The following is a 44,644-nucleotide window of genomic DNA, read 5'->3' as shown; positions in this document are numbered from 1 at the left end:
CTTAGGACCATTGTCCGTCTCGCCGGTGACACACTCGGTGCCGATGGCCATGAATCACCGTCCCAGACGTCCTTCCGAGAGCGGGGAAACCCGCCCCTCCCCCGGTACGGTCCTCGACCGGCTCACCGCGGGGGCGGGCCGGGCTGCGCGCATCACTCATACGGAGCACTTGCCCCCCAGGCCGGGCCGCCATGCCGTCTGGCCGCACCGCATCCGCGCGGAAGTGATCAGCGCCATCGAGCAGGCCGGCATCGAGCACCCCTGGGCCCACCAGGCCACCGCCGCCGAGCACGCCCTGGACGGCGAGTCGGTCGTGATCGCCACCGGCACCGCCTCGGGCAAGTCCCTGGCGTATCTCGCGCCCGTCCTGTCCACGCTCCTGGACGGTGCCGAGGCGGCCAACGGGCGGGGCACCACGGCCCTCTACCTCGCCCCGACCAAGGCTCTGGCCGCCGATCAGCGGCGCGCCGTGAAGGAGCTCGCCGCCCCGCTCGGCAACCGTGTGCGACCCGCCGTGTACGACGGGGACACCCCCGTCGAAGAACGCGAATGGGTCCGCCAGTACGCGAACTACGTCCTCACCAATCCGGACATGCTGCACCGCGGGATACTCCCGTCACATCCTCGCTGGTCCTCCTTCCTGCGCTCCCTGCGCTACGTCGTCATCGACGAGTGCCACACCTACCGGGGCGTCTTCGGCTCCCATGTCGCCCAGGTGCTGCGCCGCCTCCGCCGGGTCTGCGCCCGCTACGGCGCGAACCCCGTCTTCCTCCTCGCCTCCGCGACCGCCGCGGAACCGGCCGTCGCCGCCCGCCGCCTCACCGGTCTGCCCGTCACCGAGGTCTCCGACGACGCCTCGCCCCGCGGCGAGCTCGTCTTCGCCCTGTGGGAGCCCCCGCTCACCGAATTGCACGGCGAGAAGGGCGCCCCCGTGCGCCGTACCGCCACGGCCGAGACGGCCGACCTGCTCACCGACCTGACCGTCCAGGGCGTCCGTACGGTCGCCTTCGTACGCTCCCGGCGTGGCGCCGAGCTGATCTCCGTCATCGCCCAGGAGCGCCTGGCCGAGGTCGACCGCAGCCTCGCCCGCCGGGTCGCCGCGTACCGGGGCGGCTATCTGCCGGAGGAGCGGCGCGCCCTGGAGCAGGCCCTGCACTCCGGCGAGCTGCTCGGGCTCGCCGCCACGACCGCCCTGGAGCTCGGCGTCGACGTGTCGGGCCTGGACGCGGTCGTCATCGCGGGCTATCCGGGTACCCGGGCCTCGCTCTGGCAGCAGGCGGGCCGGGCAGGGCGCTCCGGGCAGGGCGCACTCGCCGTCCTGGTCGCCCGCGACGACCCGCTGGACACCTTCCTCGTCCACCACCCCGAGGCGCTGTTCCAGCAACCGGTCGAGTCCACCGTCCTGGACCCGGACAACCCGTACGTCCTGGCCCCGCACCTCTGCGCGGCCGCAGCGGAGCTGCCCCTGACGGAGGACGACCTTGACCTGTTCGGCCCTGCCGTGCCCGAGCTGCTGCCACAGCTGGAGACCGCGGCACTGCTGCGCAGGCGCACCTCCGGCTGGTACTGGACCCGCCGCGAGCGGGCCGCCGACCTCACCGACATCCGGGGCGAGGGCGGCCGCCCGGTGCAGATCGTCGAGGCCGGGACCGGCCGGCTGCTCGGCACGGTGGACGAGCCGGCCGCCCACGCCGCCGTCCATGACGGAGCCGTCCACCTCCACCAGGGCCGTACGTACCTGGTGAAGCAGCTCGACCTGGAGGACTCGGTCGCCCTCGTCGAGGAGGCGAACCCGCCGTACTCCACCACTGCCCGCGACACCACCTCCATCTCCATCCTGGACACCGACACCGAGGTCCCCTGGGGCGCGGGCCGTCTGTGCTACGGCTCCGTCGAGGTCACCAACCAGGTCGTCTCCTTCCTTCGCCGGAAGCTCATCACCGGCGAGGTGCTCGGCGAGACCAAGCTCGATCTGCCGCCTCGCACACTTCGCACGCGGGCCGTGTGGTGGACGGTCACCGAGGACCAGCTGGAGGCCGCCCGAGTGAACCCGGAGCAGCTGGGCGGCGCCCTGCACGCCGCCGAGCACGCCTCCATCGGGATGCTCCCGCTCTTCGCCACCTGCGACCGCTGGGACATCGGCGGGGTCTCCGTCCCGCTGCACCCGGACACCCTGCTGCCCACCGTCTTCGTGTACGACGGCCACCCGGGCGGCGCGGGCTTCGCCGAGCGGGCCTTCCACACCGCCCGTGAGTGGCTGGCCGCGACCCGTGAGGCGATCGCCTCCTGCGAGTGCGACGCGGGCTGCCCGTCCTGCATCCAGTCCCCGAAGTGCGGCAACGGCAACGAACCGCTGCACAAGCGAGCCGCCGTCCGCCTCCTGACCGTGCTCCTCAGGGAGGCCCCGGCCCCGGCCACTCCGGCTCCAGGGGCTCCGCCCGGATCCCTCCCGTCGAGCCCGGAAGCTCCGGAGGCTGAGACTTCTGAGACTGCGGAGGCTGAGGCTCCTGAGACTCCTGAGCGCGGAACCCCCAAAATTTCTGAGGGGCCGCTGGGCCATCCAGGGGGCCCGCGCGGGATCTGACCTCCGGGGAGTACGGGCCGAGGGCCGCCTCGGCTGTCACATCGGCGATCTCGCCGGTCACCGCGCACCGCACCACGGTCGCCTCCTGGGCGCGGGCCACCCGTGCCGCCGCAGCGCATGCCGACCCGGCACCCTCCAGCGCCCGGTCCGCCGCGGCGAGCGCCGCCAGGTCGGCCGCGGCGCCCGCACGGTGGCGGGCGACAACCGCCTGGCCCATGGCGAGCACCACGCCGAAGACCGCACACATCGCGCACGCCGCCATGGCCACCCAGACAGTCGCCGAGCCCCGGTCGCGGCCCCTCATGGCGCGCTGCTCCCCACCGTGTCCTCCGCGAGAGCAGCGGCTTCCGCCGTCAGGGTCAGAGCCAGCGCTCCCGGCCCGGGACTCGCGGCCTCCACCCGCACCCGCCAGAGGTCGCCGTCACGCCCCATCGAGACCTTGGCGTCGCGCGGGGCGGCCGACCGGGCGGCGGCGAGCGCAGCGGCCTCCGGCTCCGATCTCGCAGCCGCCCGCGCCCCGGCCCTGGCCGCGTCCACACACTGGATCTGCGCGGAGGCCGCCACCAGAGCCCACACCAGCGCCATGGCGAAGACCACCAGCGCCGGAACGGCCACCGCCGCCTCCGCTGTCACGGCCCCCCGGTCGGCGACCGCCCTGCCGTCGGCCGCCCCGCCAGGTGACGCCCTGCCGTCGGCTGCCCAGCGCTCAGAACTGCGCATTGAGCGCCTTGCCGATGACCGATTCGAGTGCCGTCGAGACCGTCCCGCTCGTCACCACCTTGTAGAGGACCGCGGCGAAGGCACATGCCGCGATCGTTCCCATCGCGTACTCCGATGTGGTCATCCCCGCGTCGGCAAGCCCCCGCCTCTTGCCCAGCCATGCCCGGGCGCCGCTGCACGCCCGAGTCGCCGGCTCCGTCCAGCCCTTCAGCCGTGCCATGCACTTCATGCCAACCTCCTGAGTTCGTCGGCCAGTTGTCACTTCAGCCACTTCAATCACTCCGGTCATTTCAGTCATTTCAAGCACCCGAGTTGCTTGATTCGCCCGAGTCGCTTGAGTTGCTTGAGTCGTTCGAGTCGCTTGAGTTCTCACATCAGTTGCCGCTGCCGCGCAGCAGTCCGCTCGCCAGGCCGATCACCACCGGAGCCACTCCGATCGCCAGGAAGGCGGGCAGAAAGCAGAGCCCCACCGGCGCGGTGATCAGGACCTGTGCGCGCTGGGCCCGTGATGCGGCGATCCTGGCCCGGTCCGCTCTGAGGCCCTCGGCCAGCCGGGAGACCGGCCCCGCTGCCGGTGCCCCTGAAGAACCGGCCCGCTCGAGGCAGCGGGCCAGCCCCGCGGCGCCCGGTATCTCCCCGAACCGCCCCCAGGCCTGCGACGGTTCGCTGCCCAGCTTCAACTCGGCTGCGGCTTTCGCCAGTCGCCGGCCGACCGGGCCGCCGAGCGACTCCGCCACCGCTTCCGCCGCCTCGCGCGGACCTGCTCCTGCCGAGACACAGGCCGCCAGAAGATCGGCGGCGAGCGGGAGCTGCTCCGCGGCCCCTTCCTCGCCGGCCGCCGCTCCGTCCCGTGCGCGGCCCTGCTGCCACTTCCGCAGGCCGTAGGCCCCGGCAAGTCCCAGCAGGCACCCTGTGATCCCGCCGGCCAGGACGCAGCCGATGATCAGCACGCCCATCGGAGGGGCCCAGCTGCGCGCCCTCGCCCCGTACGCGGGCGACCACTTCCAGCGAGGAACGTGCTCCACCGCGAGCAGTGCGGCGATCCGCCCGCGTGCCCGCCGCTCGCGCCGCCACCCGGCCACCACGCAGCCCAGCCAGACCACGGCCGATGCCAACGGGACCGCGACCCCCAGCCTGTGGATGAACTCGGCGCTCATGACCGCTCACCCGTCCGCACGATCCTCGCCGCCCAGTACAGACCCGCCGCTTCCAGCAGCCCACCCACCAGCAGGCATCCCAGGCCCGCGGGGGTGTGCAGCAGCACCGTCAACGGATCGGCGCCGAGCGCCCAGCCGAGCCCCAGCCCGACCACCGGGAGCAGCGCCAGCACGACGACCGTCGACCACGCTCCGGCCAACTGGGCGCGCAGTCCCTCCCGTTGGTCCCGCTCGGCACGGAGCGCCGCCTCCAGCCGGTCCAGCCCGGAGGCCAGCCCCGCCCCGCTGCCCACGGAGACCAGCCAGCAGGCCGCCAGGCCGGCCAGCCCGTCCGCGCCCGGCTCCCGCGCCGCCCGCCGCAGCTCCCCGGGCACATCGCCGCCGAAACGCGCGGCCGCCAGCACCGCGGCCTCCGCCCCGCCGAGCGCCCCCGTGGCCCGGCCGGCTGCCAGCAATGCCTGTCCGGGCTGGCGGCCCGCCCGCAGCTCACCCGCAATGGCCCCGCACAGCGCGATCACCGCGTCCGCCCTCCGCTCCCTGGCCCTCCTTTCCTCTCCTGTCCTCAGCCGCCGCCCCACCAGCGGAACCGCCACCGCACCCGCGATCAGCGGAAGCACCGACTCCCCGGCGAAGGCCAGTACCAATGCGAGTGGCAGGCACAGCCATTCGCGCCGCAGCCGCCCCACCACTTCTCGTGCTTGCCACCACCGCTGCCCGCCCCACCACGGCACCGCCTCAACCGCGCCCCCGCCGACGAGCATCAGCCTTGACCGCCGTGCCCCCTGGTCCCCGCCGACCGTCATCCATGCCGCGGCTCCCGCGCATACCGCCGCGTACATCGCCGTCGTCGTCACCACGCACCCCCGACCAACGACCGCAGCCGCTCCCATCCCCGCTCGCGCACGAAGCCCGCCACGCCCCACCGCAGCGCGGGAACGGTCACCACCAGTCCCGCCGCGTCCCGCTCCAGCACATGCACCTCGGCGATCCGGCGCCGTCCGTCCCTGTCCCGCACGAGATGGACCACGACCGAGAGCGCGGCCGCCAGCTGGCTGTGCAGCGCGGCCCTGTCCAGTCCGGCCGCCGTACCCAGGGCCTCCAGACGGGCCGGGACATCCGCGGCCGTATTCGCATGGACCGTGCCGCAGCCGCCGTCATGCCCTGTGTTCAACGCCGCCAGAAGATCGGTTACTTCGGAGCCACGCACCTCGCCCACGACCAGTCGGTCCGGCCGCATCCGCAGCGCCTGGCGTACCAGGTCCCGCAGGGTGACCAGGCCTGCACCCTCCTGGTTGGCCGGACGGGACTCCAGCCGCACCACATGCGGGTGGTCGGGCCGCAGTTCCGCCGAGTCCTCGGCCAGGACGATCCGCTCGCGTTCACCGACCAGCCCCAGCAACATCGACAGGAGCGTCGTCTTGCCCGAGCCCGTGCCTCCACTGATCAGATAGGAGACCCTGGCCTCGATCAGCGCCCGGAGCAGCCGGTCGCCGCCCGGCGGCACCGTCCCCGCCTCGACCAGCTCACCCAGCGAGAAGGCCCTGGGGCGCACCACCCGCAGCGACAGACAGGTCGAACCGACCGCCACCGGGGGCAGCACCGCGTGCATCCGGGTGCCGTCGGGGAGCCTGGCATCCACCCAGGGGCGAGCGTCGTCCAGCCGCCGCCCCGCCACCGCCGACAGCCGCTGCGCCAGCCTGCGCACCGCCGCAGCATCGGAGAAGGTGACATCGGTGAGCTGGAGCCCGCCGCCCCGGTCCACCCACACCCGGTCGGGCGCCGACACCAGCACATCTGTCACCGCAGGATCGGCGAGCAGCGGCTCCAGGGGCCCCGTCCCCACCAGCTCGCACCGCAACTCCTCGGCGGCACCGAGCACTTCCGTATCGCCGAGCAGCCGCCCCTGCGCCCGCAGCGCGGCCGCCACCCTGGCCGGGGTCGGGTCGGCCCCGCTCTCGGCGAGCCGCTGCCTGACGGCCTCGAGCAGAACCGACGTCATGACACCCCACCGCCCGCGAGCGCACGCTCCCAGAACGCCGAGCAGAACCGGGCCAGCGGCCCCTGCGCACCGGCGCCCGGTGGAACGCCGCCGTCGAGATCGGCGAACAGCCCTGCCTCCACCGGCAGTTCCCCGGCAAGCGGCAGCTCGAGCGCGTCGGCCACCCACTGCTCGTCCAGGCCCGATGCGTACGGCCCGCGCACCACGGCCCGCAGATCGCCCAGCACCATGCCCACCGTCGCCGCGACGCGCCTCGCGGCGGCCACCGCACGCAACTCGCCCGGCACCACCAGGAGCCCGACATCCAACTGCGCCAGCGCCTCCGCGACGCCCTCGTCGACGCGGCGCGGCAGGTCCACGACCACCACACCGCCACGTCTGCGCGCGGCCGCCAGCACCGAACGCATGGCCTCCGGCGGGATCACCACCGCATCACTCCGGTCCCAGCTGAGCACCCGAAGCCCGTGCACCGACGGCAGTGACTCCTCCAGGGCGCCGCCGGCGACGCGGCCCTTGGACGCCGCGAAGTCCGGCCAGCGCCTGCCCTCCGACTGCTCCCCGCCGAGGAGCACATCGAGACCACCACCCAGCGGGTCGCCGTCGACGAGCATCGTGCGCCGCCCTTCGCGGGCCGCTGTCACGGCGAGCGCGCAGGCCAGCGTGGAGGCTCCCGCACCGCCCCGGCCGCCGATCACACCGACAGTGAGCGCGGGCCGGCCGACGCCTTCGGCCACATCGGCGATCCGGTCCACGAGCCAGCCCTCGGCGTCGGGCAGCCGCAGCACACAGTCGGCACCGATCTCCACCGCCCGCCGCCACACCTGCGGATCGTCCTGATCACGACCGACGAGCAGCACACCCCGTCTGCGGGTGGCTCCCCTGCAGCGCGCGGCCGCATCGTCCCCGACGAGGACCAGCGGCGCGCCCTCCCAGCTCCCTCGCTCCTCGGGCACGGAGTGGTGGACCTGCGGATCCGCACCTGCCGCGGCGCACAGCCGCAGCAGATCGTCGAGCAGCGCCAGGTCCTCCGTGACGATCAGAGGCCCGGCCCGGCGCTCGTCAGGAACCGGCGGCCCGCCGACCGCCCCGGACGCACCCGAGCTACCTGATGGACCCGGCCTGCCCGGCGCACCGGACGCGCCTGATGTGATGGAACCCGCCACGATTTCTCCCCCTCTCACCGCGCTTCGCGGTGGCAGCCACGGGGGCGAGCAGACCGCCCGCACCCGTCCCGTACCGCCCTCACCACGCGGCGAGATCGATACGGGATCCGTGATTCCTTCGGTCCGTGAACTTCGCGGACGGAATCACCGTGCAGCGCGCCGGAAAATCGTGTGGATCTTGCTCAAATACTGTGGACAACTCACCACTTGTGAATATCCCGGTAGCCCATACCAGTGACTTCTCGTCCGACTTCCGGAGCGCAGTGCAACCGCTACGTAGAGTGACGAACCCGGTGGCGTCGAGGTCGGCGTCGACGAAGCCTCAGAGAGGGGAGAACGATCAGATGCAAGGGACGAAAACGCGTCCGGACATGCGACGACCCCCGCCGGGGGGGAGAGCGGGGGTCGTCCCCACGGCCGACTCGGGGGGGGAGGAGTCGGACCGGGTTAGCACGGTCGCGAACGATCCGTGACTTCCATGGTGTACCCGAGAGCCTTCTCAGGCAAACCCACGCGCCCCAGCTTACGCCGAATGGTGGGCGCCTATGCTCTGCGTCGTGGAAAACCACTCCTTGCCGCGCACAGCAGCCTTCTTTGACCTGGACAAGACGGTCATTGCGAAGTCGTCGACGCTGACCTTCAGCAAGTCCTTCTACCGCGGCGGACTGATCAACCGCCGCGCCGTACTGCGGACTGCGTACTCCCAGTTCGTCTTCCTCGCGGGCGGCGCCGACCACGACCAGATGGAGCGGATGCGCAAGTACCTGTCCGCTCTCTGCAAGGGCTGGAATGTGCAGCAGGTCAAGGAGATCGTCGCCGAGACACTGCACGACCGCATCGACCCGATCATCTACGACGAGGCCGCGTCCCTCATCGAGGAGCACCACGCCGAGGGCCGCGATGTCGTCATCGTGTCGACCTCCGGCGCCGAGGTCGTCGAGCCGATCGGCGAGTTGCTCGGCGCCGACCGCGTCGTCGCCACCCGCATGGTCGTCGGCGACGACGGCTGCTTCACCGGAGAGGTGGAGTACTACGCGTACGGTCCGACCAAGGCCGAGGCGGTCAAGGAACTCGCCGAGTCCGAGGGGTACGACCTGGCGCGCTGTTATGCGTACAGCGACTCGATCACCGACATCCCCATGCTGGCGTCCGTGGGGCACCCGTTCGCGGTCAATCCGGACCGGACCCTGCGCCGCGAGGCCGCGTCCCGTGGCTGGCCGGTTCTCATCTTCAACCGTCCGGTACGGCTGAAGCAGCGCCTTCCCGCGTTCACGATGCCGGCGCGTCCCACGCTCGTCGCGGCGGCCGCGGTCGGTGCGGCAGTGGCGACCGCGGGCCTTGTCTGGTACGCCAGCCGACGCAGAAGCGCCTTTGCCCGCATTTGAGACCAAAAGTAAAAAAAGCAGCCAGGGGTTCCGCTTGCCGGGCCTCTGGAGTACAAAGGACTTAACGGCCCGCGAGACCTGGGACATCCGAGAGGATCACCAATCACGCAACAAAGGCCCCACGGACCGAAGCATGGACGCCGAGCACCCACGCGACGTCGACCCGTCGATTACGGGCCAGCCGCACCAGGTGACGGGCAAAGTTCCCGACCTGATGGGCAACATATCGAGGACGCTTGGTAACTGGGCCGACATGCCAGCGGCGGTACCACCCGGTACCGCCGCAACCCTTTTGCCTGGGTCCTTTCTGCGTTCCTTCTGAGTTCCTTCTGCGCTCTTTCTGCACCTATGGGCTTCTTGCACCTGCGGACCTTCTTGCGCCTTCGGCCCGTTTACGCCGCACCGCGCTGCAGGGCCTCACACACGGCCGTCGATTCCCGCACGCCCAGTTCAACCGCGCGCCCGCAGTGGGTGATCCAGGCCGCCATGCCCTCCGGAGTCCCGGACAGATAGCCCTCGAAGGCCTCGACATACACCGCGCTGCCGAGTTCGGCATGCCCGACCTCCGCCGGGCAGATCGACTTCGGGTCGAGTCCGCTGCCGACCAGGACGATACGTTCCGCCGCGCGGGCGACCAGACCGTTGGACGACGAGAAGGGGCGCAGGGCGAGCAGTTCGCCGTGCACCACCGCGGCCATGACCAGAGCGGGAGCCGAACTGCCCGCACGGATGAGCCCGGAGAGCCCCTCCAGACGCCCGGCCACCTCGTCCGCATCCGGAAGAGGCGCTTCGATGAGCGGCTCGTCGACCGCCTCCCCGGCGAGCCGGGGCCTGCCGACAGTCTCGTCGGGCGCGGCGCCGCCCTCCGCGACCAGATGCAGCCGGGCCAGCACCCGAAGCGGCGACTGCCGCCAGATGGACAGCAGCTGGCCCGCTTCGGCGGTCAGCCGGAGCGCCGCCCCGACGGTACGAGCCTCCGCCTCGCTCCCGAAGTCCGTGCGCCTGCGCACTTCCTCCAGCGCCCAGTCGGCGCCCGAGAGCGCCGCGGAGGCGCGGGCGCCGCGCAGCGCGGCCTCCGAGGTGACCTCGGTGCTGCGGCGCCGCATGACGCGGTGCCCGTAGACCCGGTCCACGGCCTTGCGCACGGCATCCACGGCATCCGCGACCCCGGGAAGAGCACCCAGCGCGGCCAAGGGGTCAGAGGCGTTCGTACTCATAAGTAGGGAGGCTACGCGCACCCGCCGCCCGCCCCACCTTGGAGTGGTCTTCTTCACGCACATTGGACACGGCGCGCGATCGATCCACTACCGTTGGTGAACATGAAGATCGCTTTCGTAGGGAAGGGCGGCAGCGGCAAGACCACGCTGTCCTCGCTCTTCATCCGCCACCTCGCCGCGCGGCAGACCCCTGTCGTCGCGGTGGACGCCGACATCAACCAGCACCTGGGCGTGGCGCTCGGTCTCGACGAGGACGAGGCCGCGGCGCTGCCCGCGATGGGCGCGCAGCTACCGCTCATCAAGGACTATCTGCGCGGCAGCAATCCACGCATCGCCTCCGCCGAGACGATGATCAAGACGACGCCTCCGGGCGAGGGCTCGCGGCTGCTGCGGGTACGTGAGGAGAATCCGGTCTACGAGGCCTGCGCGCGGAGCGTACGGCTGGATGACGGCGAGATCCGGCTGATGGCGACCGGCCCGTTCACCGAGTCGGATCTCGGAGTGGCCTGCTACCACTCGAAGGTGGGGGCGGTGGAGCTCTGCCTCAACCACCTCGTCGACAGTGCGGACGAGTACGTCGTGGTCGACATGACAGCCGGCTCGGACTCCTTCGCCTCCGGGATGTTCACCCGCTTCGACATGACGTTTCTCGTCGCCGAGCCGACACGCAAGGGCGTTTCCGTATACCGCCAGTACAAGGAGTACGCACGGGACTTCGGCGTCGCGCTGAAGGTCGTCGGCAACAAGGTGCAGGGCCCGGACGATCTGGACTTCCTGCGCGCCGAAGTAGGCGACGACCTTCTCGTCAGCGTCGGGCACTCCGACTGGGTGCGGGCGTTGGAGAAGGGCCGTCCACTCCGCTTCGAGCACCTTGAAGAGCCCAACCGGGCCGCATTGCGCACGCTGCGGCAGGCGGCGGACGCGTCGTACGCCCGCCGCGACTGGGAGCGCTACACGCGTCAGATGGTGCACTTCCATCTGAAGAACGCGGAGAGTTGGGGCAATGCGAAGACGGGGGCCGATCTGGCCGCGCAGATCGACCCCGCCTTCGTGCTCGGGGAACAGGCCGCGAAGATCAGCGCCCCACAGCCGGCCTGATCACGGCCGGTGCGCCCAGCGCCGGAGCCAGGGGTCCGGCCCTGTACCGCTCAGTCCTGTCCCGTCCAGCGCCGGCCCGTCCTGCGCCGGCCGGTTCAGCCCTGTCCCGTCGCGGACCGGCCACACCAGGCGCGGGCTGCTCGCTGCCGCCTCGCCCGGGTCCGTCACGCCGGCCCGGGCGGACCCGGCCGGCCCGGAGGACCCGGCGGACTTGGCGGACTTGGCGGACTCGGCGAGTTTGGGAGACTTGGCGGGTCTGGTGCGCTCGACGGCCATGAAGGCCTTCCAGCCGCGCTTCGGCGCCTCGCCGACCTTCAGGGTGCGCAGCTTGGCCAGTACCTTCGGGTCCTGTGCGTCCAGCCAGTCGGCGAGCTGCCGGAACGACACGCACCGAACGCCCCGCTTCACGCACACCGTTGCGATCGTCTCCTCGACGGCACGCATGTACGTGCCGCCGTTCCACGACTCGAAGTGGTTGCCGATGAAGAGCGGGGCGCGGTTGCCCTTGTACGCGCGGTCGAAGGCCTTGATCAGGCCGTCGCGCATCTGGGTGCCCCAGTACCTGTGCATGACGGGGCTGCCGTTGGGCGTGCCCGACTGGTTGATCATGAAGTTGTAGTCCATGGACAGGGTCTCGAAGGCGCGGCCGGGGACAGGGACCGCCTGCAGGGAGAGATCCCACAGGCCGAGCCGCTTCCCCGGCCAGATCTGCCGGTTGACACCGCTGGTGTCATAGCGGAAGCCGAGCCGGCTCGCGGCCCGCATGAAGTTCTTGCGTCCCTCCAGGCAAGGGGTACGGGCACCGATGAGCTCCTTCGCGTAATCGAAGGGCAGGGGCGGCTCGCCGGTCAGTCCTGTGTTCGTCTTCCAGCTCCTCACGAAGGCCTTGGCCTGGCTGATCTCGCTCATCCACTCGTCGACCGACCAGGTGCCGACCCCGCGCTCCGGGCCGCAGAAGTGGCCGTTGAAGTGAGTGCCGACCTCATTGCCGTCCAGCCAGGCGCCGCGCAGTTCGCGGACGGTGTCCCTGATTCCCTCGACATCGTTGAAGCCGATGTCGGAACGGCCCGGGGAGTGCCGCGGCGGGTCGTACAGCGAGGCCTTCTCCTCGGGGAGGAGATACACGCCGCTGAGGAAGTACGTCATCGTCATGCCGTACTTCCTGCCGACCTTGCGGAAGTGGGAGAAGAGCTTCTGGCCGTCCTCTCCCGCGCCGTCCCAGGAGAACACGACGAACTGCGGGGGCTTCCGGCCTGGCTTCAGACGCTTCGGCTTGAGGAGACCGGGCTGGGTTCCGGTGTACGCGGTCGAGCCGTCGCCGATGAGACGCACGGCGCCATGGGAGCCACCGGCGCCGAACGCGCCCTGCCCGGGCCGGCCGGAGCCGTCGGTGCCGGTACATCCAGCGAGCCTCACAACGAGCACCGCGGCGACCGTGCCGAGGACTGCCTTTCTTGTGGTGTCCAGCATTCCTCCACCCACTTCCGCCGTGCAATTTGCCGCTGATATGCCGATATGACTGCAGGCATGGACAAATTCGCAGGGTCGGCAACGAGGGAGGCGGCGGCAGGCCGAGCCGGAATGATTAATCACCAACACGGGTGAATGAGTGCCCCATTTGCCCCGAAAGTCATGCCGCACTCTTTACTCTGCATTACGATCCGTTTACCAAGCGTTGAGACTACGGAGCTGAGCCCGCGCCGAGTCCCGGCTTCGAACTCGAGAATCCCGCCGCTGTACGCCGTGACCCACGGCCGCGTCCCCCACATTCCGCGACCGCGCTGCCCCGGAGGAGACGGGAACCATGTCCGCCTGCGACTTTCCCTGCACGCCACCGACGCCCCCCTCGACACCCTCGACACCCTCGACCGGCTTGAGCCGGAAGGGCCGCGTGACCCGCACCGTCCGCACCGTCCGCACTGTCCGCGCCGTCCGCGCCGTCCGCACGACCAGCACCACACGCCTCCAGCGCCCCCACAGCCCGCCGCAGCCGGCGGAGCCCGCAGCCGGCGGCCACCCGCCCCGGCGCGGCCCCGGCAGAGGTTTCCGGATCGCGCCCGCCGATCTGTCCGCCTCGATCAGCGTCTTCCTGATCGCGCTGCCGCTCTCCCTCGGCATCGCCCTTGCCACCGGTGCACCGCTCCAGGCGGGCCTCGTGGCAGCCGCCGTCGGCGGGATCGTCGCGGGGCTGTTCGGCGGGTCCCCGCTCCAGGTCAGCGGCCCCGCTGCCGGGCTCACCGTGGTCACAGCCGATGTGATCCAGCAGTACGGCTGGCGCACCACCTGTGCCATCACCGTGCTGGCCGGGCTCGCCCAACTCGCTCTGTCCGCTCTCCGGGTGGCCCGCTCGGCCCTCGCCGTCAGCCCGGCGATCGTGCACGGCATGCTGGCCGGCATCGGCATCACGATCGCGCTGGCACAACTCCACATCGTTCTCGGCAGCACCCCGCAGAGTTCCGCGGTCGCCAATGTCCTGGGCCTTCCGGGCCAGCTGGCCGCACTCCACCCCGCTGCGCTCTCGGTCAGCGTCCTGACCATCGCCGTGCTGCTCGCGTGGCCACGCATCCCGGGGCGCACCGGCCGGATCGTACGGAAGATTCCGGCCGCACTCGCCTCGGTCGTCGCCGCGACGGCTCTGGCAGCGCTGGCCGGGCTGACCCTTGCCCGGGTCGATCTGCCGTCCTGGCGCAGCCACGCCCTGCCCGAGCTTCCCGACGGGCCGGTGCTCGGCCTCCTCGCCGCCGTCCTCACCGTCACCCTGGTGGGGAGCGTCGAGTCGCTGCTCTCCGCCGTCGCCGTCGACAAGCTGGTCGCTGCCCGCAAGAATCCCGACGTCCGTGTCCCGCGCGCCAACCTCGACCGGGAGCTGACCGGCCAGGGCGCGGCGAACGTGGTCTCGGGCGCGCTCGGCGGGCTGCCGGTCACCGGTGTCGCCGTGCGCAGCGCCGCCAATGTGTCGGCCGGTGGCGTGAGCCGTCACTCCACCATGCTCCACGGCCTGTGGATCGCGGTCGCCGCGCTGTTGCTCGTGCCCGTACTCGATCTGATCCCGCTGGCCGCACTCGCCGCGCTGGTGATGGTCGTCGGCGTCCAGATGGTCAACATCACGCATCTGCGCAGCGTGCGGCGGAACCGCGAAATGCTGGTGTACGTGGCGACGATGACCGCCGTCGTACTCACCGGCGTGCTGGAGGGCGTGGCCATCGGTATCGCGGTGGCGGTCGCGGTCGCACTGCACCGGCTGACCAGGACCCGGATCACGATGGAGGAGCGCGAAGGGGTGCACCGGTTGCGGGTGCGGGGCCAGTTGACGTTCCTGGCCGTGCCGCGGCTGAGCCGGATGCTGGGTCAGGTGCCCCATGACGCCGACACCGTCGTGGAGCTGGACGGCTCGTTCATGGACCACGCCGCCTACGAGGCACTGCACGACTGGCAGGCGGCTCATGAAGCACAGGGCGGCACGGTGAAGTTCACGGGCCGCTCCGGAGGCCGGATCGCCGAGCCCGCATCGGAATCGCACGCCTGCTGCCGACCCTGGACGCCCTGGCGCAACCACCACTGCGGAGAGCACCCCGCCGCGCGGCCCGAGCAGCGGCCGGGGGTGCACGGGCACCAACTGGCCAGCGGACTCAGCTCCTTCCAGCGCAATACGGCGCCGCTGGTGCGCGACGAGCTCGCGCGGCTCGCCCGGGAAGGCCAGAGCCCCTCCCAGCTCTTTCTGACCTGTGCGGACTCCCGGCTCGTCACGAGCATGATCACGGCGAGTGGTCCGGGAGATCTGTTCACCGTACGGAACGTGGGCAATCTGGTGCCCCTGCCGGGCGAGGAGAGCGGGGACGACTCCGTCGCAGCGGCGATCGACTACGCAGTGAACATCCTCCAGGTGGAGTCGATCACCATCTGCGGCCACTCCGGCTGCGGCGCGATGCAGGCTCTGCTGACCGGCCCGCCCGACGACAACGACGCGCAGACCCCGCTGCGGCGCTGGCTGCGGCACGGCCGACCCAGTCTTGAGCGGATGAGGTCCCGGCACCACTCCTGGGCCAGGATCTCCGGGCGGCTGCCCGCCGACGCGGTGGAGCAGCTGTGTCTCACCAATGTGGTCCAGCAGCTGGAGCATCTTCGAGCGCACGAGGCGGTGGCGCGGCGGCTCGCCGAGGGCACGCTGCAGTTGCACGGGATGTACTTCCACGTCGGCGAGGCCCAGGCGTATCTGCTGGCGGACGGTGAGGGGGCCGACCGTATCGACGAGGTCTTCGACCGGGTCACCCCCGGCCCGCCGGAGGCGAAGCACACAGCCGCCCGGACGGGCGCGGCCTGAACCGACCGGCCGCGGCATACGTGAGAAAGTGTGGCCCCTTCTCCCCACCGCCCGGGGAGAGGGGGCCGCTGTCCCGTAGCGCAGCCGGGCCGACCCGGCCGATCGCGCCCCCGCTTCCATCACCCCGCTGTCATCGCCCTGCCCCGCACCTCGCCAAGACAGGCCGCATGTACAGACCCTGAACCACATAGGTCTAAACCAATTTTCTGAAGACTCTTGTCACCCGGCCCTCTGGCTGATGAGCTATGGCCTGGGACACATAGGCACATAGGACGCCCTGGGAAAGGGAGATGTCGTGAGCAACGAGAGCCTGGCCAACCTCTTGAAGGAAGAGCGGCGGTTCGCGCCGCCGGCCGAGCTGGCCGCGCATGCCAATGTCACGGCTGCGGCGTACGAGCAGGCCGAGGCGGACAGGCTTGGCTTCTGGGCCGAGCAGGCGCGGCGCCTGACCTGGGCCACCGAGCCGACCGAGACCCTGGACTGGTCGAACCCGCCCTTTGCGAAGTGGTTCGCCGACGGCACGCTCAACGTCGCGTACAACTGCGTGGACCGGCATGTCGAGGCGGGCCTCGGCGACCGCGTGGCCATTCACTTCGAGGGCGAGCCGGGTGACAGCCGGGCCCTGACCTATGCCGAGCTGAAGGACGAGGTCTCCAAGGCGGCCAACGCCCTGACCGAGCTGGGTGTCACCAAGGGCGACCGGGTGGCCGTGTACCTGCCCATGATCCCCGAGGCCGTCGTCGCGATGCTCGCCTGCGCGAGGATCGGCGCCGCGCACTCGGTGGTCTTCGGCGGCTTCTCCGCCGACGCCATCGCCACGCGCATCGAGGACGCCGACGCCAAGCTCGTCATCACCGCCGACGGCGGCTACCGACGCGGCAAGCCCTCCGCACTCAAGCCCGCCGTCGACGAGGCCATCAACCGCGTCGACCGCGTGCAGCACGTCCTCGTCGTGCGCCGCACGGGCCAGGACGTGGCATGGACCGAGGGCCGGGACGTGTGGTGGGACGACATCGTCGGCCGCCAGCCGGCCGAGCACACCCCCGAGGCGTTCGAGGCCGAGCACCCGCTGTTCATCCTCTACACCTCCGGCACGACGGGTAAGCCGAAGGGCATCCTGCACACGTCGGGCGGCTACCTCACCCAGGCGGCCTACACCCACCACGCCGTCTTCGACCTCAAGCCCGAAACCGACGTCTACTGGTGCACCGCCGACATCGGCTGGGTGACCGGCCACTCCTACATCACCTACGGACCGCTGGCCAACGGCGCGACCCAGGTGATGTACGAGGGCACCCCCGACACCCCGCACCAGGGCCGGTTCTGGGAGATCGTGCAGAAGTACGGCGTCACGATCCTCTACACCGCCCCGACCGCGATCCGTACCTTCATGAAGTGGGGAGACGACATCCCCGCCAAGTTCGACCTGACCAGCCTGCGCCTCCTCGGCTCGGTCGGCGAGCCGATCAACCCCGAGGCCTGGATCTGGTACCGGAACCACATCGGCGCCGGCACCACCCCGATCGTGGACACCTGGTGGCAGACCGAGACCGGCGCGATGATGATCTCCCCACTGCCCGGCGTCACCGAGACCAAGCCGGGCTCCGCCCAGCGCCCACTGCCCGGCATCAGCGCCACCGTCGTCGACGACGAAGCCCGCGAGGTACCCGACGGCGGCGGCGGCTACCTCGTCCTGACCGAGCCCTGGCCCTCCATGCTGCGCACCATCTGGGGCGACGACCAGCGCTTCATCGACACCTACTGGTCCCGCTTCGAAGGAAAGTACTTCGCGGGCGACGGCGCGAAGAAGGACGACGACGGCGACATCTGGCTCCTGGGCCGGGTCGACGACGTCATGCTCGTCTCCGGACACAACATCTCCACCACCGAAGTCGAGTCCGCGCTCGTCTCCCACCCCAAGGTCGCCGAAGCAGCCGTAGTCGGCGCCGCCGACGAGACAACCGGCCAGGCCATCGTGGCCTTCGTGATCCTGCGCGGCACCGCAGCAGCCGACGCCGAGGACTCCACCCTCGTCGCAGAACTGCGCGACCACGTCGGCACCACCCTCGGACCCATCGCCAAACCCAAGCGAATCCTCCCGGTGGCCGAACTCCCCAAGACCCGCTCCGGCAAGATCATGCGCCGCCTGCTCCGCGACGTCGCAGAGAACCGCCAACTCGGCGACGTCACCACCCTCACCGACTCCTCCGTCATGGACCTCATCCAGTCCAAACTGCCCACCGCCGCGAGTGAGGACTGAGGTCCGCTCCCGTCGGAGGACCGAGTCCAATCCCGTCGGAGGGCTGAGGCCACTCCCGTCGGATGGCTGAGGTCCGCTTCGGCACACCGCCTGGGGCACCCGGAAGCAACGCGCCGGGTGCCCCTTTTGCGCATAATCTGAAGATCGCCGGATACCCCGTTGCGCACCTGGACATGTTCTTAGGTAAAGTAATTACTCGCATCAATGACGCGACAAAGACGCGACAAGGAAACCTAGGTGTGCCGGGAAGTCTGGTCGGCATGTGCTCAGTCATGCCCACCCGACCGGAGGTCCCCGCTCGTGGCCGCGCCCACCACTGCCCGTAAGTTCCTCGGACGCCTCTCACTCCCCGAGCGGACGTTCGTGGCGGACGCCCTGCGCACCGAGACCGTCGGCGGCATCCTGCTGCTCGTCGCCACGGTCGCCGCACTCATCTGGGCGAACACGCCCCTGGGGCGCAGCTACGAGGCTGTGAGCGACTTTCACATCGGCCCCGCATCGCTGGGCCTGGACCTGTCCGTTCAGCACTGGGCGGCCGACGGACTGCTCGCCATCTTCTTCTTCGTCGCAGGCATCGAGCTCAAGCGTGAGCTGGTCGCGGGCGAGCTGCGCGACCCCAAGGCGGCAGCGCTGCCGGTCATCGCCGCGATCTGCGGCATGGCCGCGCCCGCCCTCGTCTACACGCTGGTCAACGCCGCAGGCGGCGGCTCTCTGGCCGGCTGGGCGGTGCCCACCGCCACCGACATCGCCTTCGCGCTCGCCGTCCTCGCGGTCATCGGCACCTCACTGCCGTCCGCGATACGCGCGTTCCTGCTCACCCTCGCGGTCGTCGACGACCTGTTCGCGATCCTCATCATCGCGGTCTTCTTCACCAGCGACCTGAACTTCGCCGCGCTCGGCGGCGCGGTCGTCGGACTCGGCGTCTTCTGGCTGCTGCTGCGCAAGCGCATCCGCGGCTGGTACGTGTACATCCCGCTGGCCCTCGTCATCTGGGGCCTGATGTACAACAGCGGCGTCCACGCCACCATCGCCGGTGTCGCGATGGGCCTGATGCTGCGCTGCCACCACGAAGAGGGCGAGGAGCACTCCCCCGGCGAGCACATCGAGCATCTCGTACGGCCCATATCCGCCGGTCTCGCCGTGCCGCTGTTCGCCCTGTTCTCGGCCGGAGTGAGCGTTTCCAGCGGCGCCCTCCAGGACGTCTTCACCAGGCCCGAGACCCTGGGTGTCGTGCTCGGCCTGGTGATCGGCAAGGCGGTCGGCATCTTCGGCGGCACCTGGCTCGCCGCGCGCTTCACCAAGGCCGAGCTCAACGAGGATCTGGCCTGGCCGGACGTCTTCGCCGTGGCTTCGCTCGCAGGGATCGGCTTCACCGTCTCCCTGCTCATCGGCGAGCTGGCCTTCGCCGGGAACGCGACGCTGATGGGCGAGGTCAAGGCCGCGGTACTGCTGGGCTCGTTCATCGCCGCCGTGTTCGCCGCCGTGCTGCTGAAACTTCGGGTACGCACGTACCAGGCGCTGTACGAGGAGGAGGAGCGCGACGACGACCGCGACGGCGTTCCCGACGTGTACGAGCAGGACAACCCGGAGTACCACCTCCGGATGGCCGCGATCTACGAGGAGAAGGCCGCGGAGCATCGACGCAAGGCGGAAGTCGCGGGGGCGTCGCGCAGTGACGGCGACAGTCCGGCATGATCTGACTGCAACAGGCCACAAGAAAGCCCCCTACCAGCGGATTTCCCGCCGGTAGGGGGCTCAGTCATGCTGCTTGGGCCGTCTCGGGGCCGTCGTTCGCCTCACTGCGCGTCCGATAGACGCTGTCCACCGCCTTCCGGGTGCGTCCCTCGCTGCTGGGCATGAGGTGCGTGTACGTCCGGAGCGTGAACCCTGGGTCGCTGTGCCCGAGGTACTGGCTCAGAGCCTTGATGTTCTCCCCCGCGTCCAGCAGCACGGATGCGTAGAAGTGGCGCAGTGCGTGCATGCCGTGCTCCGGAGCCTTCTCGTACTTCTCGCCTGCCGCCGGGGTGGGGATGACTCCAGCGCTTGCCAGAGCGGGTTTCCAGGCTCGCAGGTTGAAGGCGTTCCGCCGGATGGCTTGCCCCTCGCTGTTCGTGAAGAACAGCGCCTTGGTCACGGGCGGTCCGTCGGGCTCGCGCCACGGGAGGGTGATCTCCACGGGCGGGTAGGTCGTCATGTGGATCGCCAGAGCTTCGCCTACCGCCCCGGGGAGCGGGACGTCCCGCTCCTTTCCTCCCTTGGGGGGTGCGAAGACCGGCTGCCCCCTTACGAGCTTCACCTGGTAGGCCACGTGCAGCCAGCCTCCGAGGAAGTCAGCCTCGTCGGTGGGAAGTCCGAAGATCTCCCCTTGGCGCAGTCCGCAGCCGCCCCCGAGGTCGGCCGTGGCGCGGTACCGGTCGGGGAGACCGGCGCGCACAGCGAACACCCACTCGGCAGGCCACGGCTTGACCCGGGTCGGTGACGGCTTGGGAGCCTTGACGGACTCAGCTCGGCACGGATTCTTCGGCAGAAGTCCGTCATCTACGGCCGCAGTGAGGACAGCGGAGACGTTCCCGAAGATGGCGCGCCGGTACGACGCGGCCGGCACCTTGTCTTCAAGCTGACGAACCCAGCTTCGAATGTGTCCCGGCTGGAAGGACCCGAGCGGGCGCGTACCGATGTGCGGGAAGGCATGCAGCCGGAGCCGCATCTCCACAGCGTGGCGTGTCCCGATGTCCGAGGTCTGCGCGCTGAGCCACTTCTCGGCGTACTGCTGGAACGTGATGCGGCTCGCCTTCGGGTCGATGTACTGACCGCGCGCCATGTCGGCTTCGATCTGTGAGAGCCACTGTTCCGCAAGCCGCTTCTGCTTGTCGGGGAAGGACTTGCTCTTCTCTGTGCCGTCGGGGCCGACGTAGCGGGCGCGGTAGCGCATGCCGGTGCCGTGGCGTTCGGTCTTGACCCGGCGGGGCCTGCCATCGGGGCCGTTCTCGGTCTTGTACCAGCGGTCTTGGATGTGGCCGGCCATGAAGGCTGTGGTCCCTTCTCGCAAAGCCGCGAGGGAGGGCCGCCATTGGCGGCCCTCCCTCGCGGTGGGGTGGTGTGGGTGGTGTTCTTACGCGGCGTCGTCGGCGGCCATGCGCTCGGCCGTCCAGGCGCGTACGGCGGCGGGGTCGTAGCGGACGTGCTTGCCGACGCGGAATCCGGGCGGGCCGGTGCGCTTCTTGCGCCAGGCGTAGACGGTTTCCAGGGGGACGTCGAAGAGGGCGGCGACGTCGTCCGGGGTGAGGTACCGGGCGGGGAGTTCAGTAACGCGCCGGGGCGTCTTGGCGGTTGCCATTGGGCTCCTTCAGCTCGGTCCGGGGTGACAGAACCCCGGGGTGTGCTGACAGAACTGACAGAACCTCGCCGTATGGCCTCTGAGCTGCAGTTTTGGCGGCCTCATTCGTCGTGACAGAACCTCGGAAATCTCTGACAGAACCTCCGGGCTGGGGTTCTGTCAGAGCGCACTGCTGGGCGGGTCGAGGTTCTGTCAGAGTTTCCGGAGGTTCTGTCAGCGCTCCGGGAGTGCCTGTTTCCACAGGTCAGGCGCCGTACCGGGAGGTTCTGTCAGTTCTGTCAGTGGGGTCGGGGGTTTTCAGGCGCCGGGGGTGGTGCGGGGGTGGGTCTCGTACCGGGGGGAGGGCGGCCGGCCCCCACGTCCGTTGCGGGGAGGCGGGGGCTGCTGGCGGACCCAGCCGTGTTCCTCGAGGAGGGTCAGGGCCGGGTCGAGGTCGCGCATGGTGGGGAACTCGCCCCGGGACACGGCGCGGAAGAGGTCGCGTTTGGTGAAGGCGGTGGTGCGGGTCTCGCGCAGGTGGGTCAGCACGGTGTGCGCGGCTGCCAGCGCGGGGTCGGCGCCCATGGCGTCGAAGACGTCGAGAGCGTGGGCGGTGAAGTAGTCCCCGAGGCGGGTGGCGGCGGCCATCGTCTCGGCCCCGAGGGGCCGGTCCCAGGCGTCCTCGGGGTGGGCGGCGAGGTGGAGCAGTCCGGCCATGCGGGCGACTGCCCCGTCGCGCTTGCTGGCCCAGTTGATGATGGTGGCGAGGGATCCGCCCTTGCCGAGGCGGGATTCGGTGACGCGCTGGTAGGCGAGCAGGACCGCGTCCGCCTCGGGCGACAGGGTGAGCGTGGCGGTCTCGGTCCAGGCCGCGAGGGTCAGGGCGAGGCGGCCGAGCTTCTGGGCGTAGGTGGCGGCGGTGTCGGGGGAGAGGAGCTGGGGGGTGAGGTTGCGGCGGCCGACGAGGGATTCGGGCTTGGAGTAGAGGAACCGGGCGAGCAGGCCTCGTCCGTCGGCACCCTTGATCTGGCCGATGGCGTCGAGGACGGCCGGTTGCACCGCCAGGCCCATGGTGATGGCGGGGTTCTCGATGTACTGGGCGTCTCTGGCCTGCCGGTTGACGCGGGCCATGTCCCCGGCGTGGCCCTTGAGGAAGATGCCCATGTTCGGGGCGCCGCCGGTGTAGCGGCCCGCGATGATCTCGAAAATCTCGCCCTCGGGGGACAGGATCGAGATCCGCCCGTCCTGCTGGGCCAGGAGCGTGGTCAGGCTCTCGGCGGTGACGTCGTCGGCGATGAGCTGCGGTTCGACCGGGACCACGGCCCGCTCGGCGGCATCCGACAGGGACACGGCCGAGGCGGTCAGGTCGGCCACCTTGTCCGGCTCGGCGTTGGCGGCCAGCTTCTCCGCCCGCTCGGCCGCCGCCTTCGCGATGCGCGCTGCCGCGGCGGCCTCGGCCCGCTGCGGAGCCGTCAGCTCGATGAGTGCCTGCTCGGCGGCGAGCAGGGGCTTGGTCATGAGCCCGAACACGGCGGACTTGCGGTTGCCGGGCGGGAGGGCGACGGCGGTGTAGAGGTTGACCGGCTCGCTCCACTGGCCGCGCACGCTGACGGTGAGGCGTCCGCCGGCGGCGGTGCCGATGACGGCAAGTGCGAGGCACCCGGCGAGGTCGACAGGGGTCTGCGTCTCCTCGGCGACCTCCGCCGTCATGGCACCGAGCCAGTCGGGCAGCGCGTCGACGGGAAAGTCGGGGAGCGGGCCGCGCGGGTTGATGGGTACCGGCTCGTCCCAGACGGGCCCGGCGACGTCCTCGGCGGACATCTCCTCGAACCCTGCCCACAGTTCGGGATCGTGCGTGGTCATGCGACGTTCCTCCCTTCCGCCAGGAGCGGGCACAGGTCCCGGTGGGCGGTGTGGTCGGCGACGAGCCGGAGCACGTCGGCTTTGCCGCGCGCCTTGCGGTGGTGGCCGCAGTAGCACCACGACTCGGCTACGGAGACTCGCTGCCACGAGGTGGGTGCGGCGATGCGCAGCCACGCGACGGGCGTGCGTCCGTCGCCCGGCTGCTGGTCGGGGCGAAGAGCAGAAAGGACGCCTTCGGCGACGCCTTTCGGGCCGCCCACGGCCGCACCGGGCGCGGCCTGGGTGGCGGCGGGCGACTGGTCGGGGGTGTTGGTGGGGCATGCCAGATGGGGATGTGGGCGGGGGCTCATGTCGTCTCCCGGGGGCGGGCGGTGCGGATGCGCCAGTTCAGGGCGCTGCGGATCGTGGCGCGGCACTCGGCAGCGGTGAGTCCGGTCGACTCCCCGACCAACTGGAATGCCTCCTCGACCTCCTCGCGGGGGATGGCGCCCCACGCGACGAAGCGGCCCACCTTGATCGCGGAGGCGTAGAGGGTGTTGCTGCGCTCGCCTTCCACGGCGGCGGTGACCACCGCGCACTCCCGTTCCAGTGCGACCTTGGCCACGCGGGTGCCGTTGCGCGCGCGGGTGATCGGCACCGGTCCGGCGGGCTTGGGCGGGGCTTGGAGCAGCCGGATCAGCCAGTCGGGGAGGTCCGTCGGCGGGACGTTGCGGGTGATCTCGTAGGTGGTGCGGCCAATCACGCTGCCGGGGGCGAGGACGTACCCGCCCCATCCCCGGGTGTCGATCTTCTTCGCCAGGCTGCCCTTGGTGGACCCCAGGCGGATGCCGTGCGGCATGCGGAAGTACAGGTGCTCGCCCCCGCTGCCCGCAGTCCGCACCGCGAGCGTGGTCGGGACGGTCTGCCCGGCGCGCTCGCAGAGCGCCTGAAAGGAAGTGACGCCGTCAGGCGTTCCTTTCGGGTCCTTCGGCTTGAGCGTGTCCAGGTCCACCACGAGCAGCCCGGACGGGCCCGTGGCCACCCCGACATTGAAGGGCCGCACCTGCCACGCGCCGCGGATCCGGTCGGGGTCGGTGGTGGCGCGCTGCTCCCACTTCATGTGCCCGCCCGTGCAGTCGCCGGTCCTCGGGCAGGCGTCCTCACCATGCAAGGCAGGGAACTTGGCACCAGGGCGCAGCGGATGAACATGCCACCCGCGCTCGGCGGCAGCCAGCGCCGCGGCGAGCAGCGCGGTCTTGCGGTCATGGGTCATGCTGGATGTCTCCAGTTCTGTGATGAGTGCTGGCAGACGAGGGCGGCCCCGGTCATTGGCGTGAGTGGGGGCCGCCCTCGGCGTAGCTAGCGGCTGGCCTGGGCGTGGTTGGCGCGGGGCTCCAGCAGGGCGAAGCGCATGGCCGACTCGGCGAGCTGCCCGTAGGCGTAGGCCGCATCCGGCAGGCCGGACGCCGTGTCCAGCGCACCGGTCAGTTCACTGGCCTCGTGGTCGGTGAGGTAGGGCGCTTCGTCGAGGTAGTCGGCGAAGTCGCCCGCCTCGTCGCACAGGAGCATGTGGGCCTGGGCCTTGATGAACTTGCCGTAGCCGTTCCACTGCTCCAGGCCGCGCGTGATGCCCGGGACGGGGCACAGCTCACCGGGGATGAGGTAGAAGCCGTCCTGGCCGCGGCCCATGTGCACGGCGTTGGGCTGCTCGCCGTCGAGGACGCGCAGGATGGCCCATGCGGTGCCGTAGGCGTAGCCGAGTGCGGCCTGCGCGTACAGGGTTCGCAGCGCGGTGGCCTGCTGCGCGAGGGCGTCGCCGATCGCGAAGAGGACGTGATCGTGCGGCCGGAACGGCACGGCGCCCGGGCCCCGGCCGTCGATGCGCAGCTCGCCGTCGACGGGCCGCAGCCGGTCGAGGTTGTACTGGGCGCGAGTAATCTCGGCGGCCCGCGCGGCGGACTGTGCTTCGCGGGCCGCGGCTCCGAGGGCGTACACGCTGTCAGTGAGGGATTCGAACCAGGGGCGTTCGGCGGTCATGCTGGGTCTCCTCAGTGATGGTTGATGGTGCCGTTGGCGCGGCCGAGGAAGCCGGTTGCGGTGATGTTCTGCGTGATGTGCGTCGGGCCCGTCGTCTTGCCGGTGCGGCTGTGGGCGGCAGCGAGCAGGATCGGGACGGCGATGGCTCCGGCGGCGATGAGGGCGACGGCGGACCAGAGGGCTTGGCTCATGGCGATCAGTCCCGGGGCTGCGTAGGAGAGGCCGATGCCGGCGGCTGCGATGCCGCCGCCGATGGTCGGGGTGAGTAGTGCGGTGGTCTTGGCCCATGTCGGGATCGGCTGCGATACGACGGGCTGCGGGGCGGGTGCGGCGGGCGGCTGGACGTAGGCGAGGGTGCGGGCGCCGCCGGGCAGGGTGACCATCTGCACGCCGGGCGGGATCTCGTGCGACAGCATCGCCCAGTCGGTTGCGGGCGTTGCCGGGTAGGCGAGCGGGTCGGGCCGCAGGGGTGCGGTGGTGATCTCGTACGCGGTCTCGGAGTGCACAAGACGCTCCCTTCAACAGGCCGGGCAGCACCCCGCGGGTGGGGTGCTGCCCGGTGCCTGGCTTGTCGTGTCGCTTGTCGTCTGACTTGTCGTGCGGCTTGTCGCTTGTCTTGTCTTGTCGCTTGTCGTCTCGCAGGTCAGAGACCGTTCCCGGCTCTCACAGAGCCGTCTGGGGCCCTTCTCGCGGACTGCGCGACAAGCGACAGGCGGTCAGCCCTCGGGGGCGTGACGGTGGTGGACGTAGCGGGCCTTGGTGCCGGTCCCGATCCGCACGGCGGTGCCGTCGTCGGTCCATGTCTTGAGCCAGCCGACGACGGTCTGCCGGGTGGTGCCGTGCGCGTCCGCGAGCGCGCGGGCGATGGCCGATGCCCCGGTGCCCTCGGGTCCGGCGGCGAGCAGCAGCGCGAGCGCGGCCTGCCGCGCGGCGTTGTCCTCGCTCCGGAGCGCGGACAGGTTCAGCCCCTGCCCGGCGGCGGGCGGCTGCTCGTCCGCGCCGGGCTCGGGTGCGGTGGCGAACTGGGCGTCGATCTGCTCACGGAACTTCCGCGAGAGCGTCTCCCAATCCGCCTTCGACTGCCCGGCCGACGGCTGCTCGCGCAGGGCGGACAGGTTCAGCCCGCCCGCCTTGCCCGGCTGCTGCGCAGGCTGGTCCGCCGGCGTGCGGGTGGTGTCGCGCATCCACGCGGTGCGCTCGGGATCCCACCGGGTCGCGTAGGCGTCGCCCGCAGCGTGCCGGGAGACCTTGTCGAGCTGCGGGTGCATGTCGGAGGTGGCGGCGACGATGTCCCGGATCTGGTTGGGCAGGATCCGCCAGGACTTGAACAGCGCCGCGGGCGATTCCGGAGTACCCATGAACCCGGCTCCCTTGTAGGGGGCCTGGTCGACCTTGAGGCCACGGGAGCCGGGGAAGACCTTGCCCAGGTCCATGCCCTCGACCTCCCCGCCGGTCAGACAGACGCGGGCCTTGGCCTCCCGGCGGATCATCAGGTTCCCCAGCACGGAGCCGGTGGCACCCAGCGCGGTCGGGACGGTGCGGATGCCCATCGCCCGCAGCATCCGGATCACTTCCAGGATCTTCTTGGCGAGTTTCTTCATGTGCGGGTCGGTGCTGGTCAGGATCTCCGCGCCCTCGTCGATCACGAGCATGATCTGCGGAATCTTCGCGCTGATCGGCAGCAGGTCAGTGTTCTCCTGGGCCATGAGGTCCTGGTAGGCGACCTTGCGGTGATGCCCGATCGCCAGCGCGGCATCCAGCATCAGCAGCGCCTCCTCGTAGGTGGAGGCGAGCCAGTCAATGCCCGGTCGCATGCCCTCCACCGGGTTGCCCTGCTCGTCAAACGCGGGGCGCACCCACGGCAGGCCGGCCGATCCGGCGTTCAGGTCGATCACCCAGGTCAGGACGTCGGTAGTGCGGGCGAACCCGGCGAGGATGACGTGCACCATGTTCGTCTTGCCCGAACCGGTCGGCCCGACCACGAGCGCGCACTGCTCGCGCAGGTAGACACAGATCTCCTGCGCGTTGGTGCGGTAGCCCCACGGGATACCGGTGTAGATCGACAGCGGCCCGTAGTCGGACGGGTAGGTCCGCTCCTCCATCAGTACGTTGACGGTGGTCACGTCGATCAGGACCCGGCCCTGGTCGATGCCCTGCGAGGCGACGGCGGTGCAGCCGTGCGGCAACCTGGCGTCCGCGGAGAGCTGCGCGGCGTACTGCGCGATGCGGTCGTAGGTGGTGCCGCCGGGCGGGAGTTCAGCATCGATGGTGAAGCCGGTGCCGGTCGGCCACATCTCCACCGCCAGCACCCTGATCGTGATGCCGCAGACGCGCCGGATCCGGTCAACCCATTCCGCGGCGATCGCCCGCCGTTCTGCGGAGAGTTCGCGGGCGACCTGGCGCTCGTTGGCGGCGATGGCCTCCAGCTCGCGGGCCTCCTCATAGAGGAGGGTGGAGCGGGCGGCGGCGCCCATGCCGACCCCGATCGTGGCGAGGGAGCCGAGCGCGGCCCAGGTCAGAGGGCCGGTGGTCATGGCCCACGTGGTCCAGCCCGCGCCGATGAGCCAGGACGCGGCCCGCATGGTGATGGTGCGTGCGGAGAGGCGCTCGCGGAGGCTCGTGATGGTGTGGCCGATCGCGCCCGCGGCGCCGACGGCGAGTGCCCAGCCGGGGGGCATGCCGGTGGCGGCGCCGGTGGTGGCGACGGCGAGGCATCCGGTGGTGGCGGACAGAGCGCCGGTCACGGGTCCGTGACCGGCCGCCCAGTCCCACACCGGCCCACTGGTGGAGGCGGTGTTGGTGGTCATGTCAGACGTTCCATCCCTTCTCAGCCTCGGGCCCGTTCCTGGGGTCCTCGTGGCGGGCGATGTCCTGCTCGTGGGCCTGGCGGAACAGCGGCCCCATGTCCTCGGCGACCGCGACGGCCGACATGACGGCGCCGTAGATGTCGTTGAAGCCGTCCGCGACTTCCTTCTCCAGCGGGAACTCCGAGTCCGCGCGCTCGGCGAGGATCCGCATCACGTTCGCCACCGAAGTGAGCGCCGCGGGCAGCCCCTCGACCATGGCGAGGATCTCCATGGCGTTCTCGGGGTCGTACTGCTGAGCTGCGGATTCCATCTCCGCCGCGTAGTCCTCGAACCTGAAACCGGACACGATCTCTCCCTCACTGCTGGTCGTGTGGTCGGGTGCTGCGGGGACGACACCGGCCGGACGCTCCGCCCGGGCCCCGATCTCCTCGATGCCGTCGTCCGCCTCCGCGTCGGCGGCGGCCTCTTCCTCGTGCTGAGCTGCGCGGATCTCCTCATCCCGCCCAGCGCGCTCCTCGGCCGCGGCGAGTGTGAGGCGGGCGTACAGGCGCTTGCCGGGGTGCATGAGCCAGGCCCACCCGAGCTTGCGGCCGAGCGGCGTGGTGAACATGCCGACGATGCCGAGCGCCCCCGCGAGCAGCGCGGCCAGCAGGCGGCGGCCCTGGAAGCGGGCGGCGGACCGCCACAGTGCCTTGCGGGCCCGCTTGCGGGCCGGGGCCTTGCGCACCGCCGAACGCTGCTCGCCGACCTGCCCGGCTGCCCGCCGGTCCCGCCCGGCACGGGCCCGGTCAACTGCCTTGCTGCGGGCCTTGTTCGCCTTGCCCAGCCCCTTGGCCGCAGCGCGCCCTATCGGGCCCTTACGGGCCAGGGAGCCGGTCCGGGCCTGCGACTTGGCCGCCCGGCGGGCATCAGCCGCGGACCGGCGGGCGCCGGTCGCCTCCGCACGCCGCGCAGCCCGCGACGGCGACGCCTGCCGCTGAGACTCCCGCAGCGCCCTGACCTGCCCAACCCGCCCTCGGGCTTTGCCCGCAGCGCCAGGCAGAGACGAAGCCGCGGCACGAGAGGCTGCGCCGCGCTTACGCTGCGCGGCACCCGTGCCACCGGGTGAACTAGTGGCGCTGCGGCCCGACTTGCCCCGGCCACGACCAGCGCCCTTAGTGATGCCGACACTCCCGTTACGGGACTGCGTCGGCACCCGCCCAGGCGCGCCACTCCGTGCGCCGCGAGCCGTCGACGCACCCGCCGCCGAAGGCGCGGTGCGGGCCTGTCCGGGGCGGTTCTTGCGCTGGTCACGGCGGTTCCGGGTGGCGGCGGCGGTGCCGAGGACGACCGCGCCGGTAGCGGCGACGGCGAGCGCGGCAGGTCCGCCCACCAGAGCGGCGGCGGCCAGCAAGGATGTGGTGGCGTTCGTGCCGCTCACCGCGAGCGGAACGACCGGCCACCCGCCGGGCGTGTGGTCCAACTCGGCAGCAGCCGGGGAGGGTCGCGGTTCGGGCGGTTGCTGGGGCGGGGCCTCCGGCGCGGCCTCGGGGGCCGCTACCGGAGTGATGGTGGTGTCGGTCATGCTGAGTGCACTCCTTCACGGGAGAGCAGCAGGGCCCGGAACGCGTGCCGTCCAAAGCGATGCGTCCGGGCCCTGCTGGGCGAGGTGGTGCAGGTCAGAGCTGGTCGGGCTCCAGGGAGAAGAACAGGACCGCGAAGTCCGCGGAGCCGATCTGCTGGGCAACGTGGGCCCGGATCGTGCTGTAGACGTGGCCGCGGCTGGTACCGGGCCGAACCTGGACCGTGTTCGACAGGGTCGAAAGGCGCCCGGCCTGCACGGTCATCACCCAGTGATGGGTCACCAGGGCCGGAGCGGCGGGCGTGTTCTCGGACGTGCCGGTCATGCAGAACTCTCCTCGAGGCGTGGTCGGTTGGTGCGCTGTTCCTCGTGGTGGATGCAGGTGCCGCACACGCCGCGAGAGCGCGGGATGCGATACCCGGCATCGCGGCGGCAGTTCGGGCAGATCCGCTGAGCGGCGTTCGCCTTCACCAGCGCCGCGCGCTTCGCCGGGGTCATAGGCCGAACGGGCTTCGCAGCGTCGATGCGGTAGAGGCACGCGACCAGCGGCCCGCGCCGGCGGCGCGGCCGCTGCAACTCTGCGGCCACGCCTTGTCCGCCGGGCCGCAGCCCGAGGGCCCGGAGCTGGCGGTAGGTGGCGTAGCCGTCCGGGGCGAGCCGCCACCGGTAGACCGGCAGCGTGGCCATTACGCGGCCACGCGCTTCCACGCAGCCCGCAACCGGACCTCGGAAGCGGAGTGACCGGCCGCCCGGAACCGGGTGGCCATCTCCCGGTAGGAAAGGGCCGGTGTCTCGCTGTGCCGAATCTCGTCAACCAGCCGGTCAAGCTCCGCATCCGTGAGCGCCGGGGCCGCGCTCAGAGCGAGTGCGGAAACGGGCTCGGCCGGTCCCCAGACCGGCAGCTCCCATGCCGGTGCGACACCGGGCGTGACGCGGGTGGTCACGCTGGTCAGCGCCCTACTCGTGTCCTCGCCGTCGCGTGTCTCCCCCAGGGTCGACCACGCCCGCGAGAGCGTCTGTGCGGTGCGCGCCTGGACGCGTGCGACGCGTGCCCCGGCCGCCGTCACAGCCGTCAGCCGAGTCTCCTCGGTGGCGGCCTCAGCCCGCAGCCGGGCGCGAGCCACGGCCGCTTCGTCGCGGGCCTCCTGCTGGATCCCCCGGATCGCGCCGAGCGCGCCGGGGGTGAGCGAGGTGCGTTCCCACAGGCTGTGTACCAGCCACAGCGCCTTCGCAGCGAGCGGCAGCCACGCCACGGCAAGCCATGCGCCGGTGGACTCCTCGGTGAGCGCGTGCGCGACCAGGACGCCGGTGGCGACCAGACCGAACGACCAGCCCACGGCGGTGACCGGGGTGGAGTGGTCGCCCTGCGCGGCCAGGCGGCGCTCGTAGGCGAGGGTCGCGAGCCATCCGCCGTCGATGCCGAGACCGACGACCAGGGCGACGGGCCACGGCATCGCCGTACCCAGCCACATCACGACCACCGCGAGGGTGAGCACCATGGACACGGCCGTCATCGCGACGGCCGGCAGAACGGTCTTGGCGTTCACTCCGCACCGCCCGTCAGCCGAACGTCGAGCGAGGCGAACAACCGGGCCCGAGCGTCACCGGGGCGGGACATCTCGATCCATTCCCACTCGGCCCCGTCGACCGGCGCGTAGCCGAGCGAGGCCAGCGCCTTGACCCGCTCGTCGGGCGTTGGGACCGGCGCCGTGCGGCCGAAGCCGTGGACCGGCCAGTCCAGGGCATCGGGAGCGTCGGTGACGACGTACACCTTCCACTCGTCCGGGAATGTGTTCGACAGCCGAGCGGTGCGCGTCATGCCGCACCCCCGATGCTGCCAGCGGCGCGGTTGGTCAGGTCGCGTCGGGCAGCCAGGACCCGGTTACGCGCCCGGCGGATGCGCCGCTCATCCAGCACATTGGCCGGCCGGTCCAGCAGCGGGATCTGCGCGTCGAGCAGCTCCACCTCCGCCTCGATGAGCGGCATCTCCGCCTCGATCGCGTCCAGCTCCGCGTCCGACGGCTCACCGTCGAACGGGATGGCGGTAACGAGCTTCTGAAGTGCAGCGATGGACTTCATTGGGTCGTACTCCTCTCAGACAGGAACGGCCCGAACAGAGGCCCCGGTGTTCGAGCACCGGGGCCGCACGCCGTTGGAACCAGCAGGTCCGGCTCCCCTCGGCGCTGCTCGTGCGAGACGAGCAGCGGAGGCAACCGTGCTGCGCAGTCGTTCAGACCTCCGATTCGCGTGGTGCCGCTGACCCCGGGGAGGTCTGGCTCCCGGGGCGTGGTGCGGCGTCAATGTCGGCCACGCGGTTCTTTAGAGCCGATTGCGTGTCCCCCTGCGCGGGGTGTGGGGCCCGGTTGTGACGCGGGCCCGGTCTCGGTCGGCTGGTCTCCACTCGCCTCGCCGGCGTCGTCACGGTCGTACTGCTGCGGTGGATCACGCTGTCGAGTTGTTGAGCAGCGCTCCCGAGCAGCCCAAAGAAGGCCCCTCAGAGCGCGGTCGACCACACACCCCTTCCCGTAGTCCTGGGACTGCGTGACCGCTAGTGAGACAATGCACCCGTAGTCCCAGGACTGTCAACAGTCCTGGGACTGTGTTTCACTAGTCGCGTCGAGAGGAGGCTCGTATGGCACCGAAGTGGCGGGAGCTGGCGGACAAGCTCGCGGAGCGAATCAGGTCGGGTGAGTACGCCCCCGGTCAGCAGTTGCCCCACATCAGGGACCTCGTCGAGGCTGGCGAGGGGTCAAAGTCCACGGTCCATGCGGCCTACAAGGCGCTGGAAGCGGAAGGCCTCGTGGCCTCGTCTCGTGGCCACGGCACGATCGTGCGGCAGCAGACTCCGCTGAAGCGGCTCGGCATCGCGCGGTACGACAAGGCGAAGTGGCGCGACGGCGACGAGGTGGCATTCATCGCCGACCGGGTGGCGTCGGGACGCGCCTACCGCCGCGGAGAGCAGACACAGACGGTCACCCGTGTCGAAGCTCCGTCGGCCGTCGCTGAGGCGCACGGCCTGCCTGTCGGCGCAGAGGTGTACGCACGCGCCCGGCTGGTCAAGGAGGGAGACCAGCCCACGCACACCCTGACGAGCTACTACCGTCCCGAACACGTCGAGGGAACGCGCATCGTCGACCCGACGCCGGGCCCTGCCGGCCGCGGCGGCGGCTTCCGCGTTCTTTACGACGCGGGTTACGAGATCGACCACATGAAGGAGCAGCTCTTCGCCCGCGTCCCCACTGCGGAGGAGGCGAAGCTTCTCCAACTGACGCCCGGCGAATGGGTTGTCGAGCTGCACCGCACGACCTTCACGGCCGATGGCACGGTTGTCGAGTTCGCCATCGGACTCCACGCGGCCTCTCGCTTCGCGTGGGAGTACGACTTCCAGGTGCCCGACTCGGCGCACGACCAGAAGGCGCGGCAGTGATCTCGGAACAGTCCTGGGCGGATGCCCAACTCCTCTGGGACTACCACCAGATGCACCACGAGCCGCGGCCATGCTCGGTGGCGATCGGCCTCGGCAGCCACGACCTGGGCGTCGCGGACACGACGGTGGACCTCTACAAACGCGGCATGGCGCCGCTCATCGTCTTCACCGGAGCCACCAGCCTTACGACGCGGGACCGCATGCCGCGTGGAGAGGCGGTGCACTACCGGGAGCGAGCACTGGAGTTGGGTGTGCCTGGTGACGTCGTACTAGTCGAGCCTCGTGCTCGCAACACTGGTGAGAACATTCGCTTCTCACGGGAGCTACTCGAGGAGGCCGGTGCCGACGTCTCGTCTGTGCTGCTGGTGAGCAAGCCGTACGAGGAGCGCCGGGCCTACGCCACAGCACGCAAGCTGTGGCCCGACGTCGACGTCGTGAGCGCGTCGACCCCAATGACTCTCGCTGACTACGTGGACTCAATCGGAGATGCCCGGCTGGTCATCGACATGCTCGTTGGCGCGCTGCAGCGACTGCTCATCTATCCCCAGCAGGGTTTCCTGATCGCCCAGGAGATGCCCGAAGACGTCCTGGCAACGTATGAGCGTTTGTGCGGCGAAGGATTCATAAGCCGCGTTGTGTAGGACACGGCGCGGCCAAACCTTCCCTACTTGATCAAGCACCTGGCTGCGCTCCGCTCCGCGCGACGTTCCTGCCTTCGGCCCGCTCCGCGCGCTGCGCCGACGCCCGCCCCTGCATGACGGGATAGGCCCGAGGGCATGAGTCGAGGCCCAAAGGCCGCGGTTCCCTCCGTCACCCGACATGCCTCCGGAGGGGGCGCTCAGGCTCCAGGATGGCGAGGGCGCCGTGCGCGGGTGTCGGCGCGTGGAGGGCTGAGGCGGGGAGCTCCCATCCCGTCCGCCATCGACCCAGGACAAGCCGGGCCACCGGGCCTCGCCGTGCATCGACGGACAAGCAGTGTCCCACGTGTCCGGCTGTCCGGTTAGGGCTCTCACCTGCGTAAACGGTCCGGACAGCTCAAAGTGCCGATGTCCGGGCTGTCCGGTCACAGATGGCTGTAACACCCCGGGTGTTACAGCCCGTCGGCGCAGCCGACCCTGAGTGTCGCCGGAGGTGACTCCTCATACCCGCTTGCCGGGGCGCCCATGGACGAGGCATGGGGTGGACCCGAGTGAGGTGCGCTCACCAACCTCCGCCGCAGGTCAGATCTGGTGTAAGTGCCGGAACGACAGGAGTCTGAAAATCCGTCCCCTGGGGCTGATGCGCCCCGGGTGTGCGCAGGCGAGACGCCACCACGGTTAGCCAACACCCTCAACTCAGTCAAGTCCCGAGTTCTCGGAACGTGACACCGCTGTGCACCTCGGGCCCACTGGACGTGCGGGCCTCACCAAGTTAAGGACACGAGGCCGCACGCCTCAGCGAGGATCCTCCCTCCCACCAGATCGCCGGCCATCCCGGCACGGCGATCCCGGTCGGAACCGATCAACCGACCCCCACCCCGCACTCCCGAGGCCGGGCAGAAAACCCCTCGGTATCAAAAGGAAAAGACCATGATCCACGACGTCCACCCCCGCACCGACGCCAAGCCCCAGCGGCGGGTCACCCGCATCGAACTGGTCCTCGCCTCGACCGCGCTGCTCTGCCTTCTCGGCGTCGCCGCGACCCTTGCCGTCGTCCTCCCACTGCTGCTATGAGCCGGTGCCGTTCGGAAACGCTTCATGCACGTCACGCCGCGTATCTGTACTCATTACCTCAACACCTCAGGTCAATAGTTCTGTGAGAGCCTCGATTTCAGGGCCCGGACGGCGACCGCGAGGAGATCACCAAGCGCATCGCACACCTGCTGGCGTGCCTCGCCGAAGACGGCTACCTCCTGGACAACCTGGCGAACTCCCTACGCCCCGGCGGGTGGCTCCTGCTGGAGGACGCCGACCCGGCGCTCCAGCCCCTCGTCTGCCCCGACGAATTTGGCCCACAGCAGCGCCTGGCCAACAAGCTCCGCCACGGCTTCCGCAAGCTCCTCGCCGAGCGCGGCGCGGACCTTTCCTACGGTCGCCTCCCGCGCCTGCTGCGCGAGGCCGGCCTGACCGACGTCCAGGCGGACGCCTCTGTCGTCGTTGGCCAACCTCGCACGGCCCAGAGACGGCCCGGCGGCAGCTCCGCGGGCCTATAGCATCGCCGCCCGCTGCGGCAGCCGCGGCCGTAGGGGCTGTTCGCGGTTCGCAGGACGGCAGCTATCAGGACCGCTGCCATCGGGCAAGTCCCGAATCTCCCTGTCACGAGATTCAGTGGCATGACGCGATTCGACAGCCTGCCTTGAATGGAGACGTGACTTGGACGGCCCTGGCGGTGCACCGCTGACAGGCCGTCGTACAGCCCTTCAGCCTCTCCAGCAGAAGTGATTTTCCATGACTCACCGATCTCGAACGCAGCGCCTTGTGGTCCTTGCCGCCTCGACCACCTTGGCTGCAGCAGGCGTACTGCTTCCCACCAGCGCGTTCGCCGCCCCGGCAACGCCGCACACCGACACCGTGACCACGATGACAGCCGGGTACGGCGGTCACAGCCCCCACGCCATCACCACCCCTGCGGGGTGGGTCGAGGCCACCGATGCCCCCAGTGGCATCACATTCAAGCTTCCCGGAAAGCCCACGGTCGAGGACATCACTCAACCCGGTGGTGCCCCCATGCGCATGTACAGCTTCCAGACCGCTGACGGGCTCCGTGCCTACGTCGCCGTCGCCGACACGCCCGGCGACCAGAAGCTTCTCGATGAGTATCTACAGGCATTCATCCAGGGTTACAACAGGCCACCTGGCGGGACCATCACCAGCGCCAGCAGTCAGGAGACCACGGTTGACGGCCGTCCCACCCTCGACTCGCGCCTCTCCGGCGAGGCGGACGTCGCCTTCGTCGGTGGCATTCGCATCATCGCCGACGACACCCACATTGTTAACGCCTTTGTCGCCGGTCCGGCGGCGGACGAGAAGGCAGTGAACGAGATGCACCAGCAGCTCCTCGCCAACCTCCGCATCCCCTGACGCCCCCTCGAACAGGCGGCGGAGGACACACCGACCGCGAACACGTCGTCAACGAACTCGAAGAGTTAGGCGCTGCGGGGCTTCCGGCCCATGGACTTCTTCGCCGTCTTCTTGGCGGGGGTCTTCTTCGCCGCGGCCTTCTTGGCCGGTGCCTTCTTCGCGGCCTTCTTCTTCGGCATCTCGTGCACCGTCGCCTCGCCCCGGCGTTCCTTCGCCTCCGCCACGGACGCGTTCAGTGCGGCCATGAGGTCGACGATCTGCCCGGCCGGCTCCTCCCGCTCCGGCGTCTCCGGCGCGGCCTTGCCCTCCGACTTGGCGGCGATCACGGCCTCGAGGGATTCGCGGTACTCGTCGTGCAGCTCCGGCGGCAGCGTGTCCGTGCTCATCGTGTCCATCAGCGCGAGCGCGCCCTTGAGCTCCTGCTCGTCCAGCTCCGTCTCCGGTGGAGCCAGCTCGGACCAGTCCCGGATCTCGTCCGGCCAGCGCATCATGTGGATCAGGATGGCGTCCTCGACGACCCGCAGCAGGCCGAGTCGCTCACGGCCATGGAACGCCATCTTCGCGACGGCCACCTTGGAGGAGCGCTCGAGGGCTTTCCGCAGCAGGACGTAGGGCTTGGCGGCGACGGGCCCATCAGCCTGCAGGTAGTACCCGGTCGACACACGGATCGGGTCGATACTCTCCGCCGGGACGAACGCCTGGATGTCGATCGCCTTCGCAGTCGGCAGCGGCATCTCCTCCAGCTCCTCGTCGGTGATCTGGATCGTGTCGCCGCCGGGCAGCTCGTAGCCTTTGGCGATCTCGGCCTGCGACACTTCGCGGCCCTCGAGTTCGCACACCTTGCGGTTGCGGATCGGGCCCATGTCGGCGAGATGCACCTGCCTGAACCGCACGGACCTGTCTTCGGTCGCAGGCAGAAGCTTGATCGGAATGGTCACTAGCCCGAACGAGATGGCGCCGGACCAGACGGGGCGGGGCATGGCGAGACCTCCGTGTGAGCCCCGAGCAGAGCCAGCCTACGACCGGCCGGGGGTGGACGCACGGGCGCCCACGGCGAGCGCCGCGGCGGTGACCTGCTGCTCGGGCGGATGATTTGCACTCGAATTCGAACGTGTGAGCCCATGGGGATGTGCACAACTTCACCGACCGCCAGCGCCGCATCCTGCGCTTTACCGACCGCATCGCAGAGACGGGCGATGCCCCCACCGTGCGGGAGATCGGTGCGGCCGTGGGACTGAGGAGCAGCAGCTCTGTGCTTTACCAGCTCCGCCGTTTGGAGCAGGCCGGGGCGCTTGCCCGAGACCGCTACCGTCCAAGATCGGTCCGCATGTCCTGAGAGGTGGCTCGCACAGCGCTGCCCACCCGGCAGATCACGGATTTTGTGGATTCAGCCGTTGTCCCTGAGAGGATGCCGTCCAGTCATTGAGCGGACTTCCGGAGCAAGCCGGGCCGTCTGTGGGCCGCCGGAGGGCCGCCAAAGGTGACCGTCAACGACCAACGTTCACCACCCCGCGGCACGTCAGGAGCAGGCAGCGCGGCAAGGTCCCAGGCAACGCAGAATGCTCGACAGTCCGGCATGATCTGACAACGGATCCGAAGCAGAGATGAGGGAGTCACCGATGAGCGACCCCGGCAGCAGCGCAGCCACCGCCTTCGAGGCCGCGGGCGACGCGGTCGGGCCGGTCCGGCTGGCGGGCGCCGACCGGACCGTCGGACAGCTGGTCGCGACGGCGACCGCCGAGCTGTCCGCACTGGTGCACGACGAGATCGCACTCGCCAAGGCCGAGATCCGGCAGGACGTGAAGCGCGGCGTCACGGGCGGCGCGGCCATAAGCGTCGCGGGTGTCCTGGCGCTGTTCTCGCTGCCGGTGCTGAGCTTCGCCGCCGCCTACGGGATCCACAATCTGGGCCTCGGGCTCGCCTGGTCGTTCCTGATCGTGGGCGTGGCGTTCCTGCTGCTCGCGGGGCTGCTCGCGCTGATCGCCAGGTCCAAGTTCAAGAACGTCAAGCCGCCGGAGAGGTCCATCGCCTCGGCGAAGCAGACCGCTGCCGTGCTGCAGAACGTGAAGCCGCACCCTCGTAAGGCCGAGGACTCGGCCGCTCCTGTGGCACGCTCATCTGCATGACGGCCTCTGATACGCCATCTGTCCGCAACGGAAACGGCAGCGGAAACGGCAACAGCAACGGCAGCCCCGTCCGGATCGACGGTCCCTGGACCCACCGCGACGTGGCGGCCAACGGTGCGCGCTTCCATATCGCGGAGATGGGCGACGGGCCGCTGGTACTGCTGCTGCACGGCTTTCCGCAGTTCTGGTGGACGTGGCGGCACCAGCTGACCGCCCTCGCCGACGCGGGGTTCCGTGCGGTGGCGATGGATCTGCGGGGCGTGGGTGGCAGCGACCGTACGCCCCGGGGCTACGACCCCGCGAACCTCGCGCTCGACATCACCGGCGTCGTACGGTCCCTCGGCGAGCCGGACGCGGCGCTCGTCGGCCACGACCTGGGCGGGTACCTCGCCTGGACCGCGGCGGTGATGCGCCCCAAGCTGGTGCGCCGGCTCGCGGTCTCCTCAATGCCGCATCCTCGCCGCTGGCGGTCGTCGATGCTCGGCGACTTCGCGCAGAGCCGCGCCGGGTCGTACGTCTGGAGCTTCCAGCGGCCGTGGCTGCCGGAGCGTCAGCTGGTCGCGGACGACGGGGCCTTGGTGGGCCGGCTGATCCAGGATTGGTCGGGTCCGCGGCCGCCCGAGGAGAAGGCGCTGGACGTGTACCGGCGGGCCATGTGCATCCCGTCGACGGCGCACTGCTCGATCGAGCCGTACCGGTGGATGGTGCGGTCGATGGCCCGTCCGGACGGCATCCAGTTCAACCGCCGTATGAAGCAGCCGGTACGGGTACCGACGCTCCATCTGCACGGCTCACTGGACCCGGCGATGCGCACCCGCAGCGCGGCGGGCTCGGGCGAGTACGTCGAAGCGCCCTACCGCTGGCGCCTCTTCGACGGCCTGGGGCACTTCCCGCACGAGGAGGACCCGGTGGCGTTCTCGAACGAGCTCATCAGCTGGCTCAAGGACCCCGAACCAGACCGATAGCCCACCCAAAGCCGAAACAAGCGACACCAGGCACCACACCCCCACTGCCGGGGATCCGCGGGTCGACCCCGGGAACGAGTGTGCGGCGAACGGGGATTGCCCGGCGCATAGGCCAATTGGCGGGCCCCGATGCGGTTACCGACCTTGGGGCACGGGCACACGTCGGGGTATGGGCTGGACGCACGACTACGGTGACACAGCACGCAACTCACGCTCGGCCGCAGCGCCGATCACATACGAGAGGGGTGGCCCGCAAGGGCGGGGCCATGATCCCCGACTCGGGATCCCCCGTATCCTCCGCCGCCGGGCCCGCTGGGTCTCGGCGCGCCTGCGCCATCCTCGCGGCTGACGTCCCGCTACGGCGTCACAGCGCGCATCCCTGACTGTCGACCTCCTGGTTCGCAGCACGGCCCTGCGTGATGTCGTCGCGGATCTCATCCGCCGTCAGCGCATAACCAGTGCTGGCGTCGTCCAGCGACCGGGCGAAGATCACGCCGTACACCCGGCCGTCGGTGGTGAGAAGCGGGCCGCCGGAGTTGCCCTGGCGGACCGTCGCGAACAGCGAGTACACATCGCGGCGCACCTCACCGCGGCGGTAGATGTCGGGGCCGTTGGCGTCGATACGGCCGCGGACGCGCGCGGAGCGTACGTCGTACGAGCCGTTCTCCGGGAAGCCGGCGACGATCGCGCTGTCGCCGGTGCGGGCATCGGTCTCGGTGAACTGGAGCGGCGTTGCCTGGAGGTCCGGGACGTCCAGTACGGCGATGTCGCGCTGCCAGTCGTAGAGGACGACCTTGGCGTCGTACAGCCGGCCCTGGCCGCCGATCTGCACGGTCGGCTCGTCGACACCGCCGACGACGTGCGCATTGGTCATGACGCGGCGCGGGGCGAAGACGAAGCCGGTGCCTTCGAGGACCTTGTTGCAGCTCGGGGCCGTGCCGACGACCTTGACGATGGACCGCTGTGCGCGGGCCGCGACCGGGCTGTTGACGAGCGCCGGGTCGGGGGCGCTGACCTCGGTGATGGGTTCGTTGGCGAACGGGCTGAAGACCTGCGGGAAACCGTTCTGCGCGAGGACCGCGGAGAAGTCGGTGAACCACGTGGACGCCTGACTCGGCATCACCCGCGACACTCCGAGGAGCACCTTGGAGTTACGGACTTCCTTGCCGAGCGTCGGCAGCGACGTGCCCGCGAGAGCGGAGCCGATCAGCCACGCGACGAGCAGCATCGCGACGACGTTGACGAGCGCGCCGCCCGTGGCGTCGAGGGCGCGCGCCGGTGACCACGTGATGTAGCGCCTGAGCTTGTTGCCCAGGTGGGTGGTGAAGGCCTGCCCGACGGAGGCGAAGACGATCACGATCACGACGGCGACGATCGCTGCGGTCGTGGAGACCTCGCTCTCGCCCGTCATCCGGTCCCAGAGGAACGGGAGCAGATAGACGGCGACGAGTCCGCCCCCGAGGAAGCCGGTCACCGACAGGATGCCGACGACGAAGCCCTGGCGATAGCCGACGATCGCGAACCACACGGCGGCGACCAGCAACAGGATGTCCAGCACGTTCACCGTCATTAGCCTCGCAGATTCGTCGTCCGGCACTCCGTCCGGCTGGGGGTATCGGGGGTCCCGGATTCATACTCCGGGTGAACGGAGCACGTGATCCACGGTCTCATGCGCGCCAGTCGAGCGGGACCTGCTTCGCCCGGTCCCATGGTCGCTCCCAGCCCGCGAAGTGGAGGATGCGGTCGATCACACCGGCGGTAAAACCCCAGACCAGAGCCGATTCGACCAGAAATGCCGGACCACGGTGGCCGCTGGGATGGACGGTCGTCGCACGGTTGGCCGGGTCCGTGAGATCCGCCACGGGAACCGTGAAGACCCGGGCGGTCTCGGCGGCGTCGACCGCGGCGACGGGGCTCGGATCGCGCCACCAGCCGAGGACGGGGGTCACGACGAAGCCGCTCACGGGGATGTAGAGCCGGGGCAGCACCCCGAAGATCTGGACGCCTGCCGGGTCCAGGCCGGTCTCCTCCTGGGCCTCGCGGAGGGCGGCCCGGAGCGGGCCGGTGGTGGCGGGGTCGCCGTCCTCGGGGTCGAGGGCGCCGCCGGGGAAGGAAGGCTGCCCGGCGTGCGACCGGAGGCTGCCGGCTCGCTCCATGAGCAGCAGCTCGGGGCCTTGGGCACCGTCCCCGAAGAGGATGAGCACGGCGGACTGGCGGCCTCCGCCACTCGCGGGCGGCAGGAACCGGCTGAGTTGCTCGGGGGAGACGGTCCTGGCGGCCCGCTCGACCGGCGCCAGCCACTCGGGCAGCCCGTCGCCGGTCACGGCCATGTCGCCGTCGTACGTCTCATCCGTGCGTGTCATGGGCACCCCCGTCGTGTGCAACGCCTGCGGTGGTCGCGATCGTTCCACCCGTCGCGGAAAAGATCGCGGGACCGGCCGCCCCACCTTCGCCCCTGCCCCTGCCCCTGCCGGGACGGGGGCAGGGCGGCAGCGCCCCACCGCGGGAGCGCGTCATGAGGCGCCCAGCGGCGGCGCCGGCTTGCCCGGGTAGTCGGGTGGTGGATTCAGGCGCTGACCCGGATAGCCGCCGAGCTCGTACTTGAGGAGCTTCCTGGCCTTCTCCGGGTCGGTCTCGCCCTCGCCGTACGCAGGGCAGAGGTGGGTGATCGGGCAGGCGCCGCAGGCGGGCTTGCGGGCGTGGCAGATACGGCGGCCGTGGAAGATCACCCGGTGGGAGAGCATCGTCCACTCGCTCTTGGGGAAGATCTCGGCGATCTCCGCCTCGATCTTGACCGGGTCGTCCTGGTCCGTCCATTTCCAGCGGCGAGCGAGCCGCATGAAGTGGGTGTCGACGGTGATCCCCGGCACCCCGAACGCGTTGCCGAGCACCACGAAGGCCGTCTTGCGGCCCACACCCGGCAGCGTGACCAGGTCCTTCAGCCGGCCCGGGACCTCGCCGCCGAAGTTGTCCCGGAGGGCCGTGGAGAGGCCGATCAGGGACTTCGCCTTGGCCCGGAAGAAGCCGGTGGGCCGGATGATCTCTTCGAGCTCCTCCGGCACGGCCGCGGCCATGTCCTCGGGCGTCGGGTACTTCGCGAACAGCGCGGGCGTCGTCTGGTTGACCCGCAGATCGGTCGTCTGGGCGGAGAGGACGGTCGCGACGAGCAGCTGGAAGGGGTTCTGGAAGTCGAGCTCCGGGTGGGCGTACGGATACACCTCCGCCAGCTCACGGTTGATCCGGCGGGCGCGGCGCACCATCGCCAGCCGCGACTCCGGCTTCGCCGACGCCTTCACCGCAGGCTTCGCCGAGGTCTTCGAAGCCTTCGAGGTCTTCGAGGTCTTCTCGACCTTCGAAGCCGTCCCATTTGTCGCTTTTGCTACTTTTGTCGGCACGGACGAAACTTGTTCGCCCACAGCGGAATTTTGCTTCCCTGACACTCTCCCGGCCCCCTTGGCCTGTGCTCTCACCGGCGAATTGGACACCCGGCCAGCCTAAAGGTCACCGCTGACATCCGCCCCGGCCATGGCCGATCGCCACCCGAATCGGCCCCTGCCGCACAGCCGTCCACGGCGGTGCGTCAGACTTGTGTTGGACCCTTGTGATCGATCGCACTGTTTTGGTGTGCGGCATCATGGGGACCACCGTCCCCTGAGCAGGTCGACAAGGAGAGAACTCGTGGACGACGTTCTGCGGCGCGCCCCGCTCTTCGCGGCGCTCGATGACGAGCAGGCCGCGGAGCTCCGCGCCTCGATGAGTGAAGTGACGCTCGCCCGCGGCGACGCGCTCTTCCACGAGGGTGACCCCGGCGACCGCCTGTACGTGGTCACCGAAGGCAAGGTCAAGCTTCACCGCACCTCCCCCGACGGCCGCGAGAACATGCTTGCGGTGCTCGGCCCCGGCGAGCTGATCGGCGAGCTGTCCCTCTTCGACCCGGGCCCGCGCACGGCGACCGCCACCGCGCTCACCGAGGTCAAGCTGCTGGGCCTGGGTCACGGCGACCTCCAGCCCTGGCTGAACGCGCGCCCCGAGGTGGCCACCGCCCTGCTGCGCGCGGTCGCCCGCCGGCTCCGCAAGACCAACGACCAGATGTCCGACCTGGTCTTCTCCGACGTACCGGGCCGTGTCGCCCGCGCACTTCTCGACCTGTCGCGCCGCTTCGGCGTGCAGTCGGAGGAGGGCATCCACGTCGTGCACGACCTGACCCAGGAGGAGCTGGCCCAGCTGGTCGGCGCCTCCCGCGAGACCGTCAACAAGGCGCTCGCCGACTTCGCGCAGCGCGGCTGGCTGCGACTGGAGGCGCGGGCCGTGATCCTGCTGGACGTGGAGCGGCTCGCCAAGCGTTCGCGCTAGTCGTACACGTACGAAGGGGCCGTCCGGCGATCCGCCGGGCGGCCCCTTCGCGTACGTGCGGCCCTACCTCGTGCGGCTTACCTCGTACGTACGGCCCCACCTCGTGCGTACCGTCAGTTCTTCGTGCCGTCCACGATCAGCGGGTTCCCGGTGCCGCCGCCGCACGGAACCGCGTACACCGGGTGCTTGGCCGACGCGTCCTTGAAGGCGTCGATGCACTGGTTCATCAGGACCTTGTCGCTGAGCGAGTTGTTCAGGATCTTGTTGGCGCGGGCGATGCCCTCCGCCTCGATACGGCGCCGCTCGGCCTCCGCCTTCGCCGTACGCGCGGCCTCGGTCGCCCGCTCCGTCGCCTGCTGCTGCTGGATCTTGCGGTCGATCTGGTCCTGCAGCCGGTCCGACGGCTTCACATTGCGCAGGTTGACCGTGGTCACATCGATACCGCGCGGGGCCAGCCGCTCCTTGATGAGCAGGCCGATCTCGGTGTTGATCTTCTCACGGGCCGAGGCGTAGCCCTGCTCGCTCGTGTAGCGGGCGAAGACATTACGGATGATCTCCCGGCTGTCCGGGTAGACGAGGCGCTGCTGGATGGCGTCCTCACTGCCCGCCAGCTTGTAGAGCTCCACCGCCTTCGCCGGGGTCACGGCCCACTTCACGGTGACCTCCGCGTACATCACACCGCCCTGGCTGGAGCGCACCTCGACCACGTCCTTGTCGGAGAGGTTGAGGTCGACCGGGCGGGTCGAGAACGTCGTGACGTTCGTGAACGGCGACTTGACGTGCATGCCGGACGTCATGGGCGAGCCGACCTTGCCGAACGCGACCGGGACGCCGACCTCGTACGCGCTCACGACGTACACCATGCTGGCGATGCCCGCGAAGAGACCGGCGATCAGCGCGCCGACGGCGCCGAACATGAGTCCGCGCTTCTCGCTCGCGCGCGCGACGAAGAACATCACCACCGCGGCGATGACAAGCAGGATGGACAGGACGAACACGGCTTCCCCCCAAGTACGAAACGCTGAAAGTAAGCGGAGCGTAAAGCACGTGGGTGGCACCGCCCGGACCGGGTCCCGGCCCGTGGTGCGGGCTCCCAGGTGTATTGACCACGAGATTGACCACGAGCGTTGCCGGCACTCGTGATCAGTACGCCTAGTGCCGCGACCGGCAATGTTTGCCCGTCAAGGAGCGTCGTCCGGTGCGTGCCATCGCAAGGCGGCCGGAAGTCCTTGTAGCGGAGCTACCAG

Annotated in this window: 42 protein-coding genes and 2 pseudogenes; 16 read left to right on the top strand and 28 right to left on the bottom strand. The window is 70.3% G+C overall.

Annotation, left to right across the window (positions count from 1 at the left end; translation table 11 throughout):
- The first annotated feature begins 10 nt into the window (after positions 1 to 10).
- Positions 11 to 2,584: a DEAD/DEAH box helicase gene (locus ACZ6ZQ_RS35715; protein WP_469772688.1), complete on the top strand. Its 2,574-nt coding sequence runs from the start codon at positions 11 to 13 to the stop codon at positions 2,582 to 2,584.
- Between the two features lie 40 nt (positions 2,585 to 2,624).
- Here the strand turns inward: ACZ6ZQ_RS35715 and ACZ6ZQ_RS35710 are convergent.
- From ACZ6ZQ_RS35710 to ssd, 7 genes and pseudogenes are all read right to left on the bottom strand, one after another.
- Positions 2,625 to 2,831 (bottom strand): annotated as a pseudogene (locus tag ACZ6ZQ_RS35710) (Rv3654c family TadE-like protein); the annotation flags it as partial.
- A 53-nt stretch (positions 2,832 to 2,884) separates the two neighbouring features.
- Positions 2,885 to 3,304: a TadE family type IV pilus minor pilin gene (locus tag ACZ6ZQ_RS35705; protein WP_469772685.1), complete on the bottom strand. Its 420-nt coding sequence runs from the start codon at positions 3,302 to 3,304 to the stop codon at positions 2,885 to 2,887.
- On the bottom strand, positions 3,291 to 3,524 hold the full coding sequence (locus tag ACZ6ZQ_RS35700; RefSeq protein WP_469772687.1) for a DUF4244 domain-containing protein: 234 nt from the start codon (positions 3,522 to 3,524) through the stop codon (positions 3,291 to 3,293). Before ACZ6ZQ_RS35700 ends, ACZ6ZQ_RS35705 begins: the two co-directional genes overlap by 14 nt.
- Positions 3,525 to 3,678: 154 nt before the next feature.
- Positions 3,679 to 4,461 carry a type II secretion system F family protein gene (locus tag ACZ6ZQ_RS35695; protein ID WP_469772684.1) on the bottom strand — a complete coding sequence of 261 codons (783 nt, stop codon included), beginning with the start codon at positions 4,459 to 4,461 and terminating at the stop codon, positions 3,679 to 3,681.
- Entirely contained in the window at positions 4,458 to 5,351 is an 894-nt protein-coding gene (locus ACZ6ZQ_RS35690; protein ID WP_469772683.1) for a type II secretion system F family protein, read from the bottom strand. The genes ACZ6ZQ_RS35695 and ACZ6ZQ_RS35690 overlap by 4 nt, the downstream gene beginning before the upstream one ends.
- The gene (locus ACZ6ZQ_RS35685) at positions 5,312 to 6,460 is read right to left on the bottom strand and encodes a TadA family conjugal transfer-associated ATPase (protein WP_469772682.1); all 1,149 of its coding nucleotides are present in this window, start codon (positions 6,458 to 6,460) and stop codon (positions 5,312 to 5,314) included. The genes ACZ6ZQ_RS35690 and ACZ6ZQ_RS35685 overlap by 40 nt, the downstream gene beginning before the upstream one ends.
- Positions 6,457 to 7,500, bottom strand: coding sequence for a septum site-determining protein Ssd (ssd, locus tag ACZ6ZQ_RS35680; RefSeq protein ID WP_469772686.1), 1,044 nt, complete (start codon positions 7,498 to 7,500; stop codon positions 6,457 to 6,459). The genes ACZ6ZQ_RS35685 and ssd overlap by 4 nt, the downstream gene beginning before the upstream one ends.
- Positions 7,501 to 8,168: 668 nt before the next feature.
- On the opposite strand from ssd, the gene ACZ6ZQ_RS35675 reads away from it, so the two are divergent.
- Positions 8,169 to 9,008, top strand: coding sequence for an HAD family hydrolase (locus ACZ6ZQ_RS35675; RefSeq protein ID WP_469772681.1), 840 nt, complete (start codon positions 8,169 to 8,171; stop codon positions 9,006 to 9,008).
- Between the two features lie 392 nt (positions 9,009 to 9,400).
- Here ACZ6ZQ_RS35675 and ACZ6ZQ_RS35670 read toward each other — a convergent pair whose 3' ends face one another.
- Positions 9,401 to 10,225, bottom strand: coding sequence for a Fic family protein (locus ACZ6ZQ_RS35670; protein ID WP_469772680.1), 825 nt, complete (start codon positions 10,223 to 10,225; stop codon positions 9,401 to 9,403).
- A gap of 102 nt (positions 10,226 to 10,327) precedes the next feature.
- Between ACZ6ZQ_RS35670 and ACZ6ZQ_RS35665 the strand changes: the two genes are divergently transcribed.
- Entirely contained in the window at positions 10,328 to 11,323 is a 996-nt protein-coding gene (locus tag ACZ6ZQ_RS35665) for an ATP-binding protein (RefSeq protein WP_469772679.1), read from the top strand.
- On the opposite strand, the gene ACZ6ZQ_RS35660 is transcribed toward ACZ6ZQ_RS35665, so the two are convergent.
- A complete protein-coding gene (locus tag ACZ6ZQ_RS35660) occupies positions 11,324 to 12,793 on the bottom strand; it encodes a polysaccharide deacetylase family protein (protein ID WP_469772678.1) in 1,470 nt (489 codons plus the stop codon). It abuts the gene before it with no gap.
- Positions 12,794 to 13,127: 334 nt separating this feature from the next.
- Between ACZ6ZQ_RS35660 and ACZ6ZQ_RS35655 the strand changes: the two genes are divergently transcribed.
- The 3 genes from ACZ6ZQ_RS35655 (at position 13,128) to nhaA (ending at position 19,599) form a co-directional block, all read left to right on the top strand.
- A complete protein-coding gene (locus ACZ6ZQ_RS35655) occupies positions 13,128 to 15,644 on the top strand; it encodes a bifunctional SulP family inorganic anion transporter/carbonic anhydrase (protein ID WP_469772677.1) in 2,517 nt (838 codons plus the stop codon).
- 295 nt (positions 15,645 to 15,939) lie between these two features.
- On the top strand, positions 15,940 to 17,904 hold the full coding sequence (gene acs / locus ACZ6ZQ_RS35650) for an acetate--CoA ligase (protein WP_469772676.1): 1,965 nt from the start codon (positions 15,940 to 15,942) through the stop codon (positions 17,902 to 17,904).
- Positions 17,905 to 18,204: 300 nt separating this feature from the next.
- Positions 18,205 to 19,599 (top strand): Na+/H+ antiporter NhaA, encoded by a 1,395-nt coding sequence (nhaA, locus tag ACZ6ZQ_RS35645; protein ID WP_469772675.1) that lies wholly within the window; start codon positions 18,205 to 18,207, stop codon positions 19,597 to 19,599.
- 64 nt (positions 19,600 to 19,663) lie between these two features.
- Here the strand turns inward: nhaA and ACZ6ZQ_RS35640 are convergent, their stop codons facing one another.
- From ACZ6ZQ_RS35640 to ACZ6ZQ_RS35575, 14 genes are all read right to left on the bottom strand, one after another.
- Entirely contained in the window at positions 19,664 to 20,929 is a 1,266-nt protein-coding gene (locus tag ACZ6ZQ_RS35640; protein ID WP_469772674.1) for a tyrosine-type recombinase/integrase, read from the bottom strand.
- A gap of 87 nt (positions 20,930 to 21,016) precedes the next feature.
- Positions 21,017 to 21,241, bottom strand: a complete 225-nt coding sequence (locus ACZ6ZQ_RS35635) for a helix-turn-helix domain-containing protein (protein WP_469772673.1) — start codon at positions 21,239 to 21,241, stop codon at positions 21,017 to 21,019.
- 297 nt (positions 21,242 to 21,538) lie between these two features.
- Positions 21,539 to 23,083: a YfjI family protein gene (locus tag ACZ6ZQ_RS35630; RefSeq protein ID WP_469772672.1), complete on the bottom strand. Its 1,545-nt coding sequence runs from the start codon at positions 23,081 to 23,083 to the stop codon at positions 21,539 to 21,541.
- Positions 23,080 to 23,433, bottom strand: a complete 354-nt coding sequence (locus ACZ6ZQ_RS35625) for a hypothetical protein (RefSeq protein ID WP_469772689.1) — start codon at positions 23,431 to 23,433, stop codon at positions 23,080 to 23,082. The genes ACZ6ZQ_RS35630 and ACZ6ZQ_RS35625 overlap by 4 nt, the downstream gene beginning before the upstream one ends.
- The gene (locus ACZ6ZQ_RS35620) at positions 23,430 to 24,335 is read right to left on the bottom strand and encodes a bifunctional DNA primase/polymerase (protein ID WP_469772671.1); all 906 of its coding nucleotides are present in this window, start codon (positions 24,333 to 24,335) and stop codon (positions 23,430 to 23,432) included. Before ACZ6ZQ_RS35620 ends, ACZ6ZQ_RS35625 begins: the two co-directional genes overlap by 4 nt.
- Positions 24,336 to 24,421: 86 nt before the next feature.
- Positions 24,422 to 25,099, bottom strand: coding sequence for a hypothetical protein (locus ACZ6ZQ_RS35615; protein WP_469772670.1), 678 nt, complete (start codon positions 25,097 to 25,099; stop codon positions 24,422 to 24,424).
- Positions 25,100 to 25,110: 11 nt separating this feature from the next.
- Entirely contained in the window at positions 25,111 to 25,605 is a 495-nt protein-coding gene (locus ACZ6ZQ_RS35610; RefSeq protein ID WP_469772669.1) for a hypothetical protein, read from the bottom strand.
- Between the two features lie 210 nt (positions 25,606 to 25,815).
- On the bottom strand, positions 25,816 to 27,906 hold the full coding sequence (locus ACZ6ZQ_RS35605) for a hypothetical protein (protein ID WP_469772668.1): 2,091 nt from the start codon (positions 27,904 to 27,906) through the stop codon (positions 25,816 to 25,818).
- Between the two features lies 1 nt (position 27,907).
- Positions 27,908 to 29,470: a hypothetical protein gene (locus ACZ6ZQ_RS35600; RefSeq protein ID WP_469772667.1), complete on the bottom strand. Its 1,563-nt coding sequence runs from the start codon at positions 29,468 to 29,470 to the stop codon at positions 27,908 to 27,910.
- A gap of 94 nt (positions 29,471 to 29,564) precedes the next feature.
- On the bottom strand, positions 29,565 to 29,792 hold the full coding sequence (locus ACZ6ZQ_RS35595) for a hypothetical protein (protein ID WP_469772666.1): 228 nt from the start codon (positions 29,790 to 29,792) through the stop codon (positions 29,565 to 29,567).
- Positions 29,789 to 30,154: an RRQRL motif-containing zinc-binding protein gene (locus ACZ6ZQ_RS35590; protein ID WP_469772665.1), complete on the bottom strand. Its 366-nt coding sequence runs from the start codon at positions 30,152 to 30,154 to the stop codon at positions 29,789 to 29,791. Before ACZ6ZQ_RS35590 ends, ACZ6ZQ_RS35595 begins: the two co-directional genes overlap by 4 nt.
- Positions 30,154 to 31,014, bottom strand: coding sequence for a protein spdB (locus ACZ6ZQ_RS35585; protein WP_469772664.1), 861 nt, complete (start codon positions 31,012 to 31,014; stop codon positions 30,154 to 30,156). Before ACZ6ZQ_RS35585 ends, ACZ6ZQ_RS35590 begins: the two co-directional genes overlap by 1 nt.
- Positions 31,011 to 31,286 (bottom strand): DUF6303 family protein, encoded by a 276-nt coding sequence (locus tag ACZ6ZQ_RS35580; protein WP_469772663.1) that lies wholly within the window; start codon positions 31,284 to 31,286, stop codon positions 31,011 to 31,013. The genes ACZ6ZQ_RS35585 and ACZ6ZQ_RS35580 overlap by 4 nt, the downstream gene beginning before the upstream one ends.
- Positions 31,283 to 31,546 (bottom strand): DUF6284 family protein, encoded by a 264-nt coding sequence (locus ACZ6ZQ_RS35575; RefSeq protein WP_469772662.1) that lies wholly within the window; start codon positions 31,544 to 31,546, stop codon positions 31,283 to 31,285. Before ACZ6ZQ_RS35575 ends, ACZ6ZQ_RS35580 begins: the two co-directional genes overlap by 4 nt.
- Positions 31,547 to 32,099: 553 nt before the next feature.
- Between ACZ6ZQ_RS35575 and ACZ6ZQ_RS35570 the strand changes: the two genes are divergently transcribed.
- From ACZ6ZQ_RS35570 to ACZ6ZQ_RS35550, 5 genes and pseudogenes are all read left to right on the top strand, one after another.
- A complete protein-coding gene (locus tag ACZ6ZQ_RS35570) occupies positions 32,100 to 32,894 on the top strand; it encodes a GntR family transcriptional regulator (RefSeq protein WP_469772661.1) in 795 nt (264 codons plus the stop codon).
- Positions 32,891 to 33,535, top strand: a complete 645-nt coding sequence (locus tag ACZ6ZQ_RS35565) for a YdcF family protein (protein WP_469772660.1) — start codon at positions 32,891 to 32,893, stop codon at positions 33,533 to 33,535. Before ACZ6ZQ_RS35570 ends, ACZ6ZQ_RS35565 begins: the two co-directional genes overlap by 4 nt.
- Positions 33,536 to 34,462: 927 nt before the next feature.
- Positions 34,463 to 34,606, top strand: coding sequence for a hypothetical protein (locus ACZ6ZQ_RS35560; RefSeq protein ID WP_469772659.1), 144 nt, complete (start codon positions 34,463 to 34,465; stop codon positions 34,604 to 34,606).
- Positions 34,607 to 34,803: 197 nt separating this feature from the next.
- Positions 34,804 to 35,040, top strand: a pseudogene (locus tag ACZ6ZQ_RS35555) (SAM-dependent methyltransferase); the annotation flags it as partial.
- Between the two features lie 280 nt (positions 35,041 to 35,320).
- Positions 35,321 to 35,953, top strand: coding sequence for a hypothetical protein (locus ACZ6ZQ_RS35550; RefSeq protein ID WP_469772658.1), 633 nt, complete (start codon positions 35,321 to 35,323; stop codon positions 35,951 to 35,953).
- A gap of 65 nt (positions 35,954 to 36,018) precedes the next feature.
- On the opposite strand, the gene ku is transcribed toward ACZ6ZQ_RS35550, so the two are convergent.
- The gene (gene ku / locus ACZ6ZQ_RS35545) at positions 36,019 to 36,933 is read right to left on the bottom strand and encodes a non-homologous end joining protein Ku (protein ID WP_469772657.1); all 915 of its coding nucleotides are present in this window, start codon (positions 36,931 to 36,933) and stop codon (positions 36,019 to 36,021) included.
- A 149-nt stretch (positions 36,934 to 37,082) separates the two neighbouring features.
- On the opposite strand from ku, the gene ACZ6ZQ_RS35540 reads away from it, so the two are divergent.
- From ACZ6ZQ_RS35540 to ACZ6ZQ_RS35525, 4 genes are all read left to right on the top strand, one after another.
- Entirely contained in the window at positions 37,083 to 37,289 is a 207-nt protein-coding gene (locus ACZ6ZQ_RS35540) for a LexA family protein (RefSeq protein ID WP_469772656.1), read from the top strand.
- Positions 37,290 to 37,572: 283 nt separating this feature from the next.
- Positions 37,573 to 38,079 carry a phage holin family protein gene (locus ACZ6ZQ_RS35535; protein ID WP_469772655.1) on the top strand — a complete coding sequence of 169 codons (507 nt, stop codon included), beginning with the start codon at positions 37,573 to 37,575 and terminating at the stop codon, positions 38,077 to 38,079.
- Positions 38,076 to 39,044 carry an alpha/beta fold hydrolase gene (locus ACZ6ZQ_RS35530; RefSeq protein WP_469772654.1) on the top strand — a complete coding sequence of 323 codons (969 nt, stop codon included), beginning with the start codon at positions 38,076 to 38,078 and terminating at the stop codon, positions 39,042 to 39,044. The genes ACZ6ZQ_RS35535 and ACZ6ZQ_RS35530 overlap by 4 nt, the downstream gene beginning before the upstream one ends.
- Positions 39,045 to 39,213: 169 nt before the next feature.
- A complete protein-coding gene (locus tag ACZ6ZQ_RS35525) occupies positions 39,214 to 39,393 on the top strand; it encodes a hypothetical protein (protein WP_469772653.1) in 180 nt (59 codons plus the stop codon).
- A gap of 15 nt (positions 39,394 to 39,408) precedes the next feature.
- Here the strand turns inward: ACZ6ZQ_RS35525 and ACZ6ZQ_RS35520 are convergent, their stop codons facing one another.
- The 3 genes from ACZ6ZQ_RS35520 to nth form a co-directional block, all read right to left on the bottom strand.
- Positions 39,409 to 40,608, bottom strand: a complete 1,200-nt coding sequence (locus ACZ6ZQ_RS35520) for a MarP family serine protease (RefSeq protein ID WP_469772652.1) — start codon at positions 40,606 to 40,608, stop codon at positions 39,409 to 39,411.
- A 103-nt stretch (positions 40,609 to 40,711) separates the two neighbouring features.
- Positions 40,712 to 41,407: an NUDIX hydrolase gene (locus ACZ6ZQ_RS35515; RefSeq protein WP_469772651.1), complete on the bottom strand. Its 696-nt coding sequence runs from the start codon at positions 41,405 to 41,407 to the stop codon at positions 40,712 to 40,714.
- 150 nt (positions 41,408 to 41,557) lie between these two features.
- Complete coding sequence (gene nth, locus ACZ6ZQ_RS35510; RefSeq protein WP_469772650.1) at positions 41,558 to 42,529, bottom strand: endonuclease III; 972 nt, start codon at positions 42,527 to 42,529, stop codon at positions 41,558 to 41,560.
- A 193-nt stretch (positions 42,530 to 42,722) separates the two neighbouring features.
- Here nth and ACZ6ZQ_RS35505 point away from each other — a divergent pair, with 193 nt between their 5' ends.
- Complete coding sequence (locus ACZ6ZQ_RS35505; RefSeq protein WP_017947815.1) at positions 42,723 to 43,397, top strand: Crp/Fnr family transcriptional regulator; 675 nt, start codon at positions 42,723 to 42,725, stop codon at positions 43,395 to 43,397.
- A 113-nt stretch (positions 43,398 to 43,510) separates the two neighbouring features.
- Here ACZ6ZQ_RS35505 and ACZ6ZQ_RS35500 read toward each other — a convergent pair whose 3' ends face one another.
- A complete protein-coding gene (locus tag ACZ6ZQ_RS35500) occupies positions 43,511 to 44,395 on the bottom strand; it encodes a prohibitin family protein (RefSeq protein WP_469772649.1) in 885 nt (294 codons plus the stop codon).
- Positions 44,396 to 44,644: the final 249 nt, after the last annotated feature.

The sequence above is a fragment of the Streptomyces sp. NPDC053673 genome (assembly GCF_055585225.1).
This window is presented reverse-complemented; position numbering and strand designations above follow the sequence as displayed.

Excerpts from the sequence above, each read along its gene's own strand:
- ACZ6ZQ_RS35705 (WP_469772685.1), bottom strand. The coding sequence starts at position 3,304 with ATGCGCAGTTCTGAGCGCTGGGCAGCCGACGGCAGGGCGTCACCTGGC.
- ACZ6ZQ_RS35700 (WP_469772687.1), bottom strand. The coding sequence starts at position 3,524 with ATGGCACGGCTGAAGGGCTGGACGGAGCCGGCGACTCGGGCGTGCAGC.
- ACZ6ZQ_RS35695 (WP_469772684.1), bottom strand. The coding sequence starts at position 4,461 with ATGAGCGCCGAGTTCATCCACAGGCTGGGGGTCGCGGTCCCGTTGGCA.
- ACZ6ZQ_RS35690 (WP_469772683.1), bottom strand. The coding sequence starts at position 5,351 with ATGGGAGCGGCTGCGGTCGTTGGTCGGGGGTGCGTGGTGACGACGACG.
- ACZ6ZQ_RS35685 (WP_469772682.1), bottom strand. The coding sequence starts at position 6,460 with ATGACGTCGGTTCTGCTCGAGGCCGTCAGGCAGCGGCTCGCCGAGAGC.
- ACZ6ZQ_RS35675 (WP_469772681.1), top strand. The coding sequence starts at position 8,169 with ATGCTCTGCGTCGTGGAAAACCACTCCTTGCCGCGCACAGCAGCCTTC.
- ACZ6ZQ_RS35670 (WP_469772680.1), bottom strand. The coding sequence starts at position 10,225 with ATGAGTACGAACGCCTCTGACCCCTTGGCCGCGCTGGGTGCTCTTCCC.
- ACZ6ZQ_RS35665 (WP_469772679.1), top strand. The coding sequence starts at position 10,328 with ATGAAGATCGCTTTCGTAGGGAAGGGCGGCAGCGGCAAGACCACGCTG.
- ACZ6ZQ_RS35660 (WP_469772678.1), bottom strand. The coding sequence starts at position 12,793 with ATGCTGGACACCACAAGAAAGGCAGTCCTCGGCACGGTCGCCGCGGTG.
- ACZ6ZQ_RS35655 (WP_469772677.1), top strand. The coding sequence starts at position 13,128 with ATGTCCGCCTGCGACTTTCCCTGCACGCCACCGACGCCCCCCTCGACA.
- ACZ6ZQ_RS35640 (WP_469772674.1), bottom strand. The coding sequence starts at position 20,929 with ATGGCCGGCCACATCCAAGACCGCTGGTACAAGACCGAGAACGGCCCC.
- ACZ6ZQ_RS35635 (WP_469772673.1), bottom strand. The coding sequence starts at position 21,241 with ATGGCAACCGCCAAGACGCCCCGGCGCGTTACTGAACTCCCCGCCCGG.
- ACZ6ZQ_RS35630 (WP_469772672.1), bottom strand. The coding sequence starts at position 23,083 with ATGACCACGCACGATCCCGAACTGTGGGCAGGGTTCGAGGAGATGTCC.
- ACZ6ZQ_RS35625 (WP_469772689.1), bottom strand. The coding sequence starts at position 23,433 with ATGAGCCCCCGCCCACATCCCCATCTGGCATGCCCCACCAACACCCCC.
- ACZ6ZQ_RS35620 (WP_469772671.1), bottom strand. The coding sequence starts at position 24,335 with ATGACCCATGACCGCAAGACCGCGCTGCTCGCCGCGGCGCTGGCTGCC.
- ACZ6ZQ_RS35615 (WP_469772670.1), bottom strand. The coding sequence starts at position 25,099 with ATGACCGCCGAACGCCCCTGGTTCGAATCCCTCACTGACAGCGTGTAC.
- ACZ6ZQ_RS35605 (WP_469772668.1), bottom strand. The coding sequence starts at position 27,906 with ATGACCACCAACACCGCCTCCACCAGTGGGCCGGTGTGGGACTGGGCG.
- ACZ6ZQ_RS35600 (WP_469772667.1), bottom strand. The coding sequence starts at position 29,470 with ATGACCGACACCACCATCACTCCGGTAGCGGCCCCCGAGGCCGCGCCG.
- ACZ6ZQ_RS35595 (WP_469772666.1), bottom strand. The coding sequence starts at position 29,792 with ATGACCGGCACGTCCGAGAACACGCCCGCCGCTCCGGCCCTGGTGACC.
- ACZ6ZQ_RS35590 (WP_469772665.1), bottom strand. The coding sequence starts at position 30,154 with ATGGCCACGCTGCCGGTCTACCGGTGGCGGCTCGCCCCGGACGGCTAC.
- ACZ6ZQ_RS35580 (WP_469772663.1), bottom strand. The coding sequence starts at position 31,286 with ATGACGCGCACCGCTCGGCTGTCGAACACATTCCCGGACGAGTGGAAG.
- ACZ6ZQ_RS35575 (WP_469772662.1), bottom strand. The coding sequence starts at position 31,546 with ATGAAGTCCATCGCTGCACTTCAGAAGCTCGTTACCGCCATCCCGTTC.
- ACZ6ZQ_RS35570 (WP_469772661.1), top strand. The coding sequence starts at position 32,100 with ATGGCACCGAAGTGGCGGGAGCTGGCGGACAAGCTCGCGGAGCGAATC.
- ACZ6ZQ_RS35560 (WP_469772659.1), top strand. The coding sequence starts at position 34,463 with ATGATCCACGACGTCCACCCCCGCACCGACGCCAAGCCCCAGCGGCGG.
- ACZ6ZQ_RS35550 (WP_469772658.1), top strand. The coding sequence starts at position 35,321 with ATGACTCACCGATCTCGAACGCAGCGCCTTGTGGTCCTTGCCGCCTCG.
- ku (WP_469772657.1), bottom strand. The coding sequence starts at position 36,933 with ATGCCCCGCCCCGTCTGGTCCGGCGCCATCTCGTTCGGGCTAGTGACC.
- ACZ6ZQ_RS35535 (WP_469772655.1), top strand. The coding sequence starts at position 37,573 with ATGAGCGACCCCGGCAGCAGCGCAGCCACCGCCTTCGAGGCCGCGGGC.
- ACZ6ZQ_RS35530 (WP_469772654.1), top strand. The coding sequence starts at position 38,076 with ATGACGGCCTCTGATACGCCATCTGTCCGCAACGGAAACGGCAGCGGA.
- ACZ6ZQ_RS35525 (WP_469772653.1), top strand. The coding sequence starts at position 39,214 with ATGGGCTGGACGCACGACTACGGTGACACAGCACGCAACTCACGCTCG.
- ACZ6ZQ_RS35515 (WP_469772651.1), bottom strand. The coding sequence starts at position 41,407 with ATGACACGCACGGATGAGACGTACGACGGCGACATGGCCGTGACCGGC.